This is a genomic window from Burkholderia humptydooensis (assembly GCF_001513745.1).
In the GTDB taxonomy this organism is placed as follows: Bacteria; Pseudomonadota; Gammaproteobacteria; order Burkholderiales; family Burkholderiaceae; genus Burkholderia; species Burkholderia humptydooensis.
Genome location: NZ_CP013381.1, coordinates 56,154 through 110,811, shown reverse-complemented (window position 1 = coordinate 110,811; position 54,658 = coordinate 56,154). Strand labels below are relative to the sequence as shown.

General features: G+C 64.2%; 61 protein-coding genes and 3 pseudogenes (1 of these 64 running past the window's edge). 9 read left to right on the top strand and 55 right to left on the bottom strand.

What is annotated here, in order from left to right:
• Positions 1 to 85 precede the first annotated feature (85 nt).
• A complete protein-coding gene (locus AQ610_RS18780; RefSeq protein ID WP_006029170.1) occupies positions 86 to 1,621 on the top strand; it encodes an FGGY-family carbohydrate kinase in 1,536 nt (511 codons plus the stop codon).
• A gap of 14 nt (positions 1,622 to 1,635) precedes the next feature.
• Positions 1,636 to 3,378: a glycerol-3-phosphate dehydrogenase/oxidase gene (locus AQ610_RS18775; protein ID WP_006029171.1), complete on the top strand. Its 1,743-nt coding sequence runs from the start codon at positions 1,636 to 1,638 to the stop codon at positions 3,376 to 3,378.
• Between the two features lie 229 nt (positions 3,379 to 3,607).
• On the opposite strand, the pseudogene AQ610_RS37475 reads toward AQ610_RS18775, so the two are convergent.
• A pseudogene (locus tag AQ610_RS37475) lies at positions 3,608 to 3,774 on the bottom strand (RidA family protein); the annotation flags it as partial.
• 99 nt (positions 3,775 to 3,873) lie between these two features.
• On the opposite strand from AQ610_RS37475, the gene AQ610_RS18770 reads away from it, so the two are divergent.
• The 4 genes from AQ610_RS18770 (at position 3,874) to AQ610_RS18755 (ending at position 6,567) form a co-directional block, all read left to right on the top strand.
• Complete coding sequence (locus tag AQ610_RS18770; protein WP_006026243.1) at positions 3,874 to 5,151, top strand: IS256 family transposase; 1,278 nt, start codon at positions 3,874 to 3,876, stop codon at positions 5,149 to 5,151.
• Between the two features lie 424 nt (positions 5,152 to 5,575).
• The gene (locus tag AQ610_RS18765; RefSeq protein ID WP_009912471.1) at positions 5,576 to 5,845 is read left to right on the top strand and encodes a type II toxin-antitoxin system TacA family antitoxin; all 270 of its coding nucleotides are present in this window, start codon (positions 5,576 to 5,578) and stop codon (positions 5,843 to 5,845) included.
• A complete protein-coding gene (locus AQ610_RS18760; protein WP_009912472.1) occupies positions 5,842 to 6,330 on the top strand; it encodes a GNAT family N-acetyltransferase in 489 nt (162 codons plus the stop codon). The genes AQ610_RS18765 and AQ610_RS18760 overlap by 4 nt, the downstream gene beginning before the upstream one ends.
• Positions 6,331 to 6,360: 30 nt before the next feature.
• Entirely contained in the window at positions 6,361 to 6,567 is a 207-nt protein-coding gene (locus AQ610_RS18755) for a hypothetical protein (protein WP_009912473.1), read from the top strand.
• A gap of 185 nt (positions 6,568 to 6,752) precedes the next feature.
• On the opposite strand, the gene AQ610_RS18750 is transcribed toward AQ610_RS18755, so the two are convergent.
• From AQ610_RS18750 to AQ610_RS18695, 12 genes are all read right to left on the bottom strand, one after another.
• Positions 6,753 to 7,802 (bottom strand): TadG family pilus assembly protein, encoded by a 1,050-nt coding sequence (locus tag AQ610_RS18750; protein WP_043283246.1) that lies wholly within the window; start codon positions 7,800 to 7,802, stop codon positions 6,753 to 6,755.
• Positions 7,795 to 8,208 (bottom strand): TadE/TadG family type IV pilus assembly protein, encoded by a 414-nt coding sequence (locus tag AQ610_RS18745; protein WP_009912477.1) that lies wholly within the window; start codon positions 8,206 to 8,208, stop codon positions 7,795 to 7,797. Before AQ610_RS18745 ends, AQ610_RS18750 begins: the two co-directional genes overlap by 8 nt.
• A complete protein-coding gene (locus AQ610_RS18740) occupies positions 8,205 to 9,116 on the bottom strand; it encodes a tetratricopeptide repeat protein (RefSeq protein WP_009912478.1) in 912 nt (303 codons plus the stop codon). Before AQ610_RS18740 ends, AQ610_RS18745 begins: the two co-directional genes overlap by 4 nt.
• Positions 9,113 to 10,045, bottom strand: a complete 933-nt coding sequence (locus tag AQ610_RS18735) for a type II secretion system F family protein (protein WP_006029178.1) — start codon at positions 10,043 to 10,045, stop codon at positions 9,113 to 9,115. The genes AQ610_RS18740 and AQ610_RS18735 overlap by 4 nt, the downstream gene beginning before the upstream one ends.
• Positions 10,046 to 10,060: 15 nt before the next feature.
• The gene (locus AQ610_RS18730) at positions 10,061 to 11,047 is read right to left on the bottom strand and encodes a type II secretion system F family protein (RefSeq protein ID WP_006029179.1); all 987 of its coding nucleotides are present in this window, start codon (positions 11,045 to 11,047) and stop codon (positions 10,061 to 10,063) included.
• Complete coding sequence (locus AQ610_RS18725; RefSeq protein WP_006029180.1) at positions 11,044 to 12,471, bottom strand: TadA family conjugal transfer-associated ATPase; 1,428 nt, start codon at positions 12,469 to 12,471, stop codon at positions 11,044 to 11,046. Before AQ610_RS18725 ends, AQ610_RS18730 begins: the two co-directional genes overlap by 4 nt.
• Entirely contained in the window at positions 12,468 to 13,682 is a 1,215-nt protein-coding gene (locus tag AQ610_RS18720) for a CpaE/TadZ family protein (RefSeq protein WP_006029181.1), read from the bottom strand. Before AQ610_RS18720 ends, AQ610_RS18725 begins: the two co-directional genes overlap by 4 nt.
• Before the next feature lie 20 nt (positions 13,683 to 13,702).
• The gene (locus AQ610_RS18715; RefSeq protein WP_009912480.1) at positions 13,703 to 14,095 is read right to left on the bottom strand and encodes a CpaD family pilus assembly lipoprotein; all 393 of its coding nucleotides are present in this window, start codon (positions 14,093 to 14,095) and stop codon (positions 13,703 to 13,705) included.
• 16 nt (positions 14,096 to 14,111) lie between these two features.
• Positions 14,112 to 15,458: a type II and III secretion system protein family protein gene (locus AQ610_RS18710; protein WP_006029183.1), complete on the bottom strand. Its 1,347-nt coding sequence runs from the start codon at positions 15,456 to 15,458 to the stop codon at positions 14,112 to 14,114.
• 132 nt (positions 15,459 to 15,590) lie between these two features.
• Entirely contained in the window at positions 15,591 to 16,646 is a 1,056-nt protein-coding gene (gene cpaB / locus AQ610_RS18705) for a Flp pilus assembly protein CpaB (RefSeq protein WP_009912482.1), read from the bottom strand.
• Positions 16,647 to 16,660: 14 nt separating this feature from the next.
• Positions 16,661 to 17,161 (bottom strand): A24 family peptidase, encoded by a 501-nt coding sequence (locus tag AQ610_RS18700; RefSeq protein WP_009912483.1) that lies wholly within the window; start codon positions 17,159 to 17,161, stop codon positions 16,661 to 16,663.
• A gap of 82 nt (positions 17,162 to 17,243) precedes the next feature.
• Positions 17,244 to 17,435: a pilus assembly protein gene (locus tag AQ610_RS18695; protein WP_043283282.1), complete on the bottom strand. Its 192-nt coding sequence runs from the start codon at positions 17,433 to 17,435 to the stop codon at positions 17,244 to 17,246.
• A 435-nt stretch (positions 17,436 to 17,870) separates the two neighbouring features.
• On the opposite strand from AQ610_RS18695, the pseudogene AQ610_RS36915 reads away from it, so the two are divergent.
• A pseudogene (locus tag AQ610_RS36915) lies at positions 17,871 to 18,041 on the top strand (hypothetical protein); the annotation flags it as partial.
• Between the two features lie 57 nt (positions 18,042 to 18,098).
• Here AQ610_RS36915 and AQ610_RS18690 read toward each other — a convergent pair.
• Entirely contained in the window at positions 18,099 to 18,425 is a 327-nt protein-coding gene (locus AQ610_RS18690) for an H-NS histone family protein (RefSeq protein ID WP_006029185.1), read from the bottom strand.
• A gap of 886 nt (positions 18,426 to 19,311) precedes the next feature.
• The gene (locus tag AQ610_RS18685; RefSeq protein WP_009912488.1) at positions 19,312 to 20,169 is read right to left on the bottom strand and encodes a Crp/Fnr family transcriptional regulator; all 858 of its coding nucleotides are present in this window, start codon (positions 20,167 to 20,169) and stop codon (positions 19,312 to 19,314) included.
• Between the two features lie 339 nt (positions 20,170 to 20,508).
• Here AQ610_RS18685 and AQ610_RS18680 point away from each other — a divergent pair, with 339 nt between their 5' ends.
• On the top strand, positions 20,509 to 21,888 hold the full coding sequence (locus AQ610_RS18680; RefSeq protein WP_231748990.1) for an IS4 family transposase: 1,380 nt from the start codon (positions 20,509 to 20,511) through the stop codon (positions 21,886 to 21,888).
• Between the two features lie 56 nt (positions 21,889 to 21,944).
• Here AQ610_RS18680 and AQ610_RS18675 read toward each other — a convergent pair whose 3' ends face one another.
• From AQ610_RS18675 to AQ610_RS18620, 12 genes are all read right to left on the bottom strand, one after another.
• Positions 21,945 to 22,703 carry a hypothetical protein gene (locus AQ610_RS18675; RefSeq protein WP_231748985.1) on the bottom strand — a complete coding sequence of 253 codons (759 nt, stop codon included), beginning with the start codon at positions 22,701 to 22,703 and terminating at the stop codon, positions 21,945 to 21,947.
• A 16-nt stretch (positions 22,704 to 22,719) separates the two neighbouring features.
• On the bottom strand, positions 22,720 to 23,103 hold the full coding sequence (locus AQ610_RS18670) for a hypothetical protein (protein ID WP_144411840.1): 384 nt from the start codon (positions 23,101 to 23,103) through the stop codon (positions 22,720 to 22,722).
• Between the two features lie 18 nt (positions 23,104 to 23,121).
• The gene (locus tag AQ610_RS38520) at positions 23,122 to 24,423 is read right to left on the bottom strand and encodes a hypothetical protein (RefSeq protein ID WP_156436728.1); all 1,302 of its coding nucleotides are present in this window, start codon (positions 24,421 to 24,423) and stop codon (positions 23,122 to 23,124) included.
• 141 nt (positions 24,424 to 24,564) lie between these two features.
• The gene (locus AQ610_RS18660) at positions 24,565 to 25,044 is read right to left on the bottom strand and encodes a hypothetical protein (RefSeq protein ID WP_009912492.1); all 480 of its coding nucleotides are present in this window, start codon (positions 25,042 to 25,044) and stop codon (positions 24,565 to 24,567) included.
• A gap of 37 nt (positions 25,045 to 25,081) precedes the next feature.
• Complete coding sequence (locus tag AQ610_RS18655) at positions 25,082 to 25,324, bottom strand: hypothetical protein (RefSeq protein WP_009912493.1); 243 nt, start codon at positions 25,322 to 25,324, stop codon at positions 25,082 to 25,084.
• Entirely contained in the window at positions 25,324 to 25,977 is a 654-nt protein-coding gene (locus AQ610_RS18650) for an HNH endonuclease signature motif containing protein (RefSeq protein ID WP_006029192.1), read from the bottom strand. Before AQ610_RS18650 ends, AQ610_RS18655 begins: the two co-directional genes overlap by 1 nt.
• A gap of 285 nt (positions 25,978 to 26,262) precedes the next feature.
• Entirely contained in the window at positions 26,263 to 27,282 is a 1,020-nt protein-coding gene (locus AQ610_RS18645) for an IS110 family RNA-guided transposase (protein ID WP_043283430.1), read from the bottom strand.
• A 114-nt stretch (positions 27,283 to 27,396) separates the two neighbouring features.
• On the bottom strand, positions 27,397 to 28,692 hold the full coding sequence (locus AQ610_RS18640) for a DUF1173 domain-containing protein (RefSeq protein WP_006029193.1): 1,296 nt from the start codon (positions 28,690 to 28,692) through the stop codon (positions 27,397 to 27,399).
• A complete protein-coding gene (locus AQ610_RS18635; RefSeq protein WP_006029194.1) occupies positions 28,692 to 30,131 on the bottom strand; it encodes a zeta toxin family protein in 1,440 nt (479 codons plus the stop codon). Before AQ610_RS18635 ends, AQ610_RS18640 begins: the two co-directional genes overlap by 1 nt.
• 12 nt (positions 30,132 to 30,143) lie before the next feature.
• The gene (locus tag AQ610_RS18630; protein ID WP_231748984.1) at positions 30,144 to 30,395 is read right to left on the bottom strand and encodes a hypothetical protein; all 252 of its coding nucleotides are present in this window, start codon (positions 30,393 to 30,395) and stop codon (positions 30,144 to 30,146) included.
• A 26-nt stretch (positions 30,396 to 30,421) separates the two neighbouring features.
• Positions 30,422 to 30,619, bottom strand: a complete 198-nt coding sequence (locus tag AQ610_RS18625) for a hypothetical protein (protein WP_009916568.1) — start codon at positions 30,617 to 30,619, stop codon at positions 30,422 to 30,424.
• An 11-nt stretch (positions 30,620 to 30,630) separates the two neighbouring features.
• Positions 30,631 to 30,978, bottom strand: a complete 348-nt coding sequence (locus AQ610_RS18620) for a hypothetical protein (RefSeq protein WP_009916567.1) — start codon at positions 30,976 to 30,978, stop codon at positions 30,631 to 30,633.
• 107 nt (positions 30,979 to 31,085) lie between these two features.
• Here AQ610_RS18620 and AQ610_RS18615 point away from each other — a divergent pair, with 107 nt between their 5' ends.
• Positions 31,086 to 31,469 carry a hypothetical protein gene (locus AQ610_RS18615; protein ID WP_006029197.1) on the top strand — a complete coding sequence of 128 codons (384 nt, stop codon included), beginning with the start codon at positions 31,086 to 31,088 and terminating at the stop codon, positions 31,467 to 31,469.
• Here the strand turns inward: AQ610_RS18615 and AQ610_RS18610 are convergent.
• The 28 genes and pseudogenes from AQ610_RS18610 to AQ610_RS18490 all read right to left on the bottom strand — a co-directional run.
• Positions 31,462 to 34,551 carry a conjugal transfer protein TraG N-terminal domain-containing protein gene (locus tag AQ610_RS18610; protein ID WP_006029198.1) on the bottom strand — a complete coding sequence of 1,030 codons (3,090 nt, stop codon included), beginning with the start codon at positions 34,549 to 34,551 and terminating at the stop codon, positions 31,462 to 31,464. The genes AQ610_RS18615 and AQ610_RS18610 overlap by 8 nt on opposite strands.
• Positions 34,552 to 34,561: 10 nt before the next feature.
• Positions 34,562 to 36,031: a conjugal transfer protein TraH gene (locus tag AQ610_RS18605; protein WP_231748983.1), complete on the bottom strand. Its 1,470-nt coding sequence runs from the start codon at positions 36,029 to 36,031 to the stop codon at positions 34,562 to 34,564.
• Positions 36,024 to 37,124 (bottom strand): DUF5131 family protein, encoded by a 1,101-nt coding sequence (locus AQ610_RS18600; protein ID WP_045554669.1) that lies wholly within the window; start codon positions 37,122 to 37,124, stop codon positions 36,024 to 36,026. Before AQ610_RS18600 ends, AQ610_RS18605 begins: the two co-directional genes overlap by 8 nt.
• Complete coding sequence (locus tag AQ610_RS18595; protein WP_009916566.1) at positions 37,121 to 37,474, bottom strand: hypothetical protein; 354 nt, start codon at positions 37,472 to 37,474, stop codon at positions 37,121 to 37,123. The genes AQ610_RS18600 and AQ610_RS18595 overlap by 4 nt, the downstream gene beginning before the upstream one ends.
• 2 nt (positions 37,475 to 37,476) lie before the next feature.
• Complete coding sequence (locus AQ610_RS18590; protein WP_009916565.1) at positions 37,477 to 37,935, bottom strand: Lar family restriction alleviation protein; 459 nt, start codon at positions 37,933 to 37,935, stop codon at positions 37,477 to 37,479.
• Positions 37,936 to 38,020: 85 nt separating this feature from the next.
• A complete protein-coding gene (locus AQ610_RS36205) occupies positions 38,021 to 38,284 on the bottom strand; it encodes a hypothetical protein (RefSeq protein WP_144411841.1) in 264 nt (87 codons plus the stop codon).
• Positions 38,284 to 39,063 carry a hypothetical protein gene (locus AQ610_RS36200; RefSeq protein WP_144411842.1) on the bottom strand — a complete coding sequence of 260 codons (780 nt, stop codon included), beginning with the start codon at positions 39,061 to 39,063 and terminating at the stop codon, positions 38,284 to 38,286. Before AQ610_RS36200 ends, AQ610_RS36205 begins: the two co-directional genes overlap by 1 nt.
• A gap of 293 nt (positions 39,064 to 39,356) precedes the next feature.
• Positions 39,357 to 39,854, bottom strand: a pseudogene (locus AQ610_RS38405) (DNA methyltransferase); the annotation flags it as partial.
• Between the two features lie 12 nt (positions 39,855 to 39,866).
• Complete coding sequence (locus AQ610_RS18580) at positions 39,867 to 40,721, bottom strand: conjugal transfer protein TraF (RefSeq protein ID WP_006029204.1); 855 nt, start codon at positions 40,719 to 40,721, stop codon at positions 39,867 to 39,869.
• Between the two features lie 3 nt (positions 40,722 to 40,724).
• Complete coding sequence (locus AQ610_RS18575) at positions 40,725 to 41,114, bottom strand: hypothetical protein (RefSeq protein WP_231748982.1); 390 nt, start codon at positions 41,112 to 41,114, stop codon at positions 40,725 to 40,727.
• Positions 41,111 to 41,419, bottom strand: a complete 309-nt coding sequence (locus tag AQ610_RS18570; RefSeq protein ID WP_231748981.1) for a hypothetical protein — start codon at positions 41,417 to 41,419, stop codon at positions 41,111 to 41,113. The genes AQ610_RS18575 and AQ610_RS18570 overlap by 4 nt, the downstream gene beginning before the upstream one ends.
• Positions 41,416 to 41,808, bottom strand: a complete 393-nt coding sequence (locus tag AQ610_RS36905; RefSeq protein WP_197417879.1) for a hypothetical protein — start codon at positions 41,806 to 41,808, stop codon at positions 41,416 to 41,418. Before AQ610_RS36905 ends, AQ610_RS18570 begins: the two co-directional genes overlap by 4 nt.
• Positions 41,798 to 42,223, bottom strand: coding sequence for a hypothetical protein (locus AQ610_RS18565; RefSeq protein WP_006029206.1), 426 nt, complete (start codon positions 42,221 to 42,223; stop codon positions 41,798 to 41,800). The genes AQ610_RS36905 and AQ610_RS18565 overlap by 11 nt, the downstream gene beginning before the upstream one ends.
• 2 nt (positions 42,224 to 42,225) lie before the next feature.
• Positions 42,226 to 43,431, bottom strand: a complete 1,206-nt coding sequence (locus AQ610_RS18560; protein ID WP_006029207.1) for a conjugal transfer protein TraN — start codon at positions 43,429 to 43,431, stop codon at positions 42,226 to 42,228.
• A gap of 79 nt (positions 43,432 to 43,510) precedes the next feature.
• Positions 43,511 to 44,617: a hypothetical protein gene (locus AQ610_RS18555; RefSeq protein ID WP_045554670.1), complete on the bottom strand. Its 1,107-nt coding sequence runs from the start codon at positions 44,615 to 44,617 to the stop codon at positions 43,511 to 43,513.
• Positions 44,618 to 44,619: 2 nt separating this feature from the next.
• On the bottom strand, positions 44,620 to 45,336 hold the full coding sequence (trbC, locus tag AQ610_RS18550) for a type-F conjugative transfer system pilin assembly protein TrbC (protein ID WP_006029209.1): 717 nt from the start codon (positions 45,334 to 45,336) through the stop codon (positions 44,620 to 44,622).
• Positions 45,333 to 46,301, bottom strand: a complete 969-nt coding sequence (gene traU, locus AQ610_RS18545; RefSeq protein ID WP_085954777.1) for a conjugal transfer pilus assembly protein TraU — start codon at positions 46,299 to 46,301, stop codon at positions 45,333 to 45,335. Before traU ends, trbC begins: the two co-directional genes overlap by 4 nt.
• A 65-nt stretch (positions 46,302 to 46,366) precedes the next feature.
• On the bottom strand, positions 46,367 to 47,023 hold the full coding sequence (gene traW / locus AQ610_RS18540; RefSeq protein ID WP_009916558.1) for a type-F conjugative transfer system protein TraW: 657 nt from the start codon (positions 47,021 to 47,023) through the stop codon (positions 46,367 to 46,369).
• On the bottom strand, positions 47,010 to 47,480 hold the full coding sequence (locus AQ610_RS18535) for a S26 family signal peptidase (RefSeq protein ID WP_006029212.1): 471 nt from the start codon (positions 47,478 to 47,480) through the stop codon (positions 47,010 to 47,012). The genes traW and AQ610_RS18535 overlap by 14 nt, the downstream gene beginning before the upstream one ends.
• 65 nt (positions 47,481 to 47,545) lie before the next feature.
• Positions 47,546 to 47,749: a hypothetical protein gene (locus AQ610_RS18530; protein ID WP_006029213.1), complete on the bottom strand. Its 204-nt coding sequence runs from the start codon at positions 47,747 to 47,749 to the stop codon at positions 47,546 to 47,548.
• Complete coding sequence (locus AQ610_RS18525) at positions 47,742 to 48,500, bottom strand: FadR/GntR family transcriptional regulator (protein WP_099975899.1); 759 nt, start codon at positions 48,498 to 48,500, stop codon at positions 47,742 to 47,744. The genes AQ610_RS18530 and AQ610_RS18525 overlap by 8 nt, the downstream gene beginning before the upstream one ends.
• Before the next feature lie 9 nt (positions 48,501 to 48,509).
• Positions 48,510 to 49,064, bottom strand: coding sequence for a phospholipase D family nuclease (locus AQ610_RS18520; protein ID WP_009916555.1), 555 nt, complete (start codon positions 49,062 to 49,064; stop codon positions 48,510 to 48,512).
• Positions 49,065 to 49,105: 41 nt separating this feature from the next.
• Positions 49,106 to 49,849 (bottom strand): hypothetical protein, encoded by a 744-nt coding sequence (locus tag AQ610_RS18515; protein WP_006029216.1) that lies wholly within the window; start codon positions 49,847 to 49,849, stop codon positions 49,106 to 49,108.
• On the bottom strand, positions 49,846 to 50,343 hold the full coding sequence (locus tag AQ610_RS18510; protein WP_231748978.1) for a hypothetical protein: 498 nt from the start codon (positions 50,341 to 50,343) through the stop codon (positions 49,846 to 49,848). Before AQ610_RS18510 ends, AQ610_RS18515 begins: the two co-directional genes overlap by 4 nt.
• A complete protein-coding gene (traC, locus tag AQ610_RS18505; protein ID WP_006029218.1) occupies positions 50,340 to 52,943 on the bottom strand; it encodes a type IV secretion system protein TraC in 2,604 nt (867 codons plus the stop codon). Before traC ends, AQ610_RS18510 begins: the two co-directional genes overlap by 4 nt.
• A 13-nt stretch (positions 52,944 to 52,956) precedes the next feature.
• Positions 52,957 to 53,604 (bottom strand): type IV conjugative transfer system lipoprotein TraV, encoded by a 648-nt coding sequence (traV, locus tag AQ610_RS18500; RefSeq protein ID WP_006029219.1) that lies wholly within the window; start codon positions 53,602 to 53,604, stop codon positions 52,957 to 52,959.
• Positions 53,601 to 54,398, bottom strand: coding sequence for a DsbC family protein (locus AQ610_RS18495; protein ID WP_045554672.1), 798 nt, complete (start codon positions 54,396 to 54,398; stop codon positions 53,601 to 53,603). Before AQ610_RS18495 ends, traV begins: the two co-directional genes overlap by 4 nt.
• A protein-coding gene (locus tag AQ610_RS18490; protein ID WP_006029221.1) for a TraB/VirB10 family protein crosses the window boundary here: on the bottom strand, positions 54,391 to 54,658 show its final stretch. It continues 1,133 nt past the right edge of the window; only the last 268 of its 1,401 coding nucleotides appear in the window; its start codon lies beyond the right edge, outside the window; the stop codon is at positions 54,391 to 54,393. The genes AQ610_RS18495 and AQ610_RS18490 overlap by 8 nt, the downstream gene beginning before the upstream one ends.

Below are 54,658 nucleotides of genomic sequence, written 5' to 3'. Positions count from 1 at the left end.
TCGCTGGATGACGTCGGTGCAAAAAGGCGGCTCTGCTGAAAATTGATTGGCGATCACTCCAGGATGCCGGAGTGCCTGCAAGCATATGGGGGACGTGATGGAAAAATATCTGCTGGGCCTCGACAGCGGCTCGACCGCGACCAAGGCCGTTATCTTTGACACCAGTGGCCGCACCGCGGGCGTTGGATGCCGGCGTGTCGAACGGCGGCAGCCCCGTCCCCGTCACGTCGAACGGGACATGGAAGAAACTTGGGCGGCAGCAAGCGGAGCCATTCGCGATGCACTCGAGATCAGCACGGTGCCCCCCGGCGCAATCGCAGCTATAGGCGTAACAGGCCACGGCGACGGCCTATATCTGGTCGACCACGACGGTGCCGCGCTGGGCCCCGGGATTCTCTCACTCGACAGCCGGGCCTCCGTCGTTCGCGACCAATGGGGCGAAGCCGGCCTGCTGCAACAGGCGCAGGAGTTGACCGGGCAGCGTCCGTATCCGTACGCCGCGTGCAGTCTGCTCAAATGGATCCAGCTCAACGAACCCGAGCGGTACGCGAAGATTGGCCATGTGCTCTTCTGCAAGGACTGGCTTCGTCTTTGTCTGACCGGCGTCCCGGCGACCGATCCAACGGAGGCCAGTTCATCCTTTACGGATGTGCGTACACAACAGTACAGCCGCGATGTCCTGAATCTATACGGCCTTGAGTCTATTGGCCGCGCGTTACCGGAGATCGTATCGCCCACAGCGATTGCGGGGCGTGTCACTGCGCAGGCTGCCGCGCAAACCGGCCTGAAGGAGGGCACGCCGGTAGCCTGCGGGTTGCATGATGTCACGTCCAGCGCCGTGGGCATGGGCAACACGGCACCGGGTACCTTGTCGATTACGGCGGGGACGTTCAGCATCAACGAAATCCTGTCTGATCATCCGCAAACCGATCCGCGCTGGTCGTGCCGTAATGGCACATCTCCCGGCCAGTGGATGAACATGTCGATTTCGCCGGCCTCGTCGAGCAACGTCGACTGGTTCCTGCGCGAATTTTTCACGTACGAAGTCGAACAGGCCGCACAACGCGGATGCTCGCTGTTCGACCTGATCGGAGACGAATTGCAGGCTGCATTCGCCGAGCCGAGCTCCGTCATGTTCCATCCATTCCTGTTCGGATCGCCCTTTGAACAGCCCGCGAGCGCTTCATTCTTCGGCATCCGCGGCTGGCACCGTCGTGTCCATCTGGCGCGGGCGGTGCTCGAAGGCATGGTCTTCAATCATAGATACCATGTCGAAGCATTGACCAATGCTTTTCCCGCGGGGCGGGCCGGCCTGACCGGTGGAGGATCGTCGAGCCCCATGCTCGCCCAGTTGTTCGCCGACACCCTTGGGATTCAGATCGATATCCCGGAACGTCAGGAGGCGAGTGCGCTCGGCGCTGCGCTGTGTGCCGGGGTCAGCACCGGAGCGTTCGCCTCCCTGCCGGAGGCATGTGCGCACGCATGCCGCATCCAGCGGACGCACCGGCCGGACCCGGAACGTCACGGCCAGCTCACCGAGGCATACGGGCTGTACATGCAGCTCGTTACAGGCATGAACCCGGCTTGGCCGGCGCTCGACCGCGCAGCCTTTGCGCATTGACAGCAAGACAAGCGATGACTCAACGATCCCGCGCATTCTTTCTCGAACGGCTTGCCCAACGGTGCAATGTCAGCGTCCTGATCATTGGTGGCGGCATCAATGGGGCAGGGCTGTTTCGTGACCTGGCGATGCAACAGGTGGACTGCCTGCTGATCGACAAGGCGGACTTCGCCTCGGGTGCGAGTTCTGCGCCTTCGAGGCTTATTCACGGCGGCCTGAAGTATCTTGAAACCGGTGAATTCCGCTTGGTTGCCGAATCCACCCTGGAACGCAACCTGTTGCTGAAAAACGCCCCGCATTTTGTACGGCCACTGGAGACCGTACTGCCGATTCAATCGTACTTTGGCGGCATCGTCGCGTCTGCGCTGCGATTTTTTGGTATCAAGTCGAAACTCGCCGACCGCGGCATGATCATTTCGAAACTCGGGTTGACGATCTACGATTTTCTCGGCCGCCATCACCGGACGATGCCGCGGCACCATGTCGCATTCAAAACTCGTTCTCTTCGAAACCTGCCGGTGCTCGATCCCGCCATCAAGGCAACCGCGACGTATTTTGACGCACAGGTGACACAGGCGGAACGGCTGAACTACGAACTGGTCGCAGATGGGCTGGCCGCATGCGAGGAAGCCGCTGCGGCGAACTATGTGACCGTTGACCACGTGGAAGACGAGAAGGTCTGGTTGCGGGATCTGATGTCAGACAGGCTCTTTCCTGTTACACCAACGATCATCATCAATGCCAGTGGTGCCTGGATCGATAGCGTGAACCACTCGCTCGGTATCAAACGAAAGTACATCGGTGGGACAAAAGGGTCCCATTTGATCGTGGACCATCCGGAACTCTATGCGCAATTGTGTGGCCGCATGGTTTACTTTGGCTCGAAGGACGGTCGCATCTGCCTCGTTTATCCTTTTATGGACCGCCTCCTCGTCGGTTCGACAGATATCCGTGTCGACGATCCCGACGAGATCCGCTGTGAGGACAGCGAAGTCGAGTATATGTTTGGCGCCCTGCGGGAAATCTTTCCCCGCTTGAGAGTGGATGCGTCGAACATCTCGTTTCGCTACAGCGGCGTGCGGCCGCTGCCCTATTCGGATGCCGCGAATCCGGGCGAGGTGAGCCGCGATCACGTGGTGCACATCGATCATCTGCCCGATACCCGGATTCCTGTGCTTTCGCTGGTGGGCGGCAAGTGGACAACGTTCCGGGGATTTGCCGAATCCGTCGCCGACGACACGCTCGAGCGCCTCGGCCGCTCACGCAGGGTGAGCACTCGTGACGCAGCCATCGGGGGCGGCCATGATTTTCCACGCACCTCCGGGGATCGGGCTGCATGGATCAACGAGCTGGCGACGCGTTGCGGTGTTCCGGTCGAACGAGCTGAAACCTTGCTCTCGCGTTACGGTACGAGTGCATCCGCGATTGCAGCGTTTTGCTCGCCGGCGCACGGCGGGCCACCTGACACGCCGCTCGCAAGCGAGCCGAGTTACACAGTGCGGGAGATTCAGTACATATGTGAGCACGAAGCCGTGACGCATCTTGCTGATCTGCTGTTGCGCCGGACAACGATCGCGCTCTCCGGCAAGTTGACCCATGCCGTGCTGGCTGAAACAGCGACGGTCGCGGCGCGTGCGTTGGGATGGGACTCGAACCGCATGCGGGGGGAAATCGATGCGGCCCGCGACATCGCCACGCAACGCCATGGAGTGGTGCTTCGGGAGACTGAGGGGGATGACGTACGAGTAAGCCCATGATCTCGGCGGCCTGCTCGCTGTGCAGGCAGGAGAGCACCTCGCCCATATTTCGATGTAGCGCAGCGTGAGATGCTGCGCCCCACGAGCTGGTCAGCCTCCCGTGGGGCCGTGGCAAACGGCGAGGCGCTGTTCACCGGAGACGCGTGGTCATTCGTAAGCGCGGCGTCTTTTTTCCGCCGTACCTGGAAGGCGGCTCCAGCAAGGAGCGAGGTCCGTGCAGTTGCGTCTCTCACGAGACTTCGGCGATCAGATCAATCTCGATGCAAGCCCCCGCGGGATCTGCGCTACGCCAAAAGCACTGAGAGCATGCGTACCTTTGTCGCCGAAAATTTCACCGAGGAACTCGCTTGCACCATTTGTCACCACGTGCTGCGGGTGCGGAGCTAATGTCGAATTTGGTGTACGGCGGGTGGTCGGCGGGAAATGAGAAGGCGGTGGCGGTTAGCTGAAAATGTTGCTTTCCACGGTAACACCCAGCAACCGAACTCCACCACCATGGCGAAACGTACGCAGGAAACAAACGGCAGTCAAGCAGCAACGGAAGTGAAGGGCCTGCCCGGTCTGGACGACCTGATCCAGCAGGGCGCGCGGCAGATTATCCAGCAGGCGATCGAGGCGGAATTGGCGGCATTGCTCGAGCAGTATTCGAACGTGAAAACGCTGGACGGACGGCGCGCGATCGTGCGCAACGGCTATCTGCCCGAACGCGAGGTCGTCACGGCAGTCGGGCCCGTGCCGGTTCAGGTGCCCAAGGTGCGTGACCGTTCGGGCTCGGGCGTGAAGTTCAACTCGAACATCGTGCCGCCCTACGTGCGCAAGTCGCCCCGGGTGAGCGCGGCGCTGCCGTGGCTTTACCTGCGCGGTGTTTCCACCGGCGACATGAGCGAAGCGTTCAGCGTGCTGCTCGGCGAACAAGCCAAAGGCCTCTCGCCCAATGTCGTGGTGCGCCTGAAGGCGCAATGGGCCGACGAGTTCGAGCGATGGAACAAACGCGACCTGTCGGGCTCGCGCTGGGTCTACTGGTGGGCTGATGGCATTCACACCGGCGCGCGCAGCGAAGACTCCGATGGCCAGTGCCTGCTGGTGATCATCGGCGTGAAGCCGGACGGGAGCAAGGAGCGCGTGGCGCTCGCCGACGGCTATCGCGAATCGAAGGATTCGTGGCGTGACCTGTTGCTGGACCTGAAGGCACGCGGGCTGCAGGCCGGCCCGCTGCTGGCTACTGGCGACGGCGCGATGGGCCTGTGGGCGGCGCTTGAAGAAGTGTTCCCGCAGACCAGGCAACAACGCTGCTGGTTCCACAAGATCGGCAACGTGCTCAACGCTCTGCCGAAATCGCAGCACGGCCGCGCCAAGGCTGCCCTGTCTGAAATCTGGAATGCGGCAACGCGAGCCGAGGCCATCGTCGCGTTCAACCAGTTCGTTGCGACGTATTCGGCCAAATATCCCAAGGCCGCTGAGAAGGTCACGAAGGACCGCGACGAGTTGCTCGCGTTCTACGACTTTCCAGCTGAACACTGGCAGCATCTGCGAACGACCAACCCGATCGAATCGACGTTTGCGACGGTACGTCATCGCACAACGCGTACGCGCAACTGTCTGTCGCGCGCGACCTTCCTTGGTCTGGCATTCAAGCTGATCGAATCGGCTGAACAGTCGTGGCGCCGTATCCGCGGCGTGGACAAGATCGAACAGCTCATGAAGGGCATTCCCTTCAAGGATGGTACCCCGGTGATCGAAAGCACACCGGCTCAGCAACCGCTCGCCGCCTGATCATGCCGCCGACTGCTGATACACCAGATTTGACAACTGCTCGTGGAGGCGACCACTGTGCGTTGTTTGAGTCGCGGGTCGGCACGATCGCCGGCCGATGTCGAACGGGCCTGCCACCACATGCCGCGACGTCTCGTCCTGGGCGCGGAAGGGTCGAGGCTCTGCACCCGCCGGTTGCCGCCAAAACAGCCCGGGTGACGTCTTAAAGTACGAAAAAAGTCCATTTCTTGAGGGCACCCCCAGGTGGGCGATTGATGGTGAGATGCCGCTTACCCGCTGCATCGTGTACGCAGGCCGCGTCTGTCGCGTGCTCGGCGGCGATGGGGACCAATTGAGGGGAATTTGGCAGGTGCGCCGGCAATTTTCCGTACGGATTGACGCGCCCGGCAATTTTCCGTACAATTGCGCCAGGAGGTAATAACCCATGGCCACGACCCGTTTTGAGGCGCGCGTCGAAACCGACGTGCTTGCCGTGATCCGCCGAGCTGCGGAGATCCAAGGGCGCACGATGTCGGACTTCGTCGTTTCCGCCGCCCGCGAAGCCGCGCAACGTGCCATTTCCGACGCTGAGGTGATTCGCCTGTCGGTGGCGGATTCGGCGCGCTTTGCCGATGCGATTCTGTCGCCCTCCAAGCCTGCGGATGCATTGCAGCGCGCACTCGATCACCACGACCAACTGCTGCGTAACGCATGACGGGTACGCAGCTGATGGTTGCCGCTCTTGGAGCGGACCATGATCGAGCCGCTTTTGATTGTGGCACGCTGGCGCTTGACCGCTACTTGCGGGAAATGGTGACACAGGACGTCCGGCGCAGAGTGGCAGCGTGCTTTGTCATGCTCGACGGCAACGTCGTCGTTGGCTACTACACGCTGTCGGCCGCCAGCGTCGCGTTGGTCGAGTTGCCGCACGATGTGGCGCGCAAGCTGCCTCGCTATCCCGCGATCCCGGCGGTTCGCATGGGCCGGTTGGCCATCGATCACCGGTACCGGGGGAGGGGACTTGGCGCGGCATTGCTGGTCAATGCCCTGCGGCGGGCCGCTCGCTCGGAGATCCCGGCCGTCGCCTTGATCGTCGATGCGAAGGATGAGGGCGCGGCGGCATTCTACGAGCACTTCGGCTTCCAGTCTCTCAGGCACGACCCGTTGGCGTTGTTTTTGCCGTTGGCAACGGTGAAGTAGGACGATTGAAACCGAATCAATGAGACCCCCATGCTGAATAACCCAAGACAGACCTTCGATGACATCGTTGCCAAGGTCCGCGCGCTCGAGTCCGAACACCCCGATCGGGTGGTAATGCTGCATCAGGCGCCGCCCAACATTGCAGTGTCGAGCGGCAATCGCGGCCCACTGCTGATCAAGGCCGTGTCGCAGAGGGTGAGCCTTCATCCAGATGACACGATCCGATTCAACGTGTAGCCGAACCGGTACCGCGAAAGCTTTGGCTTCTGGAATCCCGCATACATGGACGTTGACGTATCCGAACTGCCGCGCGCCGAGCTGCTTGGCGGTTCTTACGAGTCGGTGAGCTTCGACGATCAGACCGGCTCTGCTGAGCCGGGCTAAGCGGGGTGCAACACTACCTCGTCGCGTATGCGCCCCACTCACAGCCCAAGCTGGGGGCGCGCATAGGCACCATAGTTCGGCCCGACCCCGGACGACTGCACGGGGATCTTGTAGCCGCCAACCAGATAGCCGTCAATGTACTTGCCGCTGCCGCCGACCGACTCCTTGACATAGAACGCCGCAAACGCGACGATCGGCACATAGGTCTTGCTGCTGACCTGCGTGGCGACCGGCATTACGATAGTGACACCGGTTGGCACACTGGAATAGAGTGTCGTTTTCGCTCCTGGCTGGACCCAGATATTGTCGCCGATGTTCAGCGGCGACGGATTGCCGTTGGTGATCAGGCCACGCACGGTCGGCGCATCGTTCGCGTTGGTCAGGAATGAGGTCCACTGGCCACCCGTGCACGAACCGCCATAGGTCTGGCCGTTGCCGATCTGGATATCGTACGGCTGCCCAGTCGACGGGTCGATCTTCGGCTGGTTCGTTTGCGCGTTCCAGTACTGGCTCAGCACGCATTGGTCGATGACCATCGGAAAGACGCCGCCCGCGCCGACCGTGGACGGCGACGCAATAATCGCGACCGCCGTGGCGCTGCCATTTGCCGTCGACACGCCAAGAAAGTTGCCCATCAGCAATGGGATTGCGCCACCGTTCTGGTTCGCCGCGCGTGTTACCGTCACCTGCACCGCCGGCATGTCGTACGGGCCAGGCGTGATCGTGGTCGGCTGAAGCGTCGACGGCTGACCGGTCAGATTCCAGTAGCCAGTCTGCACGATGCCGCTTGTCAACGTTTGGTCGTCCGATGCATTGAGCAATATCGCCGCGCTGGTCGCGCTCGCGGCTTGCGTCCACGCGGGGCCGGACACGCCCGGTGTAGTCAGCGCGCCCGCGCCCGCCAGTGCGGCCGCATCAGCGTCGTTCTGCAACTCGTTGCGCACTGTGATCACGCGCGGCAGGTCGATTGCGAACGCACCAAATATCAGCAGCACCGTCACGAAGAGCACGAACCACAGTGCGATCGAGCCGCGCTGTCTGTGCGGCGCACGATCGAGCCGCGCAATGCGTGGGCGCCCGTTACTCATAGTTCATCACTGTGATGGCCGTCAGCGTGACCGGACCGGTCAGCGAGCTCAGTGCCGAACCGAGCACGAGTCCCTGATACGTGTAGGTGACGGTGACCTTGAGCGGGCTGCCGGACGTCGTGCCCGCGGACTGGTCGACCGCCACAACAGGCGTGGTCGCGGTGCCGCCGGTGACGAGATTGTTCTGCGCGTAGTTGAGCGCGACCTGGCTGATCGCGCTCGCCGTCATCGGCGGCACGCACGCGACGACGCCTGCGCGCGCCGCCTCTCGGCTCGCATTGGTGATGATGGCCTTGTCGCACAGGAGCAGGCTCACGTCAACAATACCGAACAGCACCAGCATGAAGAACGGGAACACGAGCACGAACTCCAGCGCGACCACGCCCCGCTGGCCGAAACGTCTCACTTGGAATCTCCGGTGAAGCGCGCGCTCGCGGGGGGTACCGCGTGCGCGCGCGCTGCGTCGCGCCCTGTCCCCGCACCGCGCTGTACGGCGCCGGCATCGCCACGCGCGCTGCTGTCAGGGCTTGGCGCCACGAGTTTCTCGCGAATGCTGCGATAAAACCGTATGTTGTCGTCAGCCAACGCAGCCGGCATGTCAGCCAGCAGGATGCGCCGGGCAGCCTCGTCATTGCCGAGCAGTCCATATGCGAGCGCCAGGTTCTGGCGCGCCTCGCGCGGCGCATTCGCCACCCCCGTCACTTCGAGCAGCACGTTCGCGCCCTCGCGAGCCCGGTGATCGAGGATCAGGGACAGGCCGAGGTTGGACCTCAGGCCATAGGCCTGCGGGTGCAATCGCAGCGCAGCGCGGTACACCGCCTGAGCCTCGCCGTGCCTGCCCTGAAGATCCAGCACCGTGCCAAGACCCTCGGCGGCGAGCGGATTGTCGGGATGGGCGGCGAGCAGTTGGCGGTACAGCGTCTGCGCAACATCCAGCTGGCGCTCGCGCAGTGCAACGCGCGCGAGCCCCAGTTGCGGGCGTGGGTCGGCTGGCGCCGCTGCCGCCGCCTGCGCATACAACACGCCGGCGCGCGCCAGGTCCCCGTTCTGGTACATCGCGTCACCCAGTCCGAGCTGGGCCGGCAGTGAATTGGGATCTGCGGCGAGCACCTTGTCAAACAGGGTCGCAGCCAGAGTCGCGTCGCCGGCCGACAGCGCGCTTTCGGCAACGCGCAGGTCAGCGGCGGGCTGCGGACCGGTCTGAGCGGCAATCGACCGCGTGTGGAAGCTGCCGGTTGTGCAGCCCACCATCGGGCCGACGAGGATCGGCAGGACGAGCGCCAGAACGCGACCGGATGCAGGGAACGGATTCATTTCGGGAACAATGCAATGAGTCGGATGATCGCTGGCCCGGCGGCAATCAGCGCCACCGTCGGCATGATGAACAGGAGCATCGGCAGCGACATCTTCGGTGCGAGCTTGGCCGCCTTTTCCTCGAGCGCGACGATCTGCATCGAGCGCTCGGTGCGCGAGAGCTGGCGCAGCGACTGCGTAATCGGCGTGCCGTATTGTTGCGACTGGACGAGCGTGGTCACCAAGGCGCGCGTGGACGGCACGGCGATGCGTTTAGCGAGCGCGTTGAGCGCGGACGAGATGTCACCGCCGATCTGCAGCTCGTCGGCGGTCACGGCAAACTCGTCGGCGAGCGGCGGGCAGATCATTTTCAATTCGCTCGCGACGCGCTTGATCGCGACCACCAGGCTGTTGCCCGCGTTGGTGCAGATCACCAACAGGTCAAGTGCGTCCGGCAGATACGCGGCAATCCTCTTCTGGCGTTGCCGGATCATCAAGTCGAGCACAAACTCGGGCAACATCATGCCAATCATGAATGCGCCGGCCATCATGAGGGCGCGGAACACGAAGTACTCGCCGATGCGCGGCACGTGCGACGCCCCGACGATCATGCCGAGCGCGAAGCCGACGCCGACAAGGAGCTTGAGCCCGGCCAATACCGACACCGCGCGCCGATCCCGAAAACCTGCGCTGATCAGCCGCTGAGCGACCTTGGTGCGTTGCTCGGCGTCAAGGATCGGCACGAGTTCGCCGAGCAACGCGATGCGTCGCTTGACACGCTGCGAAACGGGCTGCACTGACGCACTCGCGCCGACCTGCACTTCTGCAGCGGTGCGCGCCGCAACCTGCCGTACGCGCTGGGCAATGCGCTTCTGCGGGCTCTCCGCGCGGTGTACGAGCCACAGCACGCCGACCACGAGCAGCAGCATGAGCGCAAGGTTCATTTCCATGTAGCGACGGCTCCGTTAGCGAGAGGTGTCCAGGTTGGCGATTTTGCGGATCAGCAGCAGCCCCACCGTGAGCAGCACCGCCGCAAGCATCAGCATCGTGTGGCCCATGCCGGTGTCAAACAACAGTTCGATATAGGGCCGATTGACCAGATACAGGAAACCCATGATCGCGAATGGCACCGCCGCGATGATCTTGGCCGAGATCTTGCCTTCGGCGGTCAGTGCCTTGGTCTTCAACCGCACGTCGCGTCGCGCGCGAATGATTCCCGACAGGTTCTCGAGCGTCTCGGTGAGGCTCCCACCGGTTTCACGCTGAAGCATCAGGCACACGGCGAAGAACGAGAAATCGGCGATTTGAAGGCGCTCGCACGCCTGCTCCAGCACCTCTTTCAAGTCGGCGCCGACACGCAGACCGTCGCCGATCGTGTGAAACGTCGAGCGGACCGGCTCCTGGGACTCGACGCCGGCCGTGACAATGGCGTGCACCACCGGTATGCCGGCGCGCACCGCGCGCACCATCAGGTCGATCGCGTCCGGAAAGACGGCGAGAAAACGCAACCGAAAGCGCACGATGAGCATCCGGTAGACTGCTCGTGCCGTTGCGAGCGGCACACCGATGTCGATGAGTACGCGCAGCCACGCAGGCAGTCCAGCGACCGACGTCGCGACGATAGACAGCGCGAGCGAGACGAGCGTGGCGACAGCGATCAATCGCAGCCCACCCGGGCCGCTGACCGCCCGCACGCGCTGCAGGTGTTGCGACAACCACGTGAGAAACGCGTTGTCACCACCGTAGCCCTGTTCGCCGCTGAACAATTGATGCCGCTTGTCCGCGTCGACCGGGCGCCGCGGCAGCGGCTCGGACCCGCTTGCCGCTTTGACGCGCTGCAGGATACGTCGCGCCGGCCGGTGCCGCACCAGGTTGAATAATTGCGCGGCGATGAGCCCGCCGACGACGATGGCGAGAAAGGCACTTGCGGCGGCGACGTCGGCCGGGCTCATGCTTGTATCGCCTCGAGCAGCGCATTCTCGAAACCGTAGTACGCGGCCCGCGCAGTGAACGCCGGGCGCAGCGACGACGACTCGAACATGCCGCGCACCTGGTCCTGATACGCGGACGTGTCGTAACGGAAGGTAAACAGGTCCTGTGTGATCACCACGTCGCCCTCCATGCCAGCGATCTCGGTCACGTGCGTGACGCGCCGGGTGCCATCACGCATGCGCTCGATATGCACGATCATGTGCACTGCGCTGGCGATCTGCCGGCGGATCGCCACGAGCGGCAGGTTCGCGTTGGCCATCATCACCATGCTTTCAAGCCGCGTGATCGCATCGCGCGGCGTGTTTGCGTGGACCGTCGTCATCGAGCCGTCGTGGCCGGTATTCATCGCCTGCAGCACGTCGAACGCTTCCGGCCCCCGCGTTTCGCCAAGGATGATGCGGTCCGGGCGCATGCGCAGCGCATTGCGCACGAGATCGCGCTGCGTCACCCCGCCCAGTCCCTCGCTGTTCTCCGGGCGTGTCTCGAGGCTCACGACGTGCGGTTGCTGCAGTTGCAGTTCGGCCGCATCCTCGATCGTGACGACACGCTCATGCTCGTCGATGTAGTGCGACAGCGCATTGAGCAGCGTCGTCTTGCCCGAGCCGGTGCCGCCCGAAATCACGATGTTCAGCCGGCACGCACTCGCAATCTTTAGAACGTTGACCATGGCTGGCGAGATGTTGCCCTGTTGCGCCATCCGCGCAAGCGTGATATTGCGCTTGGCGAATTTGCGGATTGAGATCGACGCGCCGCGGATCGCGATCGGCGGCAGCACCACGTTCACGCGGCTGCCATCGGCCAGGCGCGCGTCGACCATCGGACTGCTCTCATCGACGCGGCGCCCAACCGCCGCGGCGATGCGTTGCGCGACGTTGACCACGTGCGTGTTGTCACGAAACTTGAGCGGGGTCAGCTCGAGCCGCCCGCCACGCTCGACGTATACCTGATCCGGGCCATTGACGAGAATGTCGGTCACCGATTCGTCTGCGAGCAATGGCTCGATCGGCCCGACGCCAAACATGTCGTTGAGGATCTCGTCGACAATCCGCACCTGCTCGGCCAGGGTGACCGCCAGCCGATCGCGCATGATCACCTCACGAGCGACCCGCTCAACGCCTTCGCGCACCTGTGCGCGCGGCATCATCAGTGCGGCCGACAAGTTCATTGACGAAAGCACCGCGGTGCGGATCGTGCGGAACGTGTCCGAGCGAATCAGCGCCTCATCACCGTCCGCCGGCTGCGGTTGCGGCGCGGCCCGGGGGACGTTGGACGGAGACGGTGCAATCTTGAGCGGCGCATCAGCAGGCCGCTCGTCTGCACCCGCGCTCGGCGTCTCAGCGAGCGGGGATGCTGTCGGCAACTTGATGCGGCGGCCGAACATCATGCGGTCCTCCGCTTGCCGGTGAGGCGCGCATACCATGGCAACCGGGTGACCGTCTCGCTGCCCGTGAGGCTGTTCGCCAGCGCGACGATCGCCTTCGCGAAACCGGCACGCTTGTTGTCGGGCACCGGCTCGCCGAGGTTCTCGGCCAGCGCCAGCGCGTCCGGTTCGTACGGAAATTGATGAACCGAGGCGCGCGCAAGCGCGCGTGTGAAGTCCTCGCCCTTCACGCGTGCGCGCACCGGCGCTTGCGCATCGTTGACCAACAGCGTGACGAGCGGCTCGCTCGCGCGCTGATCGGCGAACCGGCATAGCCGCGTCGCCTCGTGCACGGCCTGAACAGAGCGGTCAGCGACCACGTGGATCACCGCCGACGCATCCAGTGCCTCGAGCGCCGGACGTCCCGAGTGCGCGGGTACGTCGAGCAGCACGTAATGGTAGTGGCGTTTGAGCAGCCCGACCAATTCGGCGATGGCGCCCGCGCGCAGCGTGAAGTCACTGTCGTACGGCAATTCGCATGACAGCACATGCAACCGGTCGCTTTGCGCGAGCACCGCCTGACTGATCAGCTGGTCGTCAAGGCGCTGCGGGTTCTGCAACAGTTCGCTCAGGCCGTTGTTGGTAACCATGCCGAGCATCGACGTGGCGCCGCCGCCGTACAGGTCGAGATCAACATAGACGATGCGTCGCCGCGTGCCGTCGGCCAGATGGCGGGCCAGTGCGGTCGTGATGGTCGTCACACCGACCCCGCCACGCGCGCCAGTAAAGCTGATCGCCTTGCCCGTGCGCATCGCCGCATGCGGGTCGCTCGCGTGCAACGCCCGCCTGACCAGTTCGGCCGTCAACGGCTTGACCAGATAATCGCGCACGCCAATTTCCAGCAGGCTGCGGAACAGCCCGACATCGTTTCGGTCGCCGATGACGATCACCGTCACCGACGGTTCGCACGCTTCGGCCAGGCGAGCCAGGTCGGACACCGGCATCGACGAGCCGGACACGTCGACGATCAGGTGCTGCGGCGACTGCTCGGTGTGCTTCATCATCTCGATCGCATCGTCGATGCTCCCGCGCACGACGCGCGCGTGGGTAATCACATGATCGAGGATCAGGCTGCGGATCGTCTCCTCGCTGGTGGTGTCGGACACGACGGCAATCAGGCGGTCCGCCGGTCGCGGTTCATTGCGTCGGCTCGCGGCGAATTCGAACGCACTCATCGCTGGCTTCCTGTGGGGGGTCAGTGCGTGATCGGCGCGGTGGTCGACGTCGGGTGCAGCGGCGTCGCGCGTCCTTCGTCATACCGTCGCACCGCGCTGGCAGCCAGGGCCGCATCCGCGCCCGCGTACGGTTGTGGTGCAATCAGGTCCGCTGGCCTCGCCAGCATTACCGCGAGATTCGAGTACGTCGCGCAGCCGAACTGCACGCCCGGCCGCCCGAAGCCCGCGTCGACCATGTGCGACGGCTGCTCGAGCGTCGTGCAGTCAGGCGGCACCGCACGGCCGTCGCGCGGGTCATAGCCGATGACCGACGCATCGGGCATCCCGAGAGGCGGATGGCCTGACATGCAGGCGGCCAGTGTGGCGAGCAGAATCGCACACAGCACGCGGGTGACGATGAAGTGCGCAGTCATCGGACTCTCCCCAGTCTCAATAGATGAAGCCAGCGGCGCCCACCAGGCGCGGCAGGTCGCCGGACAACGGATCAATGCCAATTGCGCGTTGCAACACGTATTCGATATCGCTGCTTGGCTGCGTCACTGAGTCAAGCGCATCGCGCAGCTCGCCAGGGCCGACCGGCTGCACGACGTAGGGCGTGACAATCACGACCACCTCGGTCTTGTCGTTCAGATAGTTCTTCGACGAGAACAGCTTGCCGAGCACGGGCAACCGTGCCAGCCCGGGCAACTCGGCGAGCACGTCGCTGGTCTTGCTCTGAAGGAGCCCGCCAATGGCAAAGCTCTGGCCGCTCGACAGTTCAACGGTGGTCTCCACGCGTCGAACCGTCAGCGCGGGCACCCTGATGCCGTTGGACGTCACGCTGTTGACCGGGTCGATCTCGCTGACCTCCGGACGCACTTTGAGGCTGATGCGGTTATCGGCGAGGACAGTGGGTGTGAAGTCGAGCGAGACGCCAAATGGTTTGAACTCGATGGTGATCGCGCCGGTCGTGTCCTGCGAGACGGGAATGGGAAACTCGCCGCCTGCCAGGAAGCTGGCGGTTTCGCCCGACATCGTCGTGAGGTTCGGCTCGGCGAGCATCGTGATCAGCCCTTCCTGGTCGAGTGCGTCCAGCACGCCGTCGACCGAATAGCGCGACGTGTGAAAGCCCCCGAGCACGGAGAACGCGCCGGTTGGCGACAGATTGAAGAGCCGCGATGTCGGATCGAACAGCGTGCGTCCGTTGAATAGGCCTCCAACGAAATTGCCGCTTGCACCGATCGCGCTCCAGTTGATGCCAAGCTGCTGCGTGATGTTGCGATCGATCTCGGTGACGCGAACGCGCAGATGGACCTGAATCGGGCGCGCGAGCGTCATCCGGTTGACCAGCGTTTCCTTTTCGTGCAGGTACGGTTTGAGCGTTTGCACGACCGCGTCGGCATCGCTCGGACTGGGCACGTGCCCTGCCACCATCAGCGAGCCGGGCGCGCTGGTGAGTGTCAGATGCAGATTCGGAAAGCGCGCATCGAGAATGCGCTGCAGCGTAGGTGTGTCGGCGTTGACCACAATCGTTTCGCGCAGGATGGTCCGGTTGTTGGACCCAAGCGCGAACAGCGTCGTGGTGCCGGCTTTCTTGCCGAGAACGAACACCGACTGCGGCGTCGGCACGTGGACGTCTGCGACGTCGGGGTCGGCAATGAACACCGCGCCTGCTGGCTCCGGCAGCTTCAGCATTTCGCCGCCCCCCGCTGCGACGGTCAGCACTGGGCCGACTGGATCCGCGTGCACGTGCGCGCCAGGGACGAAGCCGACGAGCGCCGCGCAGGCGATCGTCATGCAGGTATGCAGGTCGGCCCGCAACGGGCCGCGCATGCAAAGGACTGAACCAGCGATACGCAGCATGCTCTTTCCCTGTCTCTACTTGTCGGGCCGCATCAGGCCGGGTGACCGCGTCGGCGACCCACGCGGCTATCTGGCCGCCATTGCCGCGGCCGAGTCCGTTGTCACTGTCGCCTGAGGTGACGGCACCGCTGACGAGCCCGCGGAGGGCGGTGCTCGCGTCGCGCTACCCGTCGCACCCGATGGCATCATGGACGGGAGCGGTGGTACGCCGCTCGCTCCACCGCCTGCCGCGTCTTCCGCCTTCGAGCCGTGATACACGATCACGCCGCGCGCAGCCGGGTTGACGGTAGCCGCGCCACGCGCCGCGGGCCGTGGCGCAACTTCTCGAAATGCGCGCGACACCTCGCCGGCCCAGACCGGCGCCGGCGCTTCAGGGGCGAGACTCGCGGGATTTCGCTCGCTGACCGCGAAGCTGCGCAGCGCGAGCGAGAGCGAGCCCAGATGCGAGGCGAGCGTGATCGCCTGCGCGTAGAACGGCGTCACCTCCAGCGTGACGGTTCGCGCGCGCGCACTCGAGTTGGAGTTGGAATTGGAGTTGGTCTGCGCGGCATCGTCCTTCGGACGCTGGAACACTGACCCGACCGCGAGTACGCGTACGCGGCTCGCGACCGTTTCCGACACAATCGCATGATCTGGTGGAACCGGTGGGCCACCACTGGTGCCGAGTTGCTGCGTAAGCAGCACGTCAACATAGTCGCCCGGCTCGATGAGCCCTGCATTGCCGGACACGTCGTCGATGGCCACCGAGATCGCGCGCATGCCGAGTTTCAGTGCGGCAGCCAGGAAGCCCGGCGCATTCGGCGAAATCACGTCGCCGGCGCCGATCGGTGTGCCTTCGCGTACCATGTGACGCAGCAGATTCCCTTTCAGGTCGCTACCACCGGGCTCGCCTTCGGCCCACGCACCGGGTGGCACTTGGTCGCGCGGCACACTCTTCCAGACCAGATCACTGTCACGCAGCAACAGGCCTTCCGGCAAGTCTGCCGCCGCGGCGCGCACCCGTGCCATGACCGGCGCCGGAGGCGGAACAGGACGCGATGCGGCGATGAACAGTCCGCGCATGACGAACGCGCCGATGGCTGCAATCACGGTCAGGGCGGCGAGTTTGAAGATGTTGGACATGGTGGCGCTAACCTTCACGCGACGGGCCAGTGCGGCATGGACGTGACGGGCGCCCACACCGCTTGCAGGCCACCCAACGCAAGCGCAATACCGTATGGCACGCCGCGCGACGGAGCCAGGGAGGTCAGCCAGAGCGGAGCATGGGCGACGCGGCGCAGCATCGCGCCGGCAGTCAGCACCGCAAGCCCGATGACAAGTCCGCACACCGATACGGTGAAAAAGACACCCGCCGCATGCGCGAGTCCCGCCCACCAAAACACCACCGCGGCGAGTTTGGCATCGCCACCGGCGATCCAGCCGAAACGCCACATCACCGCTGCCACGGCAAAAGCAATGCCGCCCGCCACTGCATGGGCCGCAAGCTCGGGGGCGTGCGACCCCGCAAGGAAGGCGTGCACACAATACAGCGCGGCCAGCGCCGCCACGGACAGATTGGGCAAGCGCCTGAATCGCAAATCGGAGACGGCCAGCGCAATGACAACCCAGCAGGCCGCGACCTTCACCAAGTACGCCATGTAGTTTTCGGTATAACCAGCTGCGCCACAGGCGCGGGCCGACCGGTGCGCCGGCGCGTGTGCCGGCAGCCTCAGCGTGCAATCAGTGGCCGTTCGTCTGAACGCTCGTCACTTTGGCGATCATGTTCGAGAACAGCGCGGGCAGCCCCGAGTTGCCACCGAAAATCAGACCGGCGGCGGCGACCGCGACCACCACGATGCCAGCCAGCACCGAGTACTCCAATGCACTGACGCCTCGCTCGTCTTGTGACAGTTTTTGAATAGAATGTCGCATGAGAACCTCCATTGACAGACCCTGTTTGAGCGCACGACTACGTCGCGACGGCGACGAAAGGGGGGTGGGAACCCCCGATTCGTACAGACTGCAAATATCCTCTCAGCCTCGATATGTAAGACTGCACACGATCGGACACATCCAGTGACGCTGGAGCCTTACCGAACCGTCGGTGCGGGAAAGCGATTCGGCGCTGTTTCAATGAACGCGAATGCTTTGGTTCTTGCTGCGCGGACGGATAATCCTCACAGCCAAACGGGACCATCATTAATTATCATAAGACAGCTTCACGCCAAACGTTTGCTTTTTCTTGCGTACGACGATAATGCCCGGCGACCGGCTTACGCATCGGGCACCCGCGGTTGCCCCTCTGAGCAGGCTTTTGACTCCGTGTCCGTACCCCTGTTTCGGCCGCGCCCGAGCCCAACACGCGGTGTGCAACCCGACGATTGGGAGGAGTGGCTCACCACGTCGAACGTCGATGCCGCGCGCGCGATGTTGCAGTTGTTTCCGGCAGACGAGAGGGCGGCAGAGCCCGCGCCGAACGCCTCCGACCGCAACGCCGCCACCGGGACCGACGTCCAGTCCAACTCATCGCTGTTCTGAGTCGCAGGGTGCGGCGTTGCCCTGGTGGGTCGATCGCAGCCGCGGCCCCTGCGCGTCCTACGCTTCTTCGCCGGGCCACCACGGCTTCGCGGCACGCTCGACGAGGAAGTGGTCAAGATTCTTCCCCTCGAGCCATTTGGGGCGCGGGCCATGGCCGGACCAGGACTTGCCCGACGACGGGTCGTAGTACTTCGCCGGCGCCCGCCGTTTGCGCGATTTCCGGAAGCCCGCTGCGCGCAGCAGTTCGTCTTCCGTGATGCCGTAGAGCGCAACGTGCTCCTGAACGGCGGCCAAATACGCCGCCCGCTCGTCTTTCTTGACGTCCGCGAGACGGATATTCAATTCGCGCAGTTGTGCCTGAAGGTCTTGTAGTTCAACGATCACGATCGTTACCGAGTTATCTCAATACGGCGGAATGGTACCGGATGATCGGTGCGGTTTTGAAAGTTCGGCGTAGGCCGATCCGGACAGTCGATGATGGCACCCGTAATGTCGGTGCTGGTGAGTGCCGCGAACAACGCGGCGCAGAGCGCTTTCTGGATCCGGATGTTGGTGGCTGCAGCGCGCACGAAATACAGGCGTAGAAACGTCTCGAGGTCAGTGTCGGTGCCATCGCGCCGCACGTACTCGCGGTAGGTAGCCGAGATCTTTGGTCGAGTCGACGATCATGGCGGTCGGCGATGGCCTCCTTCTGCAGACTCGGGCGGGGAAAGGGGCAGGGCGCATGGTCGAAGGGCTGGCAGCGATTGACGGTTAGTTGCGTTGTTGAAATACCCCCCTTTCTGCTGACTTCTCTGCGATGGATAACCGACGTCGTCACGGGCAGCTAGGCGCGCGCACGCGCGCGTTGAGCCGGTGGCCGGCTTGCCGGCCACCGGTGATTTACGCGCCGTTGCGCCGCGGCGGCCGCCGGCCGTCGTGGCGCTTACGGCCTGCCGGAGGCGAGTGCTCAAGGGCCGCTGGTTTGTCCAGGCAAGCGGGCGAACGCCCGCGTGATCCCTCGCCGGCACACCGGCGAGGGTGGATTTGCCTAGGTAGTTAGAGATAGCTTCTGATTAAGAGCCGACAATTGACTGCGATCAGACCCGACATTTAATCGCCTTTATCCACAGCTTCGCCGCATGACGGCCCGCGCGCGCGGGACGAATGCTGTCCCTGTCATCGCTCAGCACGTCGTCTCGGCCGGCAACCCGTCGAAAGCGTGCCCTCAGGCCGAGCGCCGCCCTCGCGGCGGCGATCGAAAGGTGGTGATTTATGGGGAAAGCGAAGATCAGGTGGGCGGTGCTAACTGCCGACGCGCTTCGGCGTAGCAGGTGTCCCGGTCCCACTCGGGATGGATCGATTTCAACTGAGCGGCGCACAGCATGACGCTGCGCTCGTAATCTGCGAGCCGACGGGCATGGTCGCGCTCAACGAACCGTTTTGAGGACTTCTCGGGGAGCGACGCCACGAGCGCGGCCGCGGCCGCACGGCGTTCGCGCTTGTATTGTTGTGCGGCACGCCGCTGCACGCGCAGGTGCGCGCGGCTGCGCTCATGTTGGAGCCATGCGCCCATGCCGAATGCGGCGAACAGTGCGGAGGGAAGGTATTTGATCGCCGCGAGTCCCTTGTAGCGATCGCCCGCGGACGACTCCTGCAGCGCACACTGGCGACGGATCTTGGCCAGGCCGGCGGTCTGCAGATCCCGAAGCGCACGTTCGGCACGCCGCACACCGAGCCCAGCCTGATCGGCAAAGAACGGCAGGGTGAGATCGACCCAGCCGGTGGCGGCCGGGATGCCGACACGGAGGGTGGCCAGATCGCAGTATTTGATCATGGCCCGCAGCAGCTGCGCGCACGCGATCCGGCGTTCACTTCGCTGCTGGCGCCGTGAGCCGTTAGCGGCGTTCAGCGCGGGAAGCCAACGCGCCGGCCGATCGAGGTAGCGCTCGAGGCGGAGCGACAAGGTGCGCAGGATCCGTGGCGAATTCGACGGCGCAGGCGCGGGAATGTCCTCTGGCCAAATCCGATCCGGCAACGCGACGCCGCGTGCACGGCCGCGCGGCCGCAGCTGCACGTCGCGCGTCGACGTCGGCGCGCTTGTGGCACGCTCGCCGTCGATTGCCGGATGGGAGAGGGAGATCGTCACGGGCGCAGGATTATCGCGTCGTGCCGCTCGACTGATTGCTTAGGAGAATGAAACCGCACGCAGCGCGGGAATACGCGGATAGGCTGATCGTCATGGCAATCGCGATCCATTGAGTGCGTTGTTGATCGCGCTTGACACCAGTTCGTGGCGAACTAGAATGAGGCAGTCCCCTCAGGACCGATGCGTGCCACGAGCCGTGTGTCAAGCGTCAGCGGAACCCCCTGTTTGCCGACCTCAGGATTACCCACATCCTTCGGGATACGACGCGAAAATTGCTTGTAAACGAGTCACGTCGCTGTTAACGTTCACGCAATCTGTTGTTAGCGGAATGCGAGATTGGTGTTCGTGAACGATGTTGACGATTGGGCAAACACGGAGTTCGGTGCGGCGAACTTGGGCGATGCCCGTCTGGGGCGGCGTCTCGTTGCCTTGGCGCGGCGCCTCGCCTGCAGTCCGCAGTGCTCGTTTCCACAATCCCTCAAAGCAGCCGAACTTAAGGCCGCATATCGCTTTTTCGACAATGCGCAAGTCGACACCGACGGCATCCTCGCGCCGCACATAACACAAACGCTGAACCGGATGGCCGAGGTTCCAGTCGTGCTGGCCGTACAGGACACAACGGAATTCAACCTGTCGCATCTTCCAGCAACGGAAGGGTTGGGCTATGGTTCGAGAAATAGCATCCATCAACGCGGTTTCATGATGCACAGCTTGCTGGCTGTCACTCCAGAAGGCTTGCCGCTGGGGTTGCTGGGAATGAAGACGTGGGTACGGCCCGATGAAGGCTTCGGTAAGAAGCATCAACGCAAAACCCGTCCGATCCATGAGAAGGAAAGCGCCAAATGGATCGAGGGAATTGCGCATCTCGCCGCGCTCAAAAAGCGTTGTGCCGAACCGCGCTTCGTCTGCGTCGGTGACCGTGAGAGCGATCTGTACGAGCTGTTTACGATAGAGCGTCCCGCAGGCGTGGACTGGCTGATTCGCGCGGCCGTCAATCGCCGGGCATGCCATCCCGAGGGGTATCTGTGGGAGGCCGTTCAGGCTACCGTGCCCCTGGGTAGAACCGAATTGCTGGTGCCCGGCGGCCACAATTTCCCGCAGCGTACGGCAGGCCTGACGTTGCGTTGCGCGACGGTACGATTGCAGCCTCCAAGAGGACGCGCAAGAGGGTTGCCGAAAGTCGATGTGTTTGCGATTCACGCAATCGAAGATGCTCCTCCTGACGGCGTTGAGCCGATCGAGTGGATGCTGCTGAGTTCGGTAGAAACGACCACATTTGATGACGCTCTTGAGCGGTTGGCCTGGTATGCACGTCGTTGGACCATTGAATCGTGGCATCGCGTACTGAAAAGCGGATGCCAAGTCGAGGCGCGACAGTTTGGGAGTCTTGATCGGTTCGTCCGAGCAACCGCCTTGTTTGCCGTCATTAGTTGGCGCATTCTGTATGCGACCATGCTGTCGCGAATCGACACAGAACTGCCTTGCGAGGTGTTGCTGCAACCCGTTGAATGGCAGGCACTGTATTGCCAAACACAGCACACCACGGAGTTGCCAAAGCAGGTCCCATCCCTGAAGCAGGCCGTGTTGTGGATAGCCATGCTGGGCGGCTATTTGAATCGCAAGCATGACCGGCCACCCGGCCCTACCGTTCTGTGGCGAGGCTTCCTCGTGCTGCACGAAGTCACAAAAATGTATCGGCTCTTTCGACAAAACGAATAGCATTCTCGGTCTCTTTGTGGGTAATCCTCAGGTTTGCCGACAGGGGGTTTCATTTTTTAGAGCGCACGCCTTTGCCGCTCGAGTGCGCCGACGCGTTTGCCGACCACGACGACATTGCGTGGATAGCGCTTGGCGAAGTAGCCTTCCGGGGCGTCGCGATCGCGCAAGTGCAAGCTGAAATCACCGCGAGGGGCGACGCGTGCGGCGAGCCGCACTGCCTCAAACCAGGCGTTCGCGTAGTGGTCGGGACGCGGAGGTGAAGGCAGAAACACCCAATGCACGATCACAGCCAGGCACGTCATGTAGAGGAACGTCGTCGCCAGCGTGTTGACGATTGAGCGGAAGTCATGCGCGTTGGCTGTCAGGATCTGATGCAGTCCGTCCGCAAACTCGACGGGGTTCGTGAACCACATCAGTACGCCGAGCCCGAACGCCACCGCTGGCATGAACATGAGCACATTGGTGAGCGCTCGGAAGACGCCTGCGGCGACGTCGGTCCAGATCCGGAGCTTGAAGCGCCACTCCTGAGCGAGCTCGGCCTCGATATTCCGGATCGCGCCGTCCGGAATCTCGCCAACGGGCACGTCGTTCAGGCGGATTTCCCACACCGTGCCCGCGGTGATATTGACCGTGGCCGGGGGCGTCGACGGTGACTGGCCGCGCCGGGAAATCAGCCGATTGATTGCTTCGGAAAGGGGAATCGCCAGAATCGCGGCGAGCAGGACAGCCACGCCATTCTTGAAGTGCGATGCGGCGGCGATTGCGAGAACGATGGCCGCTGCCATCACAAGGGTTGAGTTACGGACGGGACGCATGGTGTTTTCCTCTACGTTAGATGGACGCGTGACCGCCGTCCGTTAGGATTGCTTGGTCAACAAACGGAATCCCGATGAGGTGGCACAAGACGACGTAGCTCTCGGGTGAAAGCGGGCCGATTTGGACCTGCTCATTGGCGACGAAATACGTGCAACCGTCCGGGCCCAGCGAAACGCGACAGGCCGATCGCTCAAACGTACAGGTTGAGTCGCTCGAGACGACGACCACCAGGCCGTTCGGCGCAGGAGCGAAGCGCGTACTCTCGAGCGTGACCGGCGATGCGGGAGCTGGAGTGCCGGACTGCATGAACTCGGCCTGGCCCGCAGCCATTCGATCATCGACTGGCGATCGGCCGTGATGGTTGGCATGGTTGTCATTTCGTTGCTTCGGTGCGTCCATAGTGGTTCCCAGGTTTCCTCATCGACATGGGTGGTCCGGGCGGCTACCACGCATAACCTGCACCCACGCCAGCGGCGACCGTGCCGCGCGTGTTCGTGGAGCCGCTCGCCTTGAAGATCCATCGGCCGGCATACGTGGACAAGCCGACCGCCATCGCCGACTGCCCGGCGTGGCTGCCGCCGCCGATTGCGACCACGCTCGTTCCGGGACTCGGCGCTTGCGGCAGACTCGCGATCGCGACGGCCGACGCGGTACCGCCATTGGCGTCACGGTGGTCATGCTCGATCTGGTTGCGCACGCTGCCCAACGAGTCGTTGAGCTGTTGAACGTTGACCGCATCGGTCGGCGCGACGCCCGCGGAAACGTTGGTGAGCGTCCGCGTAAGCCACGTTGCGGCGTTGCCGAACGACACGGTGTGTCGCGCTCAGCGACGGTTCCCGGGCCGAGGGCAACGGCATTGTTCGCCGGGGTGGTGGCGTTGCCGCCGGTGGATGCGCCGATCGTGATCGTGCCGGCCCCCGGTGCACCGCCGGTTTGCTGAACGAGCCCGAGCGCGCCGGCCGCGAGGCTGGTCGATAAGGCGGTCAATGCGGCACCGTTCGCCGCAACACCCGTCGACAGCGACGCGACCGACTGCCTGGTCGATGTCGACAGCGACGTGGCGTATGTGGACGTGGCCTGGATCGCCTGATACGCCGCGTAGAGCACCGATCCATTCACCGCATCGGTGCTGACGGCCGAGATCGTACCGGCCGCGACGTTCGTGAGCTGCCGCTCGGCGCCGATGGTCCCGAAGCTCACGACGCTTGCAGGGGTGCTGCCCGCAAGGTCGTAGGTCCGCCCGGCGACCGTGACGGGAAGTACCACGCGCACCGCGGCTGTGACGAACCCTGCGCCGATGGCCACGTCCCCGGCGCTGACGGCGCCCGCGCCCTGACCAAGCGCGATCGCTGCAAGCGCAGTTGCCGATGAGTTTGCGCCCAGCGCGACCGCCGTGGCCGCCGCCGTGGCGCTGGTTCCGACCGCGACCGCACTGGCCTGCGCGACGGCCGCCGTGCCGAGGGCGATCGCATTCACGTCGGCAGCGGTACCGCCCGCGCCGATCGCGAGCGCGTTTTGTCCGAGCGCTTGCTCACCCGAGCCGATCGCGACGGAGTAGTCGCCTACCGCACGCGAGCCGTTTCCGGTGGCGATCGCGCCATCGCCCAGATTGGGGGCGCCGTTCGTCGTGCCGGCGCACGACCCAGTCCACCCCGAGGTGATCGCGGTGGCAATCGCGATCGATATCCCCGTCCGCTTTGGCCGACAGATCTTATTCATTACAATCCTCTATACAAAATCGAGAGCCCGGGTCACGGGACACGTGCGCCTGCGCTTGCGCAGGGCTTGGATCCCCCTTGCTCCTGTCCTCCGCCAAGATTCCGGGAGCAGGGGGAGGCCTTTCCAAACAGGCGTCGCGTTTCAGGGTGAGACCATCACCTCCTCGTTGCGGGACAAGGTCTTCTTCGCCGTTACAACGACATCGTCTTCGCGCGGCCGATTCGGCAGCAGGTGCGCCGCGTCTGTCGCCCCGCGCGCGCATGCGAGACTCGTCGAGTTCGCTGCGACCGCGCAGAGGCGTTCGCGAGCTCGCTCGGTCTCCGCCCAGAATTCCGGCGTGCTCGTGATCGATGCGATTTCCGAATCGGCATAACGCGCGCCGCGGCGGGCCTCGATGGTCTGCAACGCGTCGTAGACGAACGGGGCGAGCGACTTCAGGACGCCCCGGACAGACGAGCGCGATTCCGCCGACTCAGCGGGCGAGTGAAGACAGGGTAATCCGGTCATGACTGGTACGCCCATCAGCGGTGCCGGGCGAGCGTCAAGCTCCAGCGCAGCGGCTCCGACAGATGTCAGCGCCAACGTCGCGAGGAGCAGGGCGGAAGCGGCGAGGCGTTTCATGTAGTTCTCCACGTAGATGCGACTGTCGCCGCATGAGTCAGCGCAAGCGATGCTGCTGCGTACCCGTAATCCCGGCCGGCAGGTTGCTTTCCTTAATGAAGCCCGTTCCCTTTCCCCCGACAATCTTCAGGTGCTCGACCTCGACCTTCGCGCTATTGATCACCACCTGCGCGACCTGAGCAATCGCCTGCGCACGCTCGATCTCCATCGGCTGTTCCTTGCTCCGCAATTGCGCAAGCGTTTCGAACAGGTGCTTTCGCAGGTCCTCGATCGTGTTCATCACTTTCTCCGGTTGATGGTTCGGACGACAGCTGCCTTCAGGCGAATCACGCCCTTCAGTTCTTCGGGAAGGTTGTGAATCGAATTGCGCTGCATCAGCTCGACGCGCGGTATGCACTCGAGGTTGGGAAGCGCGATATGAGACTTGTCGCCGTCACGGAAACACACGGCGTGGCCGGGCGGCACCGGACCGTGCACCCGCTCCCAGAGCAGGATGTGTACGGCAACCCAATCGCGTGGCGGATAACCGGTATCGGTAACCTTGCGCTGCAGGTAGCCTTCTTTCGAATAGCGTTCGCTGCCAATGGGCATCCAGTTGCGCGGCTTGCTGCCCTTCTTGAACCGGGTCGCCTCACCGCCCGTGGTAACGCCCTTCTTGCCCTTGTTCCACGGCACGTGACCCTTTGGGAAGCGACAGCTCGTGCCGCGCGAGCCGTCGAAGCGGCCGGACCCGGCACTCCCGTAGAAGTCCGGTGATTTTCGGATTCCCAGTGCGGCCGCCTTGGCATGGACGGTGTAAACCGCACAATCGAGCACGCGCGCGATCAGCTCGGCTGTCTCGTACGGATAACGCTCGCGCAGGTATTCGATTTCGGCCGGCCACCATTTCTTGCGCGGCCCGCGCGGCGAATCGAACTGCGTGGCTCGCTTCATGTCGCTCTATATGAACGCGTCCCGTTTGCAACAGTTCTCGTGTGTTCCGACAGACAGGATGGGCTGCAGCTCTATATTCGGCCTTGATGCAGTCGATATTGCCGCTGCGGGCCCCTATGAAATCCGCTGGCCCGCGCCTCACTCTCCTAACGAGCTCAAAGCTCTTGGTGACATTCAGGCTTGGCGGGCCCAGGTCCTACCTGGCTCGTCATCACACTCGATTGCTGCGCAACCTTTCGACGTTCACCCTGTGTAAATGTTGATCTTCTACCTCGCAGGAACCGATTAGACTGGTTTCACGCTGATGTAGTCCTTTCGATACGCTCGCTCATGAGCGAGTACCGCCCAGATCGTTCGCGCCGTCTTGTTGGCCAGTGCGACGATCACGACATTCGTCGGCCGTCGCTTCTTGATCTGCTCAACCCACGGCCCAGGCTCCTTCGCGTGCGTCAGTACGCTTCGTGCGCCGTGAATCAGCAACGTCCGCAGATACGTGTCGCCTCTCTTGCTGATTCCATGCAGATTCACCTTGCCGCCAGAACCTGTCTGCTTGGGCACCAAACCCGCCCACGCCGCAAATTCCCGCCCCGATCTGAACGCTTTCGGATCGCCCATCATGGCCACTGCAGCGGTCGCCGTCAGCAACCCCACGCCAGGAATCTCGCTGATCGCCTGCACCGCCCGGTCTTCCTTCTTCCATTCGCGCATCCGACGCTCGATCTCGGCAACCTGCTCGTCCAGTCTCGCCAACCCGCTCCACTGCTCGCGCAGCGTTTCGATCAGTGCCGCTGGCAGACGCTCCGCGATCCGGCTAAGCGCCGCCGGTATCTCCTTGTCCAGTGCCGCCCGGCCCTTGCTCATCACTTCGCCGTATTCCGTCAGCAATCCACGCAGCCCGTTGATCTGCATCGTGCGGAACTTCACCAACTGCTCGCGCATCCGATGCAGCGCCAACATCGCCTGCTGCATTTCCGTCTTCACCGCTATCGGCTTGCCCGGCTGCTGCACTGCCAGCCATATCGCTCTCGCGTCTGCCGCATCGTTCTTGTTACGGATGTTGAACGCCTTCACGAACTCCGCCGGCATCAGCCTGACCTCATGACCCATCTGCTTTAGCGCTCGGGCCCAGTGGTGCGCACCGCCACACGCCTCCATCCCAATTACGCACCGATCACGATTCACGAAGTGCTCCAGGAACTTCGCTCGCTTGATCGCCTTGTTCACAATCTCGCCGCTTGCCTGATCAACGTAATGCACCTGGAATACGTTCTTGGCGATATCGACGCCCACTGCCATACTGTTCATCGTGGATCCTCCGGTTGCCGGGAAATGCGTGCATTTTCCACCTGGGCACATCGATGCCGTTGGCCCGTGAGGATCCACCCCTCTCTTGCTCTCACGTGCGCGGATGGGACGCGTTCATTTCATTCTCCTCGGGTCTCGACGTTCGCCGGCGTTGGCGCTATCGTCCGGCACGTCGTACGGAAGCCGACCGGCGTGCGATGCCATCAACTTCTTCCAGTTCTCGAGCGGCTCGGGCAGGGCGGGCATAGCAGCCTTGAGCGGCTCCCAAACCCACGAATCGAGCTGGCTTCCCGCCAGGAGGTCGTCGAGCGCGGCCTGATACGCCTCGGTCACCGCCGGCGGCACCAGATACAGCGCGGTCGCGCGCTCCGTGTCCGAGAGCACGGCGGTCGCGAGGGGGCGCGTCGACGGCAGGTTGTAACGCAGGCATTTCATGTAACGGCGCGCCGCGATCGCCTTCAGCAGCGTGGATTCGATTTCCGATTCGAACGGGATCCACTGCTCGGTCGTCAACATCAGCGCGACCTCGACGACGGAAGCGATGCCGGCGCGCGAGACGCTCGCGGTCGCGATGGCCACCATGTGGGCTTCCTCGTGGACGTTCCACAGCTCCAGTTCGGCCTCGAACCGTTTTTTCAGGCGCTTGTGGACGTCGTCGTCCAGCATCAGCCCGTAGTCGGGCAAGTGCTTCAACACCAGCTTGTGCCCGTAGCGCGACGGGACGATCTCTTTCAGTTCACCGATCGCGAGCATGTAGCGCTGCGCACCATTCGGGGACGTCACAATGCGCGCGATCCGCTCGGTGCGCCGCTGCTGGATCGCATCCTTCTGGTCCGCCACGAACGACTCCGGGATGTACAGCAGCTCCGACAGGTCAACGCCCTTGGTGACCTTGTCGGTGGCGGCCTGCAGCAGGTACTTGCGAATCACATACCAGCTGCGCTTGCCTTTCATGGCGGGCGACCATCGATTCAGGCCTGCCTGCTCCCAGAGGTAGTGGAGCGTCGCGCGCAACGTCAGCTTCTTCCCGTCGGCCTTGACGCTGTCGGGTTCTTTCTCCGATGGCGCCGGCGCCTGCTTCTGGCCCCCCTTGGACATCGCGAAGCCGAACTGCAGCGCGACCTGCCCCGTCTCGAGGTCTTCCTGGATCGCGCTGCCCTCGACGTCGCCCAGGCCCGACAGCTCGGGCGGAGGATCGTACGATTCGCAGCCGATCGCGTGCTGGCCACCGGTATCGGGCATGCGCTTGACCAGGAAGCGGTCTTCGAACCGAGCGATATACATCTCGATGCCGGGGTTCTGACAGCGGCACAGCGGCCGGATCTTCTTGTCATGCGCGCCCGGCAGGACCGCGAACAGCTCGGGTGTCGCCGCTTCGAAGACCCGCCCGTCAATGTCGTAACTGGCCATCACCGACTCCTTTCCAGGTCCATGCCCTGGCGGTTCTGCTGCAGCTCGCGGGCTTCGTCGTGGGTCAACACCCTGGTCGTGCCTTGGTCCGAATGCAGCAGCGCCGTCTTCTCGCCCTGGTGGATCTCGCGATCCAGCTTGCCGCGCTCGACCATCACGACCATGTTCTCGGAGATCTGGACGAGGGCGTGCTGTGACGTCTTGGCGACGACATCACCCTGCATCACACGATCGGGTTCTGGCGTGCGGATCATCAGGTTGCGCTCGCGTGCGACGACGTCCATCACGCGTTGAGACTCGGCGAGCGTCGTGTTGCCGCCCGGGATCTGCCCACGATGAAGCTGCTCGGACAGGCGGCCGAGGGTATCGAAATACTGCTGCTGGCGATCGGCCAAGGGGGTGTCCGGTTGCCAGCTTTTGCGCACGTCGGCGAGCTGCCGGTAGGCACCATCAAATTCCGGATAACGAGCCAGCGCGGCCACATTAGGACCGTCATCAAACACCTTCGCGCGCTTGTAGATCTCGCTGTGCTCGAACGTGGCGCGATCCTCGCGAGCCGCCTGGAGCTGCTTGGACACGTCGGCGAGATCCTGAGGGCCCACGCCCGGCGTGCGCTCGTTGCGGGCGCGGGTACGCTCGACGATCTCCTCGAGAATCTCGATGTGCGCGCCTCGTTCGCCGTGGGTCAGCAAGCGATCCCGAACGGATTCGAGTGTCCTCGCGGCTTCAGCCGGCGCTTCCGGGCGATCGCCGCCCCGTCCCTTGGCGGGCGACTGCTGCTGGCGATCTCGGTCGCGCTCGCCGTTGTAGACCTCGCGGCCGTGACTGTCGTAGATCCGGATGCGATCGGCCAGCCCATCGCGCTCCAGACGATCAACCGTTGCGGGCAGGCCGCGGTAGGCTGCGTTGTGCTGCTCGCGATTGACCACGCGGCCGGTCTGCCCCTCGGCCGCGAGCTGCTCATAGCGTAGCCGCGCGCGGTCGAACGACGGGTCGGAGGGCACCGCCATCACGCGCGCCTCGACGGTATAGCCGGCGCGCTGCAGACGCTCCGCGAGGGTCGCGATGTTGTCCGGGTTGCGCATCGTGCCGTCGACGATCAGGTTGCGGCGCTCGTCCTCGGCCCGCTTGGTCAGGCGTGATGCCCACTTGCCGGCCAGCGCCTGCGTCTGGTCCGCTGCTCGCTCGGGATCGGCTTTCGCGAGCGCCCGATACGCGGGGTTGAACTCGCGCATCTGGTCGGCGTCGATCACGACGGCGCCGCCGCGATCGCGTAGCTCACGTTGTGCCACCCCGGCGAGACCGGCCTTCCCGGAGCCCGGCTGCCCGCCGAGCAGGATCGCCACGGGCTGCTCTTGCCGCTCGGTGGTCTCGATCGCGCGTTGCTCCACGCGACGGTAAATTGCGTCGAGATCCGCATCGTTCAGTTCGCGTGCCATCGTCGCCGCTCCTTAAACGATCGACTCGTCGCGAGCGATGGGGCCGTACTGGCGAATCACCTCCTCGATGCGCTGGTCATCGAACGGAGCGAGGGCGTTGCGCAGATCGACAAGCTCGTCCTGCCGCGCGTGGAGCGCCTCGATGCGCGCCGCGTCCGGCGGATCCTGGCGCATGGCCTCGCCGATGTCTTCCGCGCACTTCGCGATCACGGCGCCGACGATGCCGAGCGCGACGTCGTAGCGGATGAGGCTGTGGTTGAACAAACCGTTTTTCATCATGGTCTCCGGGGTTAGTGCATCTCGCAGCCGCGGCAGAGCAGGGCCGGGGTGGTGGACACGTAGGGGGTTCGTTGGGTGCCGGCGTCGGTCGACGTGAACCCGGCGCCGTTGGGGGTAGCGGGTGCGCAGCCCGACAGCAGCGTGGCGAGCGCGACGCCGGCCAGGGCGATCGGTCCGCGACGCGCGGCTTGAAGAAAAGGGTTCCGCATGCTTCACCTCATCAAAACAAGATGCCGTAGCCGGTTGCCCGGAATTTCTCGATGACGTCCTGGTTCTGGTCGTCACGGAACGACGAGCGGGGCCGTTTGCGCTGCGGGGCGTTTGCTGTATTCGCGGCGCTGGCGCCGCTGGCGGGCTGAGCGGCGACCGCGGAGGCGCCGGACGCAGCGGCGGCAGACACCGATGTATTTCGGGGAGCGATCAATTCGGACAGCCGCTGCCGCGCGATCGGGATGTCCTGACACGCGGCCAGCGTGAACACGGTGGCGGAGATCGCGGTTGCGGCAACGAGACGGTTCGCCAAACGGCGAAAAGTCACACGATTGGAGGTAAAATGGTTGATAGGCATGCGTTCGTCTCCTGAAGCGATGAGGGGATGACGCCGGACCAACATACCCAGACGCCCGAGACACATCCAGCACAACAGATGAATGGCGTCCGACAGCGGGGGTGGCCATGAAGAACCTGTTCCATGCGCTGTGGCATCCGTTTCTGCATTTCCGCGCGCTGCGCTGGTTTGCGCGGCGCGGACGTTGGTTGCTCGTGATGGTGCCGCTCGCGTTCACGCTCCAGGCCGGGCTGGATTCGCTCGGCCACCCGGTGGCAGCGAACGTCGTGTTCGACCTGCTGGTCGTGCGACTGATGATCGTCGTGATTGAGAGCATCTTCAGTATTCCTCGATATCTCGTCGATAAAGGGGTGCCGCTCGTGCCGTCGGATCCGTTTGACCGTCCGATTTGGGATCAACCAGAGTCCGAGTTCAACCCACCGATGTGGTACAACCCGGAAACTGGAGCAAATACGCGCATGTGGTCTCCCGGCTGCATTCAAGTCAATTGATCCTCGGCGGCACGTCCTTCTTGTCGTAGTCCTCGCCCGGCTTGAGGCCGACCGCTTCCTTCACCGTGTTGGCGGCCCGCCGGGCGGTGTCGTGCAGGTCACGGCCCTCGTTGGCCGCATTCACTTCCGTCTGCGTGACGCGCCCCTCGCCGAGCGCCCGATCCGGGCTCACGTATCGCTGAACCTCCTTGTCAAAGTCCTGCGCACGCGCGCCCAGGCTCTGCGGTGAGTTGGGCGCGAGCGGCGCGCTGGCATCGGCGCGTGCACCGGCAATCTCCGAGGGCGGCGCCATGTTGGGTTGAACCGGCGTGACCGAGCCAAACCCTGTATCGCGCACCATCGAGTCGAACGTGCGCGCGCGTTCGCCCTCTGGGCGACGACGGGAGCCGTCCGACGCACGGGACGCGGCCCGCCCCGTGTCGTGAGAGCCGTAGCCGGGCACGTCGGGCGCGTACGGACTGCCCCATGTCGGCGTGGAAACGTGCTGGGCCATCGCCTGGTTGTCGAGGTATTGGCCGACCATGCTGACGATCTTGTCCTCGTTCTGCAGCACGAAGCGGGTCGCGGACATGTGATTGGCTTGCGCGACCTTCCAGAAGAGCTCGGGGTCGGCCATCATGTTTTCCATCACTTCATGGCGCCGCGAGCTATTGGATGCGGACGAGGTCCGCGATCCCGACTCGCGCCGGAAGCCGCTCTCGCTCTGGCTGGCCGACTCGGACGTCGTGATCCTCGACGCGGTGCGATCGTGGCGATCGCTTTGCGCCGATTGCTCGCCGGTCATGTTCTGAGCCGTTGCCGAGCCTGTGTGGGAATACTCAGTTGCTCGAGACGCGGAATCGCTATTTCGATGGCTGTCACCGTCAGAGTACGATCTAGCCTGGTCCGCTGCGTAAGTGCGGACGCCGGTGAGATCCGCACCGACATGGCCGTCGAAACCTACACTGCCTCGGCTGTGCCGTTGTGTCCCGGGGGGAGACGCTTGCGCTGGCGTCTGCGACGAACCAACCCGGTCCATCGCGTCCGCGATTTGTTGCGGTGACGCGCCTCCTTGCTCCATCGCGCGTCGCACACGCGCTTGATCACGCGCGACGTTGTTGCCGCGTGGTTGCCCAGTTGGCCGCCCCGGATTTCCGCTCTCGACGCTCGCGTCAGCGCCGAGACGCGCACCCGCCCCGGCCCGCAACATGATGCTGTCTTGAGCCTGAACGTTTTGCCCAAAGCGTGAGTCAATTGAACGATCACGCCCAACTGACTCGTCATGCGCACTCCGTCCGCTCATGCCGCCACTGTCCGTCACCGCATTCAGCCGACTGGTCCCTTGGCTCGTGCCGCGGTCGGCGGAATGTCCGAAGGTCTCGGCGCCCGAGAGGGAAGTGCCGGTCCGCGATATGCTCGAGCTGCCCGAGAAGTTCGACGTGCCGCTGAACCGCTCATTGCTGCGGCCGATCGAGCGTTCGTCAGCCGAGACCATGCTCTGCAGCATGTGTTCCTGGAAGCGATCGAGCGCGGCACGCCCGTTGCTCGACACCCGCAGCGTGCTGCCGTCGGCGAGCTGCATGGCGGTACTGCCGCTGCTCGACGCGAAGCCGCTATCGAACTTCTGCATCGTGGTGGTGTTCACCGACGACGTGTCGATGCCGGACTGCCCCATACTGTAATTGCCGCCCGCGATCGCCGCGCCCGAACGCGCGCCTGCCGAACTGAAACCCGAAATCATCCGGTCGGCCAGCCCGTAGATCTGCCCGTCGGCCATTCTCACGACCGCGCCAGCAATGAACGGCACGAGCACCACCATGTAGCCGATCATCGCCTGCTCGTCGACGATCGTGGCGTCGAATACGTTGCTCAGCTGGAATGGCACGCCGTTCGCGAGCTTGAGCGCGGCGAGCTTGCTGTGGAGGTGGATCAGCGACAGGTGGTTGATGATCGCGAACAGCACCGGCCAGAGGCCGATCCAGACCAGCCCCATGAAGTAGCCGGCGAGCACCCGCTTGGCGGCCTCTGCCGGCACCAGGACCATCAGCGCGACCACCACCGGGAAGAGCGCGTACAAAATGGCCTCGATCCAGTTGCGCATGTGCGGGATCGTCTCCTGGCCGAGCAGGCTCAGCGTGCTGTTCGAGCCGTTCGCCTGGCGCGCCGCTTCCGCCTCGGCGATCAGCGCGTTGGTGTCCGCGATCGCGGCCGGGTCGTTGTGTGCGCGCGCCATCGCGGTGCCGGCGTCGCGCCACACGTTGTTGAACATCGCCTGCTTCATCGCGTCCGACGCGGACGCCGATGCGTCGAGCAACCACGAATAGGACGTCGACACCGTCGACAGGAACATCTGCTGCGCGAGTCCGTCCGAACTGGCCTGGGGGAACGCCTGGCGACCGTAGAACTGCTGCGCGCTGGTCACCGCGCTATCAACGCGCGCCTTCAGCACCTGCGCGACCGCGACGCACGTGTCCGTCTTGGGCGTGTTGGTCAGCACGTTGTACGTGACGAAGCGCGCCGGGCTCGTGTTGCTGAAGATCGTGTTCCAGGTGTCGGTCCCAGCGACGATCTGATCGGGCGTGATCACCCCGTCGAGGATGTCGTACTTCGTGCACTCCTTGAAAAACTGCATCAGGTCGGCACGCAAGCCCGGATCGCGCACGACGGCGGAATTGACCTGCCGCAGGATCCGGTGACCGAAGCCGACGTCGCCTTTCTCGAGCCCCAGATCATCCGGCACCCCGAACACGGTCTCGTAAGTGCGGGTCAGGTAGTTGAAGACGAGCGAACTCGCCTGCGCGACGCTGGCCAACGCGACGGGGACATGATCGATGGTCCGTGGCGGCTCAAGGCCGGTGCGATCGACGAGCGCGACGCGCGCGATCGGCAGGTTCAGGATCGTCACGAACATCAGCGCCTGAATGAACCACATCATCAGCTCAAACTGGCGCCCGACGTACCCGAAGAGCCCGATCATCAGCGCGATGATGAACACGAACTTCAGGAGCCCACTGTAGCCGTTGCTCATCATCGTCGCCGCGACCGCGTTCAACACGTAGTACAGCGTGTCGACGTTCCACCAGGTCTGGATCTCGATGCCCATGTGAACCCCGCTAGTTGAGGCTCTTGCCGAACGCGAGCGAATTGCGCAGCGTCTCGGAAAGGTTGGCGTCGACGGCCCGCTCCATCGCCTGCAGCTCGAGTGCGATGTTGTGGGTGCTCACCGTCTGCGAATACGCTTTCATCAGGGCCTGGTGCGCGAGATTCGTGACCCGGTCCATCTGGGGCTGAATCTCCTTGAGCGAATCCGCCTGGGTGGCGTCGGCGAGCGCCATGTACTTGCCGATCGCTTCCTGCAGATCCTTGACGCATCGGCGGATGTACACCTCCGCGTACTTCGCCGCGACCAGATCGACGTAGGTCGCGATCGCACCGTCGCTCAATGATGTGTTGCCGTAACGCGTGCCGGTCGCGATCATGCTGTAGACCGGCAGGTCGGTCGTGTTCAGGAACGCGATGACCTGGTCGACGTTGTCGTGGGGCGAGCGATTGGCGATGTGATCCGCGATGCTCGTCATGCGGTTCTCGACCATCGTGTAGAAGCTGTCCGTGCTCAGGTTGTCCGGGTACGGATGCAGACACCCGTCGTCGGTCGTCGTGTCGCACCGCCAGATCGGCACGTTCACCTTGCTTCCCTTGTCGATGGCGCTGCCGATCAGCGTGGCGACGTCGATATCGGTGGGCATCAGCGGACGGGGGGTCTGTGGCGTGCCCGAATCGGTCGGGAAGATCATCGAGCCGACCAGCGACATCAGGACCATCCGGTCCTCGTCCGTCATCCCGTCGACGTGCTTGAGCGCCTTCCACACCACATTGCCGGTGGGGAGCACATCCTTGGCCTGGGGGTTGCTGTTCTTGACGCTGTCGATCACGTCGTTCGCCTTGGACTCGTCATCCATCACGTTGGTCCAGGCGTCGGTGATGTTTTCGAAGATGTTGCTGTCGACCCCGAAGTTCTTGGCGGCGTCCTGCTTGCCACGGGTCCAGGTGTCGGGCAGGGCGGCATTGACGAGCCCCTTGGCCGCCGTGCACGAATCCATGTTCAGCCGGTTCACCTGCTGCGCGGTCGCGGCGAGCGCCTGCATCACGTTGTCGCACGTCGGACACAGGTTCTGGATTGCCAGCTTGAAGCCATAGCCGAGCGCGTTGGAGCCGATGTTGCGCAGCATCGCGACGAACTGCTCCTTGTTGATGAACGAGAAGCCGCCCATGAACAGGTCGATGCCGCCGCAGCCGGCGTTCCACGATGGCGGCGTCATCGACGCGACCTGATAGGTGCGCCGGGGCATACGCATGAAGAGCGAGCCACCGGAGAACATGTCCATCGTCTGGCCCTGGAGCGCCCCGGGGCCCGTGACGTTACCCATCGCATTGACGCTGTTGAACAGGTCCTGCATCGACATCGCGGCCGACGGCTGCGTATAGACGAGGCAGGCGAGGGAGAGCGCGGCGATGACGGCCTGCAGACAGCGCTGCGCGCCACGGGAGAGGCGATACGCCATGACCGGGAGCCCCTTAGACATGGCGGTCTCCAACGATAGGAATGACGCGTCGCGCCGGGAGATCCCGGGGAGCCGCAACGCTGTCGACGGTGCTGAAGCGCGGCGCCGAGTCCGGGAACGCGTAGTGGACGACGCCGTCGAGCATGCGCCCGGCGAGCCTCTTGCCGACACTCAGCATGTGGGCGTCGCCGTTGGCAAACGCTGCGGGGTCGTTCCCGTCATGGACATGACCGGACAGTTGAATCCACTTGCCGGACCGAGCGACCTCGATCTGCTCGTTGCTGGCGTCGGTCCCCGGCATCCACTGTCCCCATTGCTTGAAGAGGAACGGCACATCGGCCCCATGACATTGATCGCGAAGGCGACGCACCCATACGGGGTGCGTGATGCGGGCACTGCGCCCGCTTTCACCGCCGGCGATCACCCAGTCGATCGTGCTCGGGAAGTCCGAATGATTCGTGAACCCGCCTTTCGGGGCATCGAGCGCGGCCGATCGCGCGCCGATGACGTACGGCGCCTCGTTCCAGTAGCCGCCGCGCAGCACGTCGACGCGATGCCCGTCGAGGCCGGGCCACCGCACGGATTCGAGGTCGATCGGACCGAGCATCGGTTCGATCGACAGGAACCGGATACGAGCCGGCGTGGTGAGCAGCTTCGGGATATCGCGGTCCGCCTCGTCCTGGTTGACCACCGTCGCGCCAAGCCACACGTTGCCGGGCGTGCCGCCCGGGAACATTTCCGCCAGCATCGTGCCGGCGTTGCCGATGCGCTTGGTGAGCAGCAGCCACGTTAGTGCGGGCGTGGCGAGGATCAACTGGCCGAACGCCGGGCGCGCGCCAGCGGGCGCCGCGTTGTCGAACGGATCGCACACGCTCGGGAAAATCTTGACGGGTCGGCCGGAAACGCGCGCTCGCTCGTTCCACCACAGCGGCTTGTCCCAATGCCGACGGCCGTACGGGCGTCGCGGCGCACCGGGTCCCCAGTTCTCGCCCCGGCGCAACCACCGGTTCATCGACTCGGCGTAGCAGTGGTCACACCCTGGGCTGACCCTCTGGCATCCCTCCCATGGCGACCAGGTATGGTCGGTCCATTCGATCTCGCTGTTCTCGCTCATCGCCGCACCATCATGCAGAGGTCCGCGCGACGCCTGAGCTCGGCGGCGTACGCGTTCAGGTCGCCGGTCATCACGAAATACCGGCGCGGCGCGGCCGGCACACCGACATACTTCTCGTCGGAAGCGGCGGGGCGCGGCTCGGTACCGGCGATACACACGTTGCACGATCTCGAGTTCGACACGTGAATCGGTGAAAGCTGACCGGCCGCGAGCATCTCGTCGAGCAGCGGTCGAATGCGCTCCGCCTTCAGGTTGAACTGGCTGGCAAGCACATACGGCGCATAGGCAACGCCCGGGTGCATCACCGCGAGCAGTTCGTTGGCCGTGGGGACGGGTCTGAAGCGCGCCATGATCAGATCTCCTTGAACGTGAAGGGCTCCATGTAGACATGGAGTGCCGCTGGCAAAACGCCGTTGTCCGCGCCGCGCTGGTGAAGCATCATTGCGAAGTTGGCGACGTCGATCGGGTCCCCCTTGCCAATGTGCTCGACGAGGTATCGCGCGAGCGTGCTGATGTGGCAGCTCGCCGGGTCATTCCATCCGGCTCGGCCCTCGCCCCGCTTCTTGGCGAGCTTCCGTTTCATCCGGGCGGCAAAGATATCGACGGCGACATCGTCCGGATGCAGCGACCCGGCGCGTCGGTTCCAGGCGGCCGCCGCAGTGGTGAGATCGTTGAAGGTGAGTGCCATCTGATAGCCGGGGCACGCGAGATCGACGCAGCTTCCGCCGAATTTCCCCTCGGACACCCGCATCACGGCATCACGGTCGCAAAACGGGCAGGGGATCAGTTGATATTGGTTAGGCGAGTTCATTGGACAGCTCCTGAAAGGACCGCGTCTGCAGCGACGCGCTCGAAATGGAAGACGACCGGTGCACCGGTTTCTCGAACGAGTCCGCTCATGAGCCCTCCTCGTTACGTGAGCGCAGTGCCTGCTCAATGAGCCGATGGGCGACCGCTTGCAAGGTCTCACCGGTGCGATCACATTCATTGGCAAGCTGATCCGCCACGGCGCGAGCCAGGTGCAGATCAATCCTTGCGCCCCCTGCGTTCGACAGCCGGTCGCGAAAGCGACGAGTGCGTTCGGTGGGAGTCAGTGCCGGCGCCCGTTTCCGGGAACGGGATTCAGGGATGCTTTTCTCGTCGAGAGTCGTCTTTTTCATTAGCTTTGTCTCCTGGAGCCACCAATGAGCAGCCGGTATCTTTGCCAAATCCGAATTGCCGCCGCCCACTTGACCCGAGCATCAAGAACCCATGCCCAGGCTGCGGACGCGAAGATCCGCTGGGTAATAAAAGACGTGCTGGTCGAAAGAAATTCGTGATGACGTTTATCGTCTTCTTGGCAATGATCTGGTTCATCACGCACGGGGGCATCGCTACCATGGCCGATTTGACTCGCGACATGCTGAGTCAGCCACGCTAGGTCACGTGCGAGCCTTCCGCGCAGATAGAAACGGCTATCGAGCGACAGGTAAATGCACTGGCCCAGTTCCGGATGCGTTTGCCCCCCGACTCGCCAACGGTAAATGAGCCTTTCTCGCGAGTAGGCACAGTCGATGTGTTCTGAAAGGGCAAGCGCAAATGTGGCCGGTCCCTCGAAATACACGTAGGGGTTGCCGTTGTAAGTCAATACACCGGGTCCACGGTGACCGTGACACGACGCAATCGTGCGGACGCCATCGACTTGATTGAGTGCCTGTACCAGCGGCCAGATACCGCGCTCCACAACGTCAAGCGAGAGCGCGCTGGGCGACACGCAGCCGGTCTCGCGGCGCGGTCCCCATGGCCGAAGAAGGCGATCAAAGATATGTCGACTCACGTGACGGCTCCCACTTGAATGGACGGAGTGCCAGTGAACGGATAGCGCCGTTCGGCAGTACGCGCACTGCCCACCGAACATCTGATGGACCTGTTCGCGCTGCGCTTTGGTCAGGCGGCTCATCGACTCGCTCCTGCGCCGCCGGCATCGGCCGCGACGCGCTCGAAGTAGAAGATGATCGGCGCCGGCGTCTCAGTAAGAAGGCCGAATCGACGCGCATGGCGGTAGGTGGGATAGTTGCGATTCAAGACGTCAAGCGTGCGACTCAGCTTTGCGCGCCATCCCTCAAGCGGCATGGCGTGCTTGTCGATGTTGCAGGGCGCGCAGGCCGGCATGAAGTTCTCGAGCACGTCGTGTTCGGGTCGCGTTGGCGGTCCAGACTTGAACCGGTAGACCCACGCCCCGCCAGATAGACACCAGACGATGTCCTGCCTGAGATACCAGCCGGCGTCCTGCAGCGCGAAGGCGAGGCGCCACGGCTGGCCGACGAGATCCTTCGGCTTCAGCCCTTCGACACGGACGTCGAAGCGCGAGACGGGCGCGTCGTCGCGACGGCGTCCCGCTGTGATCCCCCGCAGCTTCGGGCCGCCTCCAACGTGCCCGTTGCCGGCGAGCGTGGAGGTCACCGACGGCGCACCACCGCCGCGCGAGCCTGCGTAGCTGTCGCCCATGTTCACCCATGCCGTGCCGTCGTCCGCGAGCAGTTGGCGGGCGAGGTCGAACACCTCGACGAGCGTGTCAATGAACTCGCGCAGTGTCGATTCCCGTCCGATTTGCCCGTCGACGCCGTAGTCGCGCAGCCCCCAGTAAGGTGGACTCGTCACGATCGTCTGCACCTTCACGCCGTCGGCGATCATGACGCGCATCAGTTCGCGACAGTCGCCGAAATGGCAGTGATCGATCCAGTCTCTCATCGCGTCCTCTCGTCAGAAGTTGTCGCCGGCCTTCGTGCCGGTCAGCACGAAGATCCGGTTTACGATCTCGGACAGCGACATCGCGCCGAAACCGATCGGCGCGTGATCGCCCGTCTGCTTCGAGCCGATGAAGAGCGCCGGCACCCGCTCGACACCCCAGGCGGCGGCTTTCGATCGGCCGTCAGCGGGATGTGGAAACTCGTCGATGCCGCGCCCGTCGACGGTGACGCCCAGCACGTCGATGCCGTACTTGTCCGCAAGCATGCGCATCACCGGCGCCATCGCGTGGCAATACGGGCAGTCCGACCGGAAGAAGAAGATCAGGCCGTGGTCCTTGGCCAGCGCCCGCAGCTGCGATTCCTCGTCGGCGTCGCGCTTCGCGTCGTAGACCTTGATCGCGGCGTTGTTGGCCGGCCGCGTCAGCGTGTAGTCGAGCGCGGGATCCTGCCAAACCACCCGTCGCCAGTTGTCCGCGAACACGGCGCCTTTCTCCTGCGTCATCTGCCAGAGCTGCAGGTAATCGCGAATGTGATCGGGCGTCGGCTCCATCGTCGCGACGTCGAGCCGGCGCGAGAGCTCCCTGCGCATCTGCTCGGCCGTCTTGATGTCGGGGATCTCGATGCGCTCGCTCGGCGCGGACTGCGGTTCCGAGGCAGGCGGCGGCGCCTCGGCCTGCTCGGGCGCCGGCTTCCTGAGGTCGCAATACCAATTGAAGCGCGGAGCGTACGCGTTGTTGTCCGCACCGTCGCCGGCGTCGCACTGCCAGATCGACGGGTAGTCGAGCGGATTGGTTTGCGCCGGCGCCGCCAGCGCGATGAGCGGCGCAACAAGAAGCGGAGCGACAGCGACGTGAGGTTGGATGCGCATCGCTCACTCCGAGTCGCCGGGCGGGCTGCCGTCGGCGCAAATGTTCATCTCGGTGGTCAACACCGCCGTATCCAGCCCGTTCGGCGTGCGCGCCCCCGCCTGAGACCAGACGAGCTTGAGCCGCTTGCACTCGGGATTGCGGAGCGCGCGCACGGTGCTGACATCGACGGTCAGCAATCCCGACGCATTGAACTGGCGCCGGAACTGCTCGGCGATCGGTCCTGCTACGATGCCGTGCGCATGGCCGATGTGGATCGCATCCGCGATGAGCAGCAGCGGCGTGTCGACGACCTGGCCGTCGACCTGCGCGCGCGTCGGCGTGGCGGCCATGCAAGCAAGCAGGGCAAGCACGGGGAACACCTGAGCAGCAGGGCAGTGGCGGAGCATGCTCATGCAGGTTCTCCAGCCGCCACCGCTGACGGTTCGGCATCGCACCACGCCGGGTTCAGGCGTGCTGCCTCCCGATCCGTGACCGCCGCAATCGCATCGGCGATATCGTCGGCGCCGAAGTAGTGCGCGGTGACCGCCAGCGACGTGCCGTGCCGGATCACCGCAGCACACGCCTGCGCTGCCGTTGCGTCCCCGGACGCAACGCGAGCGGCTTGCGAGGCAGCAACCCGGTGCACATGCCGGATCAACATCATCAGCGCGAGTTGAACGTCAGGGTGCGGGGCGAATGAAGCAGAGAAGTGGTTCACGATGAACTCCCGTTATGGAAACGTCCGGCACGGTCGTCAGTGGCGGCCGCATCGGACACGGATGCCGCGTTGCGCCGAGCGGCGTCCAGGCCTCCCGTTTGTCGCGTCGTCGAAGACGCGCTCGTCCCGGGAACGAAATCCAGATGGCTGTCGGGATCAGACTGGTCGAGGCCCCCGGCGGGCACGCGCTCTGTGCGATCACTGGCGTCCCAGGCGCTGGCGCGCTCCGGGCAGGCGCTGCATACCCCAAGACCTGCGCCGTAGTCGACCCGCTCCCAGAAACACGGGCTTTCGTGCGCGTCGTCCCAACACGCATGGAAATCGTCACAACCGCAGCTGATGCAGACGGCGATGTCGCGTGGGAGGGTGATCCGAGTTTTAGTGGTCATCGCGCACCTCCGTGGCAGGGCCGGGCGTCGCCGAGACCGCCCGTTCCAGGCGGGCCTTGAGATGGGTCAGCGTACGCACGACAGGCGCCTTGTCGACGCGTTTGCCCGGCGCGCGCGCCGCGATCAAGTCCAGTTGCAGGTCGATCGTCCGGATCGCGGCCCGCACCGTATCCGGCAGGGTGTCGCGCTCAGGCGGCGACTCGAGTTGTTGCGCCGCCACGCAGCGCGCCTGCTCGGCGGCGCACGCTTCGAGCGCCACCGTCAGCGGATCGAGCGTCGCGCGCGCGACCGCGGCGAGCGCGAACCGCGCGCCGTTGGTCCACGCCTCGATATCCCCGCCGGGGGCCGCGGGGGCGGCCGGCGCGGTGAACTCGTGGAGCTGCTCGAATGCGAGTGCCTGGGTGCGGTCGCTCATCTTCAGTCTCCGTTTCCGTAGTAACCGCTCACCTTGTCGTTCACGGTCTTCTGAACGTTTCCGGTGATGGCGCCTTGATCGGGGTTTTTCGGCGCGATGGAAGCAATGAATTCCGAGAAATCGATCGTGGAGAAATCCAGCTGCGAGATCTGGCTCTGGTTGAATCCGCCGCACTGGTCCATCGGCATGCCGAGTTGCGCCCGGCCCTGACGGTTGATCAGCTTCGCAAGGATCGAGTTGAAGCAGCAGTGGTCCTGTTTTCGCTCGAGGCACACGCCGAGCACTTTCTTGCTGCAGTAAGTGGCGACGTGCACGCACAGGTTCTGGCCGCGCTTGAGCGACAGGGTCTGCTCGGCCGTGTCGCAACGCAGCCACATCTGCACGAGCTGGATGGCGATCGACAGCGCAAATGACGAGGGATCGAACCCGACGAACGTGAACCCGGACGAAAACGAGAAACTGAAGGTGAAGCCGTACGCACCGAACGTGGGCGTGAAGCCGCTGCCGGTAAAGATCGACGTGACGCTGTTCGCCGCGCCGACGCCCTTGCTCATCAGCGTGCTGTCGACGGTCTGGTAGAGGCCGTCGTACAGGTACTTGGAGCCGGTTGCGATCGCCTTGCCGGCGCCGACCGCCAGCATTGCGTAGTTGATGAAGGCCTGGCCGCCGTCATTCGACTGACAGCAGTTCGACAGCGTGGCGCCGCCGACGCCCTTGAGACTGCAGGATTCCTTGTAGCCCTTGAAGATCTCGACGGAGTTCGGGTTGACACCGTAGACGCCGGCTTCGCGGACCGCTTCGAGGTACGCCACGGATTTGCCGAAATCCTTGTCCTGCGGCGAGCTCGTATCGAAGCAGCCCACCCCGTTCTGGCAGAACGTGCCTTTGTCGCAGACCGTCTGGTTGACGACCTGGTCCGGCGACGTCTTGCATAGGAATGTGTTCTCCTGCGTCAGGCACGTTCCATCATCGGCGCGGGCGATGCACTGGGTGCCGATCTGGCCGCAGCCCCGATCCCGCAGCGGCTGGCAGTCGCTTGCGGCGCTAACCGAGCGGCATTGGTACGTCGCGGTGTAGCGCCAGCACGCGCGCGTGACGTCGACGCCCGAGACGTTCTTCGTCGACGGGCCGTCGACGCAAATCTCGCTGAGCTTCTGGCACGACGGATCGGCTATTGCGGCCGGCGTGTGCATGAACAGCCCCAGCACCGCTGTGACGGCCCACGCGGCGCGTGCGAGGCCATGTCGGGCGCGGAGAAGGAGAGGGTTCGGTGTGGTCATGACGGGCCTAGTGCGCACGGGACTCGAGATACAGGCACTGGTTATCCCAGTGGTCCGTGATTGACGTAACGCCGATCACGCCAGTCGCGATTCCTTCGTTTGACGACAAAACGTCGTTACGGAACGCGCAGTTGCCATCCGTGTCGCAGTCGTACTGGCGCTCGGCCCATTCCCAGTAGATGTGATACGAGCAGGACGTGGATCCCGGCTGACATCCGAGAGAATCCCTGAGGATGTACACGGGCACGTCACGGATGCGGTACTCCCAGTCCGGGTGCGTCATCACGAGCAGGTAGCCGGTCCGGTTCCCTGCGGTCGTCACCCACTGGTCCGCCGGGATCGTGGCGACGTCCTTCGGGATCTTCACCAAGGCATTTCGGACCTGGCCGCCGCGGATACCGAATGCGTCGGCTGTCATCTCGATATACGATCTGGATTGGGCCGCCATATCGCATTTCGCGAAGATCTTCACGTGGTCCACCGCGTTGCGCGGAAGGTCCAGCGCCTGCATCAGCTCGTTCTGCTGGCAGCTCATCTGGACGTCGACGGACAGCACCTTCGAGCACGACTGGTTGTCGACGGTCATGCTGTCGGTGCACGTCTCGGTGACGGTCTTGCCGGGAATCGTGGTCTGCTCGACGTGGCATTGCTGCGCGGAACTCCCGGCCGCCGCGCCCGGATTCTTGATCAGGTCGCGCGAGCCGGTCATGATCGGGTCCTTGTTCTTGTCGATCTTGAATTTCGTCCGCTCCGTGGGATTGCGCGTCATGAAGTTGACCGCGTCGCAATCCTGCTGGTCGAACGCTGAGCCGGCGCGATACCCCTGACAGCTGATCTGCTTTTGCGACCCGGCGGCGCCGACCGCACCCCGACCGTTACCGAACTGGCTGGATTCAGGCGCGTTGGTGTTGTAGTACGGCAGGTTCTGCTGACCGGTCGTCGTGCTCACGGCGCCGGCGGCGGCGTCCTTGCCCCCACGGGCAAAGTCCTTGCCTGCCTGGAACGCCGCGTCCGGCGTCGACTGCGCGAACGCCGCCGACAACGCGAGACCCACGAGGAAAGCTGCAGCGCGCGACAACCGTGTTCGATATCCGACGAATGGCGAGCGGCGCATGATCAGTGCTCCCCCAGGCTCGCGAGCATCCGGGTCGCGAGCGATTGATAGGCCGGCGATCGCCGGGCAATCTCGCGAAGGGAGTACGGCAACGTCACATCCCCCGAGATGCCGGCGAAGTTCTCCGGCAGCGCACAACCTTCGGCGTCAAGATCGAGCACGTGGTCGGCCTTGACGAGCACGACCGTCGGCACCGCGCTGATGCGGTACTGCTTGAACGCGTTCGGATTGATCTGCACGGCCGATGTGTCGACGCCCAACGCCTGGATGGCGGCGGCCGTCGCCTTGAACGAGCGATCCTTGAACCCGCGCAGCACCACGACCCCGCCAACGCGTGCCGTGTCGCGGACCAACCGCTTGAGCGACTCGGCCGGCATCGACAGACTGGCGAACGCGAGCAGCTCTCCCTGCTTGCGTTGCCCGGCGCGCGCCTCGTAACGCCGAGCAATGGACAGCGGATCGACGTGCGAAGGCGCCGGGGTCGCGATATTCGGGAATGCGTTCGGCGCCGGTTGCACGTCGCCGAACATCTGCTTGCGTTCGCGCTCGATGCGCGCTTGCTCGGCGCGGATACGCTCGTCCGCCGGCATCCGATCTTTCGCGCTTACGGTCGGGAACGGTGAATCGGCGACGATGCCGCGCTGCGTACCTGGTTCCGCCGGCGCCGACGACGACATCGCCGTCAATACGATGCACACTGCGATCGAATTCCTGATCATGGGAGTACCCCCAGGCAGCAGTTCTTCTTGCGGAAGACCATGTACGAGAAGTCCTCGCCCTTGTACGGGTAGCTCTTGCCGGCGCCCCAGATCGCCGTGGTGCGGCCGTAGGGCTGGCAGCAGCGGCCGTTGATCTTGGTCGTCTCCGGGATCGGATAGAGCATCTGGTACTTGTATTGGGACTTGTCCATGACCGGCTGGATCGTCGGCCCGCACAACGCGTCGCCACCGCTGGTGCCCCACATCAGCCCTTCGCGATGCAACTTGGCGGTCATACGCTGAACCAGCAGCGAGCTCGCCTGAACGTGAGAGATGTGGGCCTGCACGTGGCCGTTGAACGGGTAGATGGACCCATTGCAACCGGCGCACCAGAACAGCGCGTTGCTGCCGAACCCGGCGCTCGAGAGCACGCAGTCGCCCGCGCACGCGGCCTGCGCGATCGGGTTGCCGAACAGGAAGGTCTCCGGGTTCAGCAGCATCGTGAGCTCGTCGTCGTTCCAGGTCGGATCGATCTCAGTGAGGTAGGCGACGTCGAAGCTGCCGGTTTCGAGGCACGAGAAATCGAGCAGTACCTCGAGCCAGAAGAGGATCGGGTCGAGATACCAGTGGACCTGGTAGCGGGATTGCTTCGTCAGATCCTGCTGCTGCCGGATCTCGCCTTCGGGCGCGCGAATGCCGGGGTCGATCTTCACGCCACCGAGCGACACGAAGCAGTACGGCACACGCGTGACGTCGACGCGCCGCACGGGCTCCCAGAACCCGATCTTGAGTCCTACCACCGGGCCGCAGGTGCACAGCAATCCGCTCGGGTTCGACGTGTCCTCCTGGCCCGCCGTGATGATCGGCGTGCCGCCGAGCGAGATCGGAAACACGCAGCTCCAGCAGATGTCGGTGATCGGGTTCGCAAACTTGCCGTTGCAGTTCAGGCTCTGCGCGTGCGTGGCGAGCGAGCAAGACCCGAGCATCAGGAGCAGCGCGACGCGGCGCAGCACGGCGAGCAGGGTGGCGCACGATGGCGTGGCGTGTCGCATCAGTTCAGCTCCCGCGCCGGCACAACGGAAAGCGACAGCACCTTGCCTTGCTGCCGGATCAGCGCCGGCACCTCGGAGATGCCGAAGCGATGCGACAACGTGCCGTTCTGATCGAAGTAGACCTGTGTCTTGAATTGCTTGGTCAGGTCGAGCCAGGACCCCGCAATCAGCACCGGTTTGACCCGCGCGTTCGAGCGCGCGAGCAGCCGGGCCACCGCCGCCGCTTGCTCCGGATCACGACCGTCGAAGAACACGAGCGTCTCGGTGAAGGGCATGATGTCAAGCGGATTCACCCTGGTCCCCGCCGGGATCACGATGCGGCCGTCGTCCGTGCGCACCGGTTCGGCATACGTGACGGTTGGATCGATCAGTTGCTCGCTGCGAGCGGTCGCCGTCCGGATGCCGTCGACGGGCGCGGGATTGCGCGCGCTGTTCAGCGATCGGCGCACGGCTTCCTGTTGGAGCCGGGCGAACTCGCCCGTCTGGGCCTTCTTGCGCAGGTGCGCAAGGATCTGGTCGACCGCGCTCTGCTCAGCGATCGGGTAGGTCGGACCGACCGTCCCGAGCATGCCGGCGCATGCGCTGTCGGCCGTAGCGGCGGCCAGCACGAGCGCGAGCGCGCATTGCCATGCGGGGAACCGTTCAGAAGACTTCATAGGCCCTCCCCTGAATGGCCGAGCGCGGGACATTACCGGTCAGCGCGTAGCGGGAATCGAGGCTGTCCGGGTGCGGGGTTGAGACAAAGTACGAATCAGGCTGGATCACGCCGGGCCGAGCGGGCGCGAGCGGGACGCCCGCGCGCGTGTGCGGCTTGGCGACGCCGATCCGGGTGTCGTTCACGTAATAGACGCCGTTACGCACGGTCACGACGTCGCCGGCGACGCCCATCACGCGCTTGATGAACACAACGCCCTGCGGGTAGGTCGCGCCCCCATGCCAATAGAACGCCACCAGGTCGCCCCGATTGACCGGTGCGCCGATGTGCGTCACGTAGAGCGTGCCCGGCAAGCTCTGCGTGAGGTTGATCGAGAAATCGAACCACGGCGTCAGCGCCCAGCAGGCGAACGCACCGAGCGCGAGCCATTGGCACGAGCCGATGAGGACGAAGCGCACGATCCGGTATCGCAGCGTCCGGCGTGCGATGCGTGCGTCGAGAGAGGGGGCGGATAGCGACATGATCACTCCCAGCGCCGGGATCTGTGACCGGCCCAGATAGCGCCCGCACCGAAGACCAGGCACCCGAGCGCGCCGGTCAGCCCGATCTTCACGAGCGCGCACGCGGCGATGCCGATGGCGAGCACGCCGACGATCGTCCAGCCGATCGACAGGAGATTTCGTCCGCGGACCGGCGGTGCCTTTGGGGTATCGAGTCCGTCAGGCATGCCGATTCGCTCCGTTGCAATAGTCGACGGCCACCAGCTCGCGCATGGCGTCGTGCGCGGCCGACGCGTCGCGATCGCGCCACGCGGCTTCCAGAACGGCCAGGCGCGTCAGTTCGATGGTGGACACATCGAACGCCAGATCCGGGTCAGTTCCGCCGTGCGCCCACCATTCGACCGCGAGGGCGCCCAACTGACAGAACAGGGAGTTTTTGCAGGCCGAGAAGACCGCGAGGTACAGGTTCGAGCACGCCGCGCGAAACGTCCGGCCGTCGCGCGCAGCGCACCGGGTGGCGCACGTGGCGAGGATGCGCTCCATCGCGGCATCGTCCGCGTGGACCGCGACGTCGGCCGCGGCCGACGGGCCGATCAGGGTGGCGATCGCCGCGAGTTCGTCGAGGAGCGCGGCGCGATCCGGCTTCGATTGGGCGCGCCAGTGCAGAACGTTCGGGTTCACGACGCGCCATTTGCGACGTTCGGTGATGTACGTGCCACGTCGCGGCGAGGCGGTGAGCATGCCATGGGCGATCAGCTGTACGACCGCCTCGCGGACCACGACCCGGCTGACGTCGAGGCGCTGCGCCAACACATCCTGGGGCGGCAGCGGCGCGGCATGTTCTCCGGACGTGATGATGAAGTCGAGCAGCTGATTCAAGGCCGCCTCGGACGGTGTGACCGCACCCGCACCTGCCGGATGCAATCCGTCCGCATGACGATCGTTGTGCATTGGCAAAGCGTCGATGGCCGTTTCCATGGATAGACCTCAATAGGGGAGGACGTAGTCGCTACCCTGTGACCAGCGCGATTGCCAGTGCTGAAGGTAGCTGCGCGCGACGGCGGGGCACTGCGAGATCAGGACCGCGTTCTCGCTATTGCGCCGCGCCGCGCTGCTGTAGTTGAATGAGCCGGTCTCGATCTGCGCACCGTCGATCACGATGTATTTGTCGTGGTGGATGGGGTAGATGGAAACCGTGCGCGATGGAATGCCCGCCTGCGTCAGGAGATTCAACGCAGCGATGCTCGCTTTGCCGCGGTTCGCTTTCTCGTCGACGACGACCGCGACGTCGACGCCGCGCTGTTTAGCGGCCATCAGCGCGCGAACGACCGACGGCGACGTGAACGAATACGCGGCAAGGCGAATCGACTGGCGTGCGCCGCTGATTGCGGAAACGACCAGTTCCTCCGCGGATCCGTCCGGCGAGTACGCGACCTGGACCGGGCAGGTTTCTGCTGCCTTGATGGGGTGTGCGAGCAGCGCGGCGCTCGACAACACAGCGCAGGCGAACAGGCGGGCGGGCGAGCCCACTGTTGCGCGCATTGCGCGAGCTCGAGCGAACATCAGTCGGAGCGCAAGTCTCATCATTGCGGGTCCTTTTTCGGTTCTTGGTGTTCGTCGCGACCGGCATGGACAGGCGACTCGTTCCGGCTGGCTGCGGCCGGCGCAGCGACGACCGGCGTGACCGTGAGGTCGATCGTGTACATCCCGTCATCGGTCGGCATGAGCGCACGCAACGCCCCGAGATCTCGCTTCGGTCGACTCGACTCGAACGAGAATTTGAGCATCGGGATATCACCGACCGATTCGTCGCTGGTCGAATCGATCAAGGGCTGCGCGATCGGGTTGGCATGCGCAGCGCTCTCCGGTGCGACCGCGCTACGTGTTCCGGCATTGAGTGGGGGATGGGTTGGTGTGAGCGCGGCCGCAAAGCCAAAGCCGACCGCGAACATGACGATTCCGACGGAAATCGACAGGCTCCACGCGTGTGTCGGTTCGCCGCGCTCAGCGAGCTCAGCGTGATCCGCTGTTTCCTGCGTGTAATCGGCGCGGCGAATCCGGACGTTCAGGTAGCTCCCCAGGCGCTCGAGCAGCGTGTCGCGCACTTCGTCAGATACGTTCTCGTGAACCATCGAGAGCAACGTGGCGAGCTCCTCGCGCTGATAGCTGTGAAACGCTGCTTCCAATCCGACGCGCGCTCGCATCGCGTCCAGGTCGTGCATGTATGCCTTATCGCGCGTCAGCAGGTTCCGGATCTGCCGGGAAAACACCTGGCGCTCGACCGGCCGAAGCAGGCAATCCTCGGGATACTCGACAATGACGTTCATCGCGGGGCTCCTGATGTCGCCGCCGGAAGCTTGAGCTTGTCCCGCAGCTGGTCGGTGTAATCGGTGATTGCGTCGCTGTTGAGCACCGCGGCCTTGTTGAGCAGGACGCACTTGCACGTCGCGCCGAGTTCGATGACTGCCGCCGACAAGTCGCGCGCGAACTCGACCGACGCAGCGGTGGCGGTCGACACGTCGGGGACGGAGGCTGCTGCCTGCACGTTGCGGCGATCGAGGTAGCGCTGTTGCCCGAGCACGACGAGTTGCTGCAGATCCACCGTTGCCACGGGCTTCGGCAGATGGGCGAGGCGCACGTAAAGCACCGGCGCGAGCGCGAGCAGCGTCACGATCGACGAGACGAGAACGGGGGCGACGTAGCCGGCGATGTCGCGCCTGGCGTGGCTGGTGCCGGTTTCGCCAAGCGCCGGTTCCGCGCTTGCGTCGGGCTCGGCGCGCAGCTCCCCGAGCTTCGGCATGAGGGTCGGTTCTTCCTTCATGCCCGACCTCCGCGGCGTTCCAGCATGATCGCAAGCGCCTGAGCGTGCGTATGACCGTGCTCGAGCAGACGGTCACGCTCCTCGACATCCTCGCCGGTGGACGACGCCATCATCAACGCGAGCGGATCGGGGGCGTGCCGCAGCAGCTGTTCCCCCTCCGGGGAAATCAACACCATCTCCGAGAAGTGACCGTCGATCTTGGTCAGCGAGCGGATCATCTGTTCAACGGCGGGTGAGAACGAGATGGTCCCCTCCGCCTTCATCTTGTTGAACGACTGCAAGTCCTGACGCAGCACGATCTTCCAATCGGAGTTGGTCCACGCGGCTTTGGACGCGTCGTTCTTGAACGCGTCGTAGATCGACTGTGTGCCGAGGCCGAATATTCCCTTGTACTTCCGAGCCCGGCGATATCCTTCCTCAATGAAAAGCGCGGTCTCCGGATCACTGCCGAGCAGCTGCCAGGCCTCGTCCACCAGGGCGAGTTTGGGGAGGTTGCGAGGCGACATGTACATGTCGTACGTGATGCGGTTCGTCGCAGCGAACAACACGACGCGGCGCAGCTCGGGCGCGTCCTTCAGCTCCTCGAGTTCGAGCGCGGTGAGGTCGTTGTCGAAGTTGATGTTGGCCTTGCCGTTAAAGAACCGCCCGAACGCACCGCCTTTGCAGAAGGGCCGCAGTTGATGCGACAGCTCGAACGCGATCCGCTCGACTTCGCCCTTCTCGTTCTTGATCTTGTCCTTCAGGTATTCGGCGATCCGCGTCGGATTCGATTCCGGACCGTAGTCGGCCCAGACCGCGGTGATCGCGTCTTCAATGAACGAATACTGGAGCGGCGACAACGGACTGTCGGGCGACGCCATGCGTCCGATCATCGGTTTGAGCAGGCGCAGCTCCTGTTCAAACGTGTTCTCGCTGTCTGCCGCCACCCACGTGAACGGATTGATGCAGATGTCCGAGTTCAGCTTGAATTCGATGAAGGAGCCGCCCATCAGCGCAACAGCGTTCTCGTAGCCGCGACCGACATCGATAATCGAGCAGCGCGCGCCGAGGCTGCGGTAAGCGTTGACCACCTCCACCAGGAACGCCGTCTTCCCGGCACCCGAGACGCCTGTGGCGAACAGATTGTAGTTGCCCTGCTTGTTGGCGTAGAAATCGATTGGCGTGATGGTGCCACGGCGGCCATACAGCAAGAGGACCGGTCGCCCGAGACCGCTCCACTCGGCGAGGACCGGTGCCATGTCGATGGCGTTCACGGTCGTTTTCGTCGACATCAAGCGATTGCGCTTCAGATCCCGGTACGCACCCTTGGTGAGCGTCATCGGCAAGCTCGCGTAGAACGCGCCGAGATGGAGCATGCGCAACGGGGTAATCCGAAACCGCACCTTGTCCCAGATGTTGATGGCCATCTGACTGGCCCGGTTGATGCGCTCCTTCGGAGCGAACAGCAACAGCGTGTGATAGATCTCGCACAGTTGGCCACCAGCAGCGATCTGGTGCTGCACCATCCGCCAGTCGCGATTTTGCGTGGCCAGATTGACCTGGAACTTGGCCATCTTCGACTCGGCATTCTGCTGGGCGCGTGCGGCCTTCAGCTGTACCCGGTTGTCGGTGGCGATCCGCTCGAGCGTCTGGACGCCGCCGCAAATCAGGAAGGGGCACGGATACTGGAGCTCCGGATCGGTGAACGATCCGATGATGTTGCTCATTTCCCAGAGACGCTTTTCCGCCGGGTAGCGCTGGATGCCAAAGGCGCGGACCGCGACGCGCGTGTCACGCTCGGTGTTGTCGGCCGGCGGAACACCGAAGACGATCTCCGTGGTTCGTACGCGCGCGCGATGCCCGACGACCGTGATCTGTTCCTTGATCGGCCGTGTCGGGTCGTAGCGCAGATCCGGAAGGGGGTTGTCATTGAACAGATATTCCGGGTTGAAGATCGGGAACAGGAAGGCGATCAGGGCGTCGGCGTCCATGCTTCTCGCCGGCAGATTGCCGGTGCGCAGGGAGGACAGCAGCGTGGCCTGCAGGTCGTGCATCTGCTCGACGAGGATCGGATCGTCGTGCGTGCCGGATCGGGTGACGGACATCACCAGGCGAAAGCGCCGAACCGCGAACGGCATGTCATCGAAAAGCGACTCGCCCATACGACTGCGGATGAACTGGGTGCGTTGCCTGGCGAGATCGAGAAAGAGGGGGTCGACCTTGCCGGCTTCGACTGCCTCGAACCGCAAATCCTCGTAGCGATCGAGCACGTCGTCGACGCGCGAGCTCCCGAACAAGCACCACTGCACGCCGGTTCCCGAGGGAATCGGCGTGAAGAGGGTGCTCAGCCGACTGACCATTTCGTCGTTGGCGCCGGTTTGCGGAACGACATCGAGGACGAACGCGACCGAGTTGTCGTTGTAGAAGAGCCCGGTCGTGTCGTCGTACTGGTCGTACTTCAGGATCTCGTGAAAGCCGCTGGCAGCATCCTGCTGCGGCACGTTCAGCGTTTCGTCGATCGGATCGTGCTCTGGGGTCTCACCGAGCACGGACTGCCGCACCACGTTGCGGACCCTGGTCCTTGCCTGCTTGAGCCAGTCACCGGTGTCGGGCATCTTCATGGCGGGCTTCCCGTTATTGCGGCGAGCGAATGCCGGTCGCGAGGTTTTTCAGGAGATCGCCGGACATCGGCGCTTGCCTTACCGCCTGCTGGGCCGAGTCCATTGCATCGCGCGCCGATTTGAGAAGCTCGCCCTGTGCGGCCTGGACGGCACCGCCGGACCCGAGGGCGACGGCTGCCGACGGCGGCTCGGCCTTCGGCGAAGCGCTCGCGTCCGCCGCAACGGTGCCGCCGACCGTCGGCCGATACAGGTCGCGGATGCGCCGCTGGTTGTGTTCGACGAGCCAGCGACCGGTATCGGTGGTGAGGTAGACGTAGCTCTGGTCGTGGAGATCGCCGTCGGCGTCCTCCCACGGCGCGATCCACGCGCGAACGACATGCGGCGCGCTGCGGATCGGCGAGCCGCTGAAGAGCGGGCGGGCGAGCACCGCGCCCTGGGCCGGCGTCTTCGACGTCGGCGCACTGGCGGCGGCCAACTGGCTCGTGCGCGTACCGCGGGCGTTGCCAGCCTGCAGGTTCGCGAGCGAGCCCGTCATCGAATCGCAGACCACGCCATCCGGCGCCTTACAGGCGAACTTGCTTTCCGCGTCGAGGCCGGAGAAACTGCATGCGGAGACGACCGCGACGGTTGCCGAGGCCATCAGGAACGTGCGGGGAATCATTGCGCCACTCCCTGCGCCGGCGCACGGGTCGCCGCGCTATCCTGATCACCGGCGCTGGGCACGCGTTGTCCGGCGTTCAACCAGGCCTCGAGCTGCGTCGCGGAGACCGCCCCCGGCAGCATCCGGCCATCTTCGGCAATCAGCGTCGGCGTACCCGTGACGCCGAGCCGTGAACCGAGAACCAGGTTGTCATTGATCGGGTGATGGCACGCCACCAGGGGCGGCAGCCGATTGTTCGTCATCCAGTCTCGCCATGCCTTCGCGGGATCGGTCGCGCACTGGATGCGGATGGACTTGTTCGTCGCACCGGGGTGGATCGACTCGAGCGGGTAGAGAAATGTGTAGATGGTCACGTTGTCGACGCGCTGGAGTTCCTTCTCGATAGCACGGCAATACGGACAATCGGGATCGGAAAAGATCGCGACGACACGCTTGCCGTTGCCGTGCACGGTCTTGATTGCGTGATCGAGAAACTGCGCCGGAAAACGGGTCTTGTAGCCCTGCGCCTGCGTCTGTTCGGTCAAATCGACCTGGTTTTGCATGTCGAAGAGGTGGCCGAACAGAAAATACTGGCCGCTCGCGTCGGTGTACGCGATGTTCTGCCCCATCGTCACCTCGTAGAGCCCCGCGACCGGCGCCGGCTTGACGTCCCGGAACGGCGTGTTGGGATAGAGCAAGGCGAGGTGAGCCGCGACGGACTGGCTGTCGTCGGCGGTCGCGGCGAGCGTCGACGCGGCGAGGACACCCACGGTCACGGCAGCAATCGCGCGTTTCAGGCGGATACGATTAGTCATCAGAGAATCTCCGGGAGCGATCGCCACTGCGACGGCTGCCGTCGCGTCGATCGAAGAGGGCGGCGGTGGAGGCGTCGACGAACGTGCCTTGCGTGATCGAGACTTCGATCGTGCGCGTCGCGTCGGTTTCGATCACCGGATACAACTTGTCGGCTGCCTTCAGGTAGTACTGGGCGAGCATCTGGCCGGCGGAACCGACGCCACCGCCGATTGCGGCGCGCCCGACCTGGCCGCTGTCGACGGTCTGCGAGATGCCGCCA

Excerpts from the sequence above, each read along its gene's own strand:
- AQ610_RS36905 (WP_197417879.1), bottom strand. The coding sequence starts at position 41,808 with ATGACCACTAAAACTCGGATCACCCTCCCACGCGACATCGCCGTCTGC.
- AQ610_RS18710 (WP_006029183.1), bottom strand. The coding sequence starts at position 15,458 with ATGACGATCGCCTGCGCGGCGCTCGTCGGCTTCGTCCCTGGCGCGCAC.
- AQ610_RS18645 (WP_043283430.1), bottom strand. The coding sequence starts at position 27,282 with ATGAACAGTATGGCAGTGGGCGTCGATATCGCCAAGAACGTATTCCAG.
- AQ610_RS18510 (WP_231748978.1), bottom strand. The coding sequence starts at position 50,343 with ATGAAGGAAGAACCGACCCTCATGCCGAAGCTCGGGGAGCTGCGCGCC.
- AQ610_RS18675 (WP_231748985.1), bottom strand. The coding sequence starts at position 22,703 with ATGCGTCCCGTCCGTAACTCAACCCTTGTGATGGCAGCGGCCATCGTT.
- AQ610_RS18615 (WP_006029197.1), top strand. The coding sequence starts at position 31,086 with ATGAAGAACCTGTTCCATGCGCTGTGGCATCCGTTTCTGCATTTCCGC.
- AQ610_RS18760 (WP_009912472.1), top strand. The coding sequence starts at position 5,842 with ATGACGGGTACGCAGCTGATGGTTGCCGCTCTTGGAGCGGACCATGAT.
- AQ610_RS18575 (WP_231748982.1), bottom strand. The coding sequence starts at position 41,114 with ATGAGCATGCTCCGCCACTGCCCTGCTGCTCAGGTGTTCCCCGTGCTT.
- AQ610_RS18625 (WP_009916568.1), bottom strand. The coding sequence starts at position 30,619 with ATGCGGAACCCTTTTCTTCAAGCCGCGCGTCGCGGACCGATCGCCCTG.
- traV (WP_006029219.1), bottom strand. The coding sequence starts at position 53,604 with ATGATTCCCCGCACGTTCCTGATGGCCTCGGCAACCGTCGCGGTCGTC.
- AQ610_RS18730 (WP_006029179.1), bottom strand. The coding sequence starts at position 11,047 with ATGAGCCCGGCCGACGTCGCCGCCGCAAGTGCCTTTCTCGCCATCGTC.
- AQ610_RS18650 (WP_006029192.1), bottom strand. The coding sequence starts at position 25,977 with ATGAAGCGAGCCACGCAGTTCGATTCGCCGCGCGGGCCGCGCAAGAAA.
- AQ610_RS38520 (WP_156436728.1), bottom strand. The coding sequence starts at position 24,423 with ATGAATAAGATCTGTCGGCCAAAGCGGACGGGGATATCGATCGCGATT.
- AQ610_RS18600 (WP_045554669.1), bottom strand. The coding sequence starts at position 37,124 with ATGAGCGAGAACAGCGAGATCGAATGGACCGACCATACCTGGTCGCCA.
- AQ610_RS18640 (WP_006029193.1), bottom strand. The coding sequence starts at position 28,692 with ATGGCCAGTTACGACATTGACGGGCGGGTCTTCGAAGCGGCGACACCC.
- traC (WP_006029218.1), bottom strand. The coding sequence starts at position 52,943 with ATGAAGATGCCCGACACCGGTGACTGGCTCAAGCAGGCAAGGACCAGG.
- AQ610_RS18775 (WP_006029171.1), top strand. The coding sequence starts at position 1,636 with ATGACTCAACGATCCCGCGCATTCTTTCTCGAACGGCTTGCCCAACGG.
- AQ610_RS18735 (WP_006029178.1), bottom strand. The coding sequence starts at position 10,045 with ATGGAAATGAACCTTGCGCTCATGCTGCTGCTCGTGGTCGGCGTGCTG.
- AQ610_RS18780 (WP_006029170.1), top strand. The coding sequence starts at position 86 with ATGGGGGACGTGATGGAAAAATATCTGCTGGGCCTCGACAGCGGCTCG.
- AQ610_RS18725 (WP_006029180.1), bottom strand. The coding sequence starts at position 12,471 with ATGATGTTCGGCCGCCGCATCAAGTTGCCGACAGCATCCCCGCTCGCT.
- AQ610_RS18605 (WP_231748983.1), bottom strand. The coding sequence starts at position 36,031 with ATGTCTAAGGGGCTCCCGGTCATGGCGTATCGCCTCTCCCGTGGCGCG.
- AQ610_RS18610 (WP_006029198.1), bottom strand. The coding sequence starts at position 34,551 with ATGGGCATCGAGATCCAGACCTGGTGGAACGTCGACACGCTGTACTAC.
- AQ610_RS18750 (WP_043283246.1), bottom strand. The coding sequence starts at position 7,802 with ATGAGTAACGGGCGCCCACGCATTGCGCGGCTCGATCGTGCGCCGCAC.
- AQ610_RS18740 (WP_009912478.1), bottom strand. The coding sequence starts at position 9,116 with ATGAATCCGTTCCCTGCATCCGGTCGCGTTCTGGCGCTCGTCCTGCCG.
- AQ610_RS18755 (WP_009912473.1), top strand. The coding sequence starts at position 6,361 with ATGCTGAATAACCCAAGACAGACCTTCGATGACATCGTTGCCAAGGTC.
- cpaB (WP_009912482.1), bottom strand. The coding sequence starts at position 16,646 with ATGTCCAACATCTTCAAACTCGCCGCCCTGACCGTGATTGCAGCCATC.
- AQ610_RS18720 (WP_006029181.1), bottom strand. The coding sequence starts at position 13,682 with ATGAGTGCGTTCGAATTCGCCGCGAGCCGACGCAATGAACCGCGACCG.
- trbC (WP_006029209.1), bottom strand. The coding sequence starts at position 45,336 with ATGATCAGGAATTCGATCGCAGTGTGCATCGTATTGACGGCGATGTCG.
- AQ610_RS36200 (WP_144411842.1), bottom strand. The coding sequence starts at position 39,063 with ATGAGCCGCCTGACCAAAGCGCAGCGCGAACAGGTCCATCAGATGTTC.
- AQ610_RS18700 (WP_009912483.1), bottom strand. The coding sequence starts at position 17,161 with ATGGCGTACTTGGTGAAGGTCGCGGCCTGCTGGGTTGTCATTGCGCTG.
- AQ610_RS18555 (WP_045554670.1), bottom strand. The coding sequence starts at position 44,617 with ATGCGCCGCTCGCCATTCGTCGGATATCGAACACGGTTGTCGCGCGCT.
- AQ610_RS18765 (WP_009912471.1), top strand. The coding sequence starts at position 5,576 with ATGGCCACGACCCGTTTTGAGGCGCGCGTCGAAACCGACGTGCTTGCC.
- AQ610_RS18620 (WP_009916567.1), bottom strand. The coding sequence starts at position 30,978 with ATGCCTATCAACCATTTTACCTCCAATCGTGTGACTTTTCGCCGTTTG.
- AQ610_RS18565 (WP_006029206.1), bottom strand. The coding sequence starts at position 42,223 with ATGAGCGACCGCACCCAGGCACTCGCATTCGAGCAGCTCCACGAGTTC.
- AQ610_RS18590 (WP_009916565.1), bottom strand. The coding sequence starts at position 37,935 with ATGAACTCGCCTAACCAATATCAACTGATCCCCTGCCCGTTTTGCGAC.
- AQ610_RS18635 (WP_006029194.1), bottom strand. The coding sequence starts at position 30,131 with ATGGCACGCGAACTGAACGATGCGGATCTCGACGCAATTTACCGTCGC.
- AQ610_RS18655 (WP_009912493.1), bottom strand. The coding sequence starts at position 25,324 with ATGAACACGATCGAGGACCTGCGAAAGCACCTGTTCGAAACGCTTGCG.
- AQ610_RS18515 (WP_006029216.1), bottom strand. The coding sequence starts at position 49,849 with ATGAACGTCATTGTCGAGTATCCCGAGGATTGCCTGCTTCGGCCGGTC.
- AQ610_RS18660 (WP_009912492.1), bottom strand. The coding sequence starts at position 25,044 with ATGAAACGCCTCGCCGCTTCCGCCCTGCTCCTCGCGACGTTGGCGCTG.
- AQ610_RS18670 (WP_144411840.1), bottom strand. The coding sequence starts at position 23,103 with ATGGACGCACCGAAGCAACGAAATGACAACCATGCCAACCATCACGGC.
- AQ610_RS18715 (WP_009912480.1), bottom strand. The coding sequence starts at position 14,095 with ATGACTGCGCACTTCATCGTCACCCGCGTGCTGTGTGCGATTCTGCTC.
- AQ610_RS18580 (WP_006029204.1), bottom strand. The coding sequence starts at position 40,721 with ATGCGCATCCAACCTCACGTCGCTGTCGCTCCGCTTCTTGTTGCGCCG.
- traU (WP_085954777.1), bottom strand. The coding sequence starts at position 46,301 with ATGCTCGGGTCTTGCTCGCTCGCCACGCACGCGCAGAGCCTGAACTGC.
- AQ610_RS18495 (WP_045554672.1), bottom strand. The coding sequence starts at position 54,398 with ATGACTAATCGTATCCGCCTGAAACGCGCGATTGCTGCCGTGACCGTG.
- traW (WP_009916558.1), bottom strand. The coding sequence starts at position 47,023 with ATGAAGTCTTCTGAACGGTTCCCCGCATGGCAATGCGCGCTCGCGCTC.
- AQ610_RS18530 (WP_006029213.1), bottom strand. The coding sequence starts at position 47,749 with ATGCCTGACGGACTCGATACCCCAAAGGCACCGCCGGTCCGCGGACGA.
- AQ610_RS18520 (WP_009916555.1), bottom strand. The coding sequence starts at position 49,064 with ATGCGCGCAACAGTGGGCTCGCCCGCCCGCCTGTTCGCCTGCGCTGTG.
- AQ610_RS18525 (WP_099975899.1), bottom strand. The coding sequence starts at position 48,500 with ATGGAAACGGCCATCGACGCTTTGCCAATGCACAACGATCGTCATGCG.
- AQ610_RS18695 (WP_043283282.1), bottom strand. The coding sequence starts at position 17,435 with ATGCGACATTCTATTCAAAAACTGTCACAAGACGAGCGAGGCGTCAGT.
- AQ610_RS18595 (WP_009916566.1), bottom strand. The coding sequence starts at position 37,474 with ATGGCGCGCTTCAGACCCGTCCCCACGGCCAACGAACTGCTCGCGGTG.
- AQ610_RS36205 (WP_144411841.1), bottom strand. The coding sequence starts at position 38,284 with ATGAAAAAGACGACTCTCGACGAGAAAAGCATCCCTGAATCCCGTTCC.
- AQ610_RS18770 (WP_006026243.1), top strand. The coding sequence starts at position 3,874 with ATGGCGAAACGTACGCAGGAAACAAACGGCAGTCAAGCAGCAACGGAA.